59 protein-coding genes are annotated in these 47,650 nt (G+C 42.3%); 38 read left to right on the top strand and 21 right to left on the bottom strand.

Annotated features, from left to right (window positions below):
• The 12 genes from AB6E52_RS06955 to AB6E52_RS06900 form a co-directional block, all read left to right on the top strand.
• Positions 1–1,022 (top strand): hypothetical protein (locus tag AB6E52_RS06955; protein ID WP_372189947.1); only part of this gene is annotated, 1,022 nt, incomplete at its 5' end.
• A 45-nt stretch (positions 1,023–1,067) separates the two neighbouring features.
• Positions 1,068–2,258, top strand: coding sequence for a toprim domain-containing protein (locus AB6E52_RS06950; RefSeq protein WP_102424207.1), 1,191 nt, complete (start codon positions 1,068–1,070; stop codon positions 2,256–2,258).
• A 132-nt stretch (positions 2,259–2,390) separates the two neighbouring features.
• On the top strand, positions 2,391–2,624 hold the full coding sequence (locus AB6E52_RS06945) for a hypothetical protein (RefSeq protein WP_372103831.1): 234 nt from the start codon (positions 2,391–2,393) through the stop codon (positions 2,622–2,624).
• A gap of 283 nt (positions 2,625–2,907) precedes the next feature.
• A complete protein-coding gene (locus AB6E52_RS06940; protein ID WP_372050587.1) occupies positions 2,908–3,378 on the top strand; it encodes a DUF4314 domain-containing protein in 471 nt (156 codons plus the stop codon).
• A complete protein-coding gene (locus AB6E52_RS06935; RefSeq protein ID WP_081231380.1) occupies positions 3,368–3,601 on the top strand; it encodes a 2Fe-2S iron-sulfur cluster-binding protein in 234 nt (77 codons plus the stop codon). Before AB6E52_RS06940 ends, AB6E52_RS06935 begins: the two co-directional genes overlap by 11 nt.
• Positions 3,602–3,679: 78 nt before the next feature.
• Positions 3,680–4,372 carry a hypothetical protein gene (locus AB6E52_RS06930; protein ID WP_136987179.1) on the top strand — a complete coding sequence of 231 codons (693 nt, stop codon included), beginning with the start codon at positions 3,680–3,682 and terminating at the stop codon, positions 4,370–4,372.
• 93 nt (positions 4,373–4,465) lie between these two features.
• Positions 4,466–4,990 (top strand): hypothetical protein, encoded by a 525-nt coding sequence (locus tag AB6E52_RS06925; RefSeq protein WP_081231382.1) that lies wholly within the window; start codon positions 4,466–4,468, stop codon positions 4,988–4,990.
• On the top strand, positions 4,990–5,478 hold the full coding sequence (locus AB6E52_RS06920; RefSeq protein WP_081231383.1) for a hypothetical protein: 489 nt from the start codon (positions 4,990–4,992) through the stop codon (positions 5,476–5,478). Before AB6E52_RS06925 ends, AB6E52_RS06920 begins: the two co-directional genes overlap by 1 nt.
• 55 nt (positions 5,479–5,533) lie before the next feature.
• Entirely contained in the window at positions 5,534–5,980 is a 447-nt protein-coding gene (locus AB6E52_RS06915; RefSeq protein WP_081231384.1) for a hypothetical protein, read from the top strand.
• A gap of 101 nt (positions 5,981–6,081) precedes the next feature.
• Positions 6,082–6,630: a hypothetical protein gene (locus AB6E52_RS06910; RefSeq protein WP_154724110.1), complete on the top strand. Its 549-nt coding sequence runs from the start codon at positions 6,082–6,084 to the stop codon at positions 6,628–6,630.
• 84 nt (positions 6,631–6,714) lie between these two features.
• On the top strand, positions 6,715–7,128 hold the full coding sequence (locus AB6E52_RS06905; protein WP_081231386.1) for a hypothetical protein: 414 nt from the start codon (positions 6,715–6,717) through the stop codon (positions 7,126–7,128).
• A 194-nt stretch (positions 7,129–7,322) separates the two neighbouring features.
• A complete protein-coding gene (locus tag AB6E52_RS06900) occupies positions 7,323–8,006 on the top strand; it encodes a hypothetical protein (protein WP_154723916.1) in 684 nt (227 codons plus the stop codon).
• 220 nt (positions 8,007–8,226) lie between these two features.
• On the opposite strand, the gene AB6E52_RS06895 is transcribed toward AB6E52_RS06900, so the two are convergent.
• The gene (locus AB6E52_RS06895; RefSeq protein WP_086715510.1) at positions 8,227–9,324 is read right to left on the bottom strand and encodes a hypothetical protein; all 1,098 of its coding nucleotides are present in this window, start codon (positions 9,322–9,324) and stop codon (positions 8,227–8,229) included.
• Between the two features lie 213 nt (positions 9,325–9,537).
• On the opposite strand from AB6E52_RS06895, the gene AB6E52_RS06890 reads away from it, so the two are divergent.
• The 9 genes from AB6E52_RS06890 to AB6E52_RS06850 all read left to right on the top strand — a co-directional run bounded on the left by AB6E52_RS06890 (position 9,538) and on the right by AB6E52_RS06850 (position 13,397).
• Complete coding sequence (locus tag AB6E52_RS06890; RefSeq protein WP_081231389.1) at positions 9,538–9,984, top strand: hypothetical protein; 447 nt, start codon at positions 9,538–9,540, stop codon at positions 9,982–9,984.
• A gap of 150 nt (positions 9,985–10,134) precedes the next feature.
• A complete protein-coding gene (locus AB6E52_RS06885; RefSeq protein WP_372050591.1) occupies positions 10,135–10,680 on the top strand; it encodes a hypothetical protein in 546 nt (181 codons plus the stop codon).
• A 146-nt stretch (positions 10,681–10,826) separates the two neighbouring features.
• On the top strand, positions 10,827–10,949 hold the full coding sequence (locus tag AB6E52_RS06880) for a hypothetical protein (protein WP_276605648.1): 123 nt from the start codon (positions 10,827–10,829) through the stop codon (positions 10,947–10,949).
• Positions 10,950–11,140: 191 nt separating this feature from the next.
• Entirely contained in the window at positions 11,141–11,458 is a 318-nt protein-coding gene (locus tag AB6E52_RS06875) for a hypothetical protein (RefSeq protein WP_136987173.1), read from the top strand.
• A 44-nt stretch (positions 11,459–11,502) separates the two neighbouring features.
• Complete coding sequence (locus tag AB6E52_RS06870) at positions 11,503–11,742, top strand: hypothetical protein (protein ID WP_136987172.1); 240 nt, start codon at positions 11,503–11,505, stop codon at positions 11,740–11,742.
• A gap of 147 nt (positions 11,743–11,889) precedes the next feature.
• A complete protein-coding gene (locus tag AB6E52_RS06865; protein ID WP_136987171.1) occupies positions 11,890–12,072 on the top strand; it encodes a hypothetical protein in 183 nt (60 codons plus the stop codon).
• A 2-nt stretch (positions 12,073–12,074) separates the two neighbouring features.
• Entirely contained in the window at positions 12,075–12,257 is a 183-nt protein-coding gene (locus AB6E52_RS06860; protein WP_102423482.1) for a hypothetical protein, read from the top strand.
• Between the two features lie 56 nt (positions 12,258–12,313).
• Positions 12,314–12,751 (top strand): hypothetical protein, encoded by a 438-nt coding sequence (locus tag AB6E52_RS06855; protein ID WP_136987170.1) that lies wholly within the window; start codon positions 12,314–12,316, stop codon positions 12,749–12,751.
• Positions 12,741–13,397: a hypothetical protein gene (locus AB6E52_RS06850; protein ID WP_372134424.1), complete on the top strand. Its 657-nt coding sequence runs from the start codon at positions 12,741–12,743 to the stop codon at positions 13,395–13,397. Before AB6E52_RS06855 ends, AB6E52_RS06850 begins: the two co-directional genes overlap by 11 nt.
• 51 nt (positions 13,398–13,448) lie before the next feature.
• On the opposite strand, the gene AB6E52_RS06845 is transcribed toward AB6E52_RS06850, so the two are convergent.
• Both AB6E52_RS06845 and AB6E52_RS06840 read right to left on the bottom strand, forming a co-directional pair.
• Positions 13,449–15,359, bottom strand: coding sequence for an Ig-like domain-containing protein (locus AB6E52_RS06845; RefSeq protein WP_372098596.1), 1,911 nt, complete (start codon positions 15,357–15,359; stop codon positions 13,449–13,451).
• 66 nt (positions 15,360–15,425) lie between these two features.
• Complete coding sequence (locus AB6E52_RS06840) at positions 15,426–15,677, bottom strand: hypothetical protein (RefSeq protein ID WP_372134425.1); 252 nt, start codon at positions 15,675–15,677, stop codon at positions 15,426–15,428.
• Positions 15,678–16,040: 363 nt separating this feature from the next.
• Here AB6E52_RS06840 and AB6E52_RS06835 point away from each other — a divergent pair, with 363 nt between their 5' ends.
• A complete protein-coding gene (locus AB6E52_RS06835; RefSeq protein WP_372134426.1) occupies positions 16,041–16,259 on the top strand; it encodes a hypothetical protein in 219 nt (72 codons plus the stop codon).
• A 26-nt stretch (positions 16,260–16,285) separates the two neighbouring features.
• On the opposite strand, the gene AB6E52_RS06830 is transcribed toward AB6E52_RS06835, so the two are convergent.
• The gene (locus tag AB6E52_RS06830; protein ID WP_372134427.1) at positions 16,286–17,068 is read right to left on the bottom strand and encodes a hypothetical protein; all 783 of its coding nucleotides are present in this window, start codon (positions 17,066–17,068) and stop codon (positions 16,286–16,288) included.
• Between the two features lie 71 nt (positions 17,069–17,139).
• Between AB6E52_RS06830 and AB6E52_RS06825 the strand changes: the two genes are divergently transcribed.
• Together AB6E52_RS06825 and AB6E52_RS06820 are read left to right on the top strand one after the other, a co-directional pair.
• Complete coding sequence (locus AB6E52_RS06825) at positions 17,140–17,316, top strand: hypothetical protein (protein ID WP_372134428.1); 177 nt, start codon at positions 17,140–17,142, stop codon at positions 17,314–17,316.
• 14 nt (positions 17,317–17,330) lie between these two features.
• Positions 17,331–17,525 carry a hypothetical protein gene (locus AB6E52_RS06820; RefSeq protein ID WP_081231401.1) on the top strand — a complete coding sequence of 65 codons (195 nt, stop codon included), beginning with the start codon at positions 17,331–17,333 and terminating at the stop codon, positions 17,523–17,525.
• A gap of 342 nt (positions 17,526–17,867) precedes the next feature.
• Here the strand turns inward: AB6E52_RS06820 and AB6E52_RS06815 are convergent, their stop codons facing one another.
• Positions 17,868–18,233: a hypothetical protein gene (locus AB6E52_RS06815; RefSeq protein ID WP_372134429.1), complete on the bottom strand. Its 366-nt coding sequence runs from the start codon at positions 18,231–18,233 to the stop codon at positions 17,868–17,870.
• Between the two features lie 187 nt (positions 18,234–18,420).
• On the opposite strand from AB6E52_RS06815, the gene AB6E52_RS06810 reads away from it, so the two are divergent.
• The 9 genes from AB6E52_RS06810 (at position 18,421) to AB6E52_RS06770 (ending at position 24,004) form a co-directional block, all read left to right on the top strand.
• Positions 18,421–18,639, top strand: a complete 219-nt coding sequence (locus AB6E52_RS06810) for a hypothetical protein (protein WP_372134430.1) — start codon at positions 18,421–18,423, stop codon at positions 18,637–18,639.
• 411 nt (positions 18,640–19,050) lie between these two features.
• Positions 19,051–19,722: an excalibur calcium-binding domain-containing protein gene (locus AB6E52_RS06805; protein ID WP_372134431.1), complete on the top strand. Its 672-nt coding sequence runs from the start codon at positions 19,051–19,053 to the stop codon at positions 19,720–19,722.
• Positions 19,723–20,181: 459 nt separating this feature from the next.
• Entirely contained in the window at positions 20,182–20,586 is a 405-nt protein-coding gene (locus AB6E52_RS06800; protein WP_372134432.1) for a LexA family transcriptional regulator, read from the top strand.
• Between the two features lie 2 nt (positions 20,587–20,588).
• A complete protein-coding gene (locus tag AB6E52_RS06795) occupies positions 20,589–21,848 on the top strand; it encodes a Y-family DNA polymerase (RefSeq protein ID WP_372134433.1) in 1,260 nt (419 codons plus the stop codon).
• A gap of 325 nt (positions 21,849–22,173) precedes the next feature.
• Positions 22,174–22,593 carry a hypothetical protein gene (locus AB6E52_RS06790; RefSeq protein WP_102305828.1) on the top strand — a complete coding sequence of 140 codons (420 nt, stop codon included), beginning with the start codon at positions 22,174–22,176 and terminating at the stop codon, positions 22,591–22,593.
• A complete protein-coding gene (locus tag AB6E52_RS06785; RefSeq protein WP_102305829.1) occupies positions 22,571–22,786 on the top strand; it encodes a hypothetical protein in 216 nt (71 codons plus the stop codon). Before AB6E52_RS06790 ends, AB6E52_RS06785 begins: the two co-directional genes overlap by 23 nt.
• Before the next feature lie 107 nt (positions 22,787–22,893).
• On the top strand, positions 22,894–23,061 hold the full coding sequence (locus tag AB6E52_RS06780) for a hypothetical protein (RefSeq protein WP_157936602.1): 168 nt from the start codon (positions 22,894–22,896) through the stop codon (positions 23,059–23,061).
• Between the two features lie 68 nt (positions 23,062–23,129).
• Positions 23,130–23,357 carry a hypothetical protein gene (locus AB6E52_RS06775; protein ID WP_102305830.1) on the top strand — a complete coding sequence of 76 codons (228 nt, stop codon included), beginning with the start codon at positions 23,130–23,132 and terminating at the stop codon, positions 23,355–23,357.
• 98 nt (positions 23,358–23,455) lie between these two features.
• On the top strand, positions 23,456–24,004 hold the full coding sequence (locus tag AB6E52_RS06770) for a hypothetical protein (protein ID WP_372134434.1): 549 nt from the start codon (positions 23,456–23,458) through the stop codon (positions 24,002–24,004).
• A gap of 46 nt (positions 24,005–24,050) precedes the next feature.
• Here AB6E52_RS06770 and AB6E52_RS06765 read toward each other — a convergent pair whose 3' ends face one another.
• Positions 24,051–25,175, bottom strand: coding sequence for a tyrosine-type recombinase/integrase (locus AB6E52_RS06765; protein ID WP_102305832.1), 1,125 nt, complete (start codon positions 25,173–25,175; stop codon positions 24,051–24,053).
• Positions 25,176–25,504: 329 nt separating this feature from the next.
• Here AB6E52_RS06765 and AB6E52_RS06760 point away from each other — a divergent pair, with 329 nt between their 5' ends.
• The 5 genes from AB6E52_RS06760 to AB6E52_RS06740 all read left to right on the top strand — a co-directional run bounded on the left by AB6E52_RS06760 (position 25,505) and on the right by AB6E52_RS06740 (position 28,884).
• The gene (locus tag AB6E52_RS06760; protein ID WP_372050550.1) at positions 25,505–26,638 is read left to right on the top strand and encodes a hypothetical protein; all 1,134 of its coding nucleotides are present in this window, start codon (positions 25,505–25,507) and stop codon (positions 26,636–26,638) included.
• A gap of 76 nt (positions 26,639–26,714) precedes the next feature.
• Positions 26,715–27,011, top strand: a complete 297-nt coding sequence (locus AB6E52_RS06755; protein WP_102305834.1) for a hypothetical protein — start codon at positions 26,715–26,717, stop codon at positions 27,009–27,011.
• A 469-nt stretch (positions 27,012–27,480) separates the two neighbouring features.
• Positions 27,481–28,506 carry an EAL domain-containing protein gene (locus AB6E52_RS06750; RefSeq protein WP_154723898.1) on the top strand — a complete coding sequence of 342 codons (1,026 nt, stop codon included), beginning with the start codon at positions 27,481–27,483 and terminating at the stop codon, positions 28,504–28,506.
• A gap of 6 nt (positions 28,507–28,512) precedes the next feature.
• Entirely contained in the window at positions 28,513–28,656 is a 144-nt protein-coding gene (locus tag AB6E52_RS06745; protein WP_154723897.1) for a hypothetical protein, read from the top strand.
• A gap of 54 nt (positions 28,657–28,710) precedes the next feature.
• Positions 28,711–28,884 (top strand): hypothetical protein, encoded by a 174-nt coding sequence (locus tag AB6E52_RS06740; protein ID WP_154723896.1) that lies wholly within the window; start codon positions 28,711–28,713, stop codon positions 28,882–28,884.
• A 74-nt stretch (positions 28,885–28,958) separates the two neighbouring features.
• Here AB6E52_RS06740 and AB6E52_RS06735 read toward each other — a convergent pair whose 3' ends face one another.
• From AB6E52_RS06735 to AB6E52_RS06665, 15 genes are all read right to left on the bottom strand, one after another.
• Positions 28,959–29,195, bottom strand: coding sequence for a hypothetical protein (locus tag AB6E52_RS06735; protein WP_136987187.1), 237 nt, complete (start codon positions 29,193–29,195; stop codon positions 28,959–28,961).
• Positions 29,196–29,688: 493 nt separating this feature from the next.
• The gene (locus tag AB6E52_RS06730) at positions 29,689–30,606 is read right to left on the bottom strand and encodes a hypothetical protein (protein ID WP_372134435.1); all 918 of its coding nucleotides are present in this window, start codon (positions 30,604–30,606) and stop codon (positions 29,689–29,691) included.
• A gap of 225 nt (positions 30,607–30,831) precedes the next feature.
• Positions 30,832–31,014 carry a hypothetical protein gene (locus AB6E52_RS06725; protein WP_154723895.1) on the bottom strand — a complete coding sequence of 61 codons (183 nt, stop codon included), beginning with the start codon at positions 31,012–31,014 and terminating at the stop codon, positions 30,832–30,834.
• Positions 31,015–31,031: 17 nt separating this feature from the next.
• Positions 31,032–31,310, bottom strand: a complete 279-nt coding sequence (locus AB6E52_RS06720) for a hypothetical protein (protein WP_154723894.1) — start codon at positions 31,308–31,310, stop codon at positions 31,032–31,034.
• A 151-nt stretch (positions 31,311–31,461) separates the two neighbouring features.
• Positions 31,462–31,677 carry a hypothetical protein gene (locus tag AB6E52_RS06715; RefSeq protein ID WP_081231368.1) on the bottom strand — a complete coding sequence of 72 codons (216 nt, stop codon included), beginning with the start codon at positions 31,675–31,677 and terminating at the stop codon, positions 31,462–31,464.
• Positions 31,678–31,766: 89 nt separating this feature from the next.
• Entirely contained in the window at positions 31,767–33,110 is a 1,344-nt protein-coding gene (locus AB6E52_RS06710) for a hypothetical protein (RefSeq protein ID WP_372134436.1), read from the bottom strand.
• Positions 33,111–33,113: 3 nt separating this feature from the next.
• On the bottom strand, positions 33,114–34,535 hold the full coding sequence (locus tag AB6E52_RS06705) for a hypothetical protein (protein WP_372134437.1): 1,422 nt from the start codon (positions 34,533–34,535) through the stop codon (positions 33,114–33,116).
• Positions 34,536–34,626: 91 nt separating this feature from the next.
• Positions 34,627–40,491: a conjugal transfer protein TraG N-terminal domain-containing protein gene (locus AB6E52_RS06700; RefSeq protein ID WP_372134438.1), complete on the bottom strand. Its 5,865-nt coding sequence runs from the start codon at positions 40,489–40,491 to the stop codon at positions 34,627–34,629.
• Between the two features lie 3 nt (positions 40,492–40,494).
• A complete protein-coding gene (locus AB6E52_RS06695) occupies positions 40,495–41,901 on the bottom strand; it encodes a conjugal transfer protein TraH (protein WP_162299037.1) in 1,407 nt (468 codons plus the stop codon).
• Entirely contained in the window at positions 41,888–42,415 is a 528-nt protein-coding gene (locus AB6E52_RS06690; protein WP_372134439.1) for a hypothetical protein, read from the bottom strand. Before AB6E52_RS06690 ends, AB6E52_RS06695 begins: the two co-directional genes overlap by 14 nt.
• A gap of 152 nt (positions 42,416–42,567) precedes the next feature.
• Positions 42,568–43,515: a conjugal transfer protein TraF gene (traF, locus tag AB6E52_RS06685; RefSeq protein WP_154723889.1), complete on the bottom strand. Its 948-nt coding sequence runs from the start codon at positions 43,513–43,515 to the stop codon at positions 42,568–42,570.
• 3 nt (positions 43,516–43,518) lie between these two features.
• Positions 43,519–44,064: a hypothetical protein gene (locus AB6E52_RS06680; RefSeq protein WP_081231361.1), complete on the bottom strand. Its 546-nt coding sequence runs from the start codon at positions 44,062–44,064 to the stop codon at positions 43,519–43,521.
• Positions 44,065–44,098: 34 nt separating this feature from the next.
• Positions 44,099–44,728, bottom strand: a complete 630-nt coding sequence (locus AB6E52_RS06675) for a hypothetical protein (protein WP_154723888.1) — start codon at positions 44,726–44,728, stop codon at positions 44,099–44,101.
• Positions 44,729–45,000: 272 nt separating this feature from the next.
• Complete coding sequence (locus AB6E52_RS06670; protein ID WP_136987110.1) at positions 45,001–45,495, bottom strand: hypothetical protein; 495 nt, start codon at positions 45,493–45,495, stop codon at positions 45,001–45,003.
• A gap of 3 nt (positions 45,496–45,498) precedes the next feature.
• A complete protein-coding gene (locus tag AB6E52_RS06665) occupies positions 45,499–46,545 on the bottom strand; it encodes a ParM/StbA family protein (RefSeq protein WP_136987111.1) in 1,047 nt (348 codons plus the stop codon).
• Positions 46,546–47,650: the final 1,105 nt, after the last annotated feature.

Genomic DNA, 47,650 nt, shown 5'->3' with positions numbered 1-47,650 from the left:
CAGATGCAGACGATGATTCAGATGGTCAGGGCTCCGGTTCAGATTCAGATGATGACTCAGATGGTCAGGACTCCGGTTCAGCTGGTCAGGGCGCTTCTCAAGGCTCTTCAACCCGTAACCCACTCAGTGATGAAGATTTTCAGCGCTTGGGTGAAGCATTGGCCGATCTTCATGAGCTTATCGATCAAGCGATCAATAAACATGCTTCAGTGAATCCGGCATCCTATGAGGACATTTGTAACTATAACGTCACGCCAGAGCTAAATGGGCGAATGTTATCAATGCCAATCCAAAGCAGTATCAACTCTGGTGCTCGTGCGATTAAACGTATTATCGAATCGCAGATGTGGGCTAAAGAGGCTGTACCCATCATGTACGATGAATCTGGTAGTGATTTTGACTGTGATTTACTTGCGGGTGTAACTGCTGGTAACAGTCGAATCTTCTATACAGAGGATATCGTTGAGACTCATAAATCTTCATTCGTTATTGCGATTGATATTTCTGGCTCAATGGCTGTGCCTGTTACAAATGAGTTTGGAGATCGAACTGGCTACTGTCGATTAGACATTGCCCAGAAAGCCGCCTTATCGGTTGCAGCTGCACTTGAAGAGTTGGATGTACCAGTATCAGTCTTGTATTTCAATACGATGGCTTATGTTGGAAAGTCATTCAATGAACCTTTGATGCAATGCTATCCGCGAATCGGTATTGACTCTAGTGATGGTACTGAAACCAATAAGGCTGTCTTAGCTGCTCGTCAAGAGTTTACAAAGCTCGATTTGGCAAGCAGAAAGCAATTACTTGTTGTTACCGATGGGTGTCCAGCTGATACACATGCTGTCGAAAGTCAGGTAGAGCAATGTAAAGCCGAAGGGATTGATGTTGCGTCAATCAATATTTGCGAATCAAGGTACGGAGGCATTCCAAATTATCAAGTGATACGTGATGCTGATGACCTTCCCGCTGTGTTGGATGACATGATTCAACAGAACTTGTTGTCATCGATTGAAATTAGTTAAACGTAACAGTGACGCTCTTCGGAGCGTCCCTTTTAGGAGGTCAAAATGAGCAATTACAGAAGATCAAAAATCCAAGATGTACATGCGTTAGTGATGCGTCATGGTGGCTGGTCCTCAGTGTTCAAATGTTACGGTGAACTAACTGAGGCGATGCGAAAGTCTTCAAATGGTGTTTCTAAAGCTGTACCAGATCCATTCACTGGCAAAGGCAAAACTGTCTTTCGCTTGTACAAAGATTGGAACGAGTCTGGTGGCGGTTATTACAATGGTAAGGGTCGTATTGGTGATGGTATTGATATGGTCGCTTGGCTTGAAAATTGTAATAAATCGAAGGCGATGGACATTATCTTAGATATTTTGGGGGAGTCTACAGACAACATTTCTCAACGAGAAGTGAAAGCCGTAGCCGCTCAAAAAGAAGAGAAAGCTGTTCTTAGTCCTGCAGATATAAGCAAACGCCTATGGATTTTGCAAAAGGTTGAACATGAGGCATTTGCTGTCACTGAATCTGAAATAGGTATGAACTATCTAATATCTCGCGGATTAGGTGACATTCAAATACCTTGCAACGTTGGGTTTCACTCACAACTTAAAATGTGGGACTCACAAAGCAACGAAGTGTATTTACCAGGCATTGTTTTATACATTCAAAATTTGAAAGGTGAGGCGATTGCTTTTCATCGAATTTTTTTGAATGACGATGGCTCAGATAAATCACCGTTGCTTGATAACCCTAAGATGCAAATGTCACCAATAGAGGATCCTCGCGGTGCATCAATACAGTTTGGTATGCCTTTAATCTGCAAAGATGAAATGGGTAATACACGAATTGTGTTAGGTGTTGGAGAAGGTCCTGAAACCTGTTTGGCTTGCCAGCATGCTGAGAGTATTCCTGTTTGGTCAGGTATCTCTTCTACCTTGATGGAGCTGATCGATATTCCTTTCGAAGTAACCGATTTGGTTATTTTTAAAGACAAAGATCGCCTTACACAAGGAAAAGACATGCCGGAAGGCGACAGAGCTGCCATCTCTTTGAAGGAACGTGTAGAGAAAAATATGAATCACTGCAAAGTGACCATTGCATCTCCACCGAGTCCCATCAAGGAATTGGCAAAATCACAAGATTGGCTTGATGAATGGTGTGATTCTGGATATCAGAATTTCATCGGATACTTAGCCAAAAACAAGCTGACACCGGTTGGTTTTCTCGATAGAGAATTTAACGATGTTGCTTAAATACGCATTAGCCTTCCTTCGGGGAGGCTTTTTGCTTTTAGGTCGCTCAAGGATTGGTCTAAACGCAAAAAGCTCAAGACAATGCACGGTTGCTGTATAACGATATAAATAAAATCACTGAAGGAGAACCTTATGGTCACTGGGTCTTGGTACACGGTTGATGGTAAAAACATTGAAGGGCTGTCCGAGCTAAAGTTCTCTGATATGGCCAATGCACTGACTGAAGTTGAGGCTGCCTATGAATGCATCGTCCTTGAAGAGTCAGAGCGGTTAGGGTGGAGCTTATTGCAAGTGAAAGCCGTTGTGCCAATTAAGGATGGCACAGTAAAACGAAAATCAACCTTAAGGTTACTACTCAGCCATTAGGTCACTAGAACACAAGTACTTCGTAAACACGGAAAATACCGCCAGTAATTGCCAAAAGTACGATGAAATTCATGTTAACTGTAATTGATTTACCCGAGAAATTTATCACTTTATTAAAGTGATTATTCCTCATCCAGTTAGGATGCTGTTGCAATATCCTCTTGTCTTATGACATGTCCCCATTGACTTTAATACCCAAGTCACAAAAACCTACCCATAGGGAACAGTTCGTACCCTATTACCATAGGTTGCGTTTGTTCCTTTATTCCTTGGAGGAATTACCATGCGCAACTCTATCATTGATGCAGCTTTAGCAAACTATACGTCTTCTATGACCCGCTATATCTGTAACGATAACCCGTTGGACCTACAAATCTCGCAATGCGCTGTTCGTTGGATTAACGCCTCTCTTGAGCTTACTGGCCGTGAACATTTCCGAACTACATCAAATGGATTATTAGATGTGCCATTTCTTTTAGATTCTAAATACCACGATAACTTCGCTACAGATTGCTGGTTTCTGGCTGAGACTTTATTTGTCCCGACTACTGAAACAATCAAGCAATCGCTTAAACCTGGTGACGTCATCAAGATGATTCACATGAACGATATTGACCCAATTGATGCAGGAGAACTTGGTCAAATCAAGCGTATCGACGACATGGGAACATTGCATATGCAATGGGACAACGGTCGTTCTCTTGGTATTTGCATGCCTGCTGGAGATTTATTCGAGGTTTATTATGCGAGTTAACAACACACCCATTCCAACTGATTCTTGTACGGCGCTTGTCGCACTAGAAAGAGCTGGATACAAAGTAAATTCTGAATGCCGAAATGGTTACTGTGGCGCTTGTCGTCTCAAAGCTACTGGCACTCCTACTTACTTAAATGACCCTATTGGATATAAGCAAGACGGTGAAATACTTGTTTGTTGCGTTGATTCGCAATCAGACATTGACATCGAACTACCTTAATTACCCATAACCCCAACAAACTCAACGTCAATCAAAGACATTGAACTTGTATCCCCAATTCCTATGGAGGAAACCCTTATGTCATATGAAATCATCTATGAGAAATTTGCTACGTTCTGTCCTGCAGATGTAGTAAGTCAACAAAAGAAAGATTTCCTACTCAAACATTTCAATATCAATTGTTCAACTATGAGCGATTACGATATCGATGCCGAACTTTTCAGACGGTTCAAGATCATCTCAACGGATAACTTGTACATGCTTCAACTCTTAATTGGTCCGTCCAATTGTGTTGATACAGAGTCAGGAAAGCGCACCCGAGATTGGATGTATTGCGGTGTCGACACTGAGTATTCACTATTCCAAAAATACGGATGTGAATGGTGCCGAAGTGTTGAAAGTGGCGATTTAAAGCCTAATGGTCGATGGGCAACCCCTGAAGGCTGGCTTAAATCATTACGATTGGCATTCAAGCAAGCAGTGAGTTATGAGGCTATGCCTTATTGTCATTCCATGTCTTTTTGGATCGTCAAACCTACAACCTGGGAAGATCAGTACAAACTCAAGCAGTTTGAATCGATTGTATCCAGCTTTGGTGCTGACATCATGGAAAGAAGTTGGTTTGGTACTCGCAAGTTATATTGCTCATTTAGCCCTGAGTCGATGTTTGAAATGTACCTGTTTCAAGAACTATCGATTCGTTTTTTTGGCAAACGTGCATTCAGCACGACTAGCCCGAGTCTAGGTCTAGTCAAGCAAAGAGCTATATAGCTCAACCCCTTACATCTTACCCATTAGCAGGGACTTTCTTCCCTGTGGGAAGTTGTCCCTTCAAAACCTTAATAGTTCTTGGAGGAACTGAATATGATCACTTCAGATATGCTTTTAACTGCAGCAAAACCCTTCGGATTACCAATCGTTGCGATTGATGATATTGAAGCTGATGCGCGTAGCTTGAATCGTACTCGCCGTGATAACCCAACCACCCAATTTCTCTGGGTTGTAAAGCCTTGTGGCAGTGTCTTGTTTCCAATTGGAAAAGGCGTGAATCCACACTTCGTGACATTTTGTTTTGAAGCAAGTCATCAAGCGTTCTTGATAAAAAATGACGATATCTTTCCGATTGAAACCGAAGAAGCCGAACAGCTTTCGTGCAAACTTCCTTTCGATGTGACGGGTATTCGATATCAAGAAACACTGGTACGCAAAGTCACTCAATTACTGAGCCATGCTTGCGTGCATTCTTCTGCTCTTGCGGAATGTAGCTTAGATGAAAACTCTAGCTGGAAGTCATGGCAACGTTGGTTCGAAGATCTAAATCATCCAGTCATGGCTGCGTTTATGTCTCTTTGTATTCAGCGTTCGATTGAACTGACGGAGGCAAACTGATGAATCGCAAAACTTTAGATATTCAACGTCCATGTCGTCGAATACACGATGGTCACAGCTTTATGATTGCTCAACGTGTTCTGCGTTTGCCTGATGAAGACTCTGGCCTGTCTCATTCAATTGTTCGATTCGAAAACAGTCGTGTTGGTTTTGGAAGCTTAAAGCTAAAAAGACGAACGGCAATTCGAATCACCAACAAAGAGAATGGTCAATGGATAATCCGATATTGCATGGGGAATGGCGGCAAGATTAAAGGGCTGAACAAGGAATATATTGCTATCGATTACGATGGTGTAAATGAACTTGGTGTGACCTTTAATAAAGACGTTCGTTTGTCTGTGAATACAGCTGACTGGTGGGACATTACAAGATGGTTTTGGACGTTCCCAGATCTCAATGTAAAGCTTTCCTTTCGTTTAGGTTTGATTGGATTTCTTTTAGGGATAATCAGTTTAGCTGACTTAATTGCGAAGCTATTTATAGCTTAACCCCCTGTGGGTCCGATACCCATTAGGGCGGTCCCCTCATTTCAAGAGGTATACCATGAATGAACTAACACCTACATCGCAAGATGTTGAAGCCCCTCGATCCGTTTTGGAGTTTCTAGACAACTTAACAGCATCGAAATACTTCTATCTTGAGGCCGCTGGCGCGTACCTTAGTGAAGTTATTGATTCTGAATTGCTCGATGATAAAGCCAAGTTGCTCGAATTCATTGAAGACAATAAGTGTGAAGCCGTTGAAGACATCAGCGCAGAGTTGGTTGAAAAGATGATTTCTGACCGTGCAGATACATTGCACAGTTCAGCGTTATACATCTTGAAATCATTTCTCGGCACTGTGCCTAAAACTGAGGTTGAAGCTCTTCAAGATGGCGCTGTTGCTGATATTTGGTATGACGCTTCGGACCACGGAGACACTAGCGCCGCAGCAGTCATCAAAAATACGCAAGATGCCATGAGCATTATTGCTGACTTCTTAACGAAGTAACCAATCTTAAAGGAATCTTCCTTTTACTCCCTTTGGGGCATACGTCCCGTAGGGGAGTTGTGTGCCTCATAGGTTAACCACCTTATGCAGAGGAACACATTATGGGCTTTTTTTCTTTCAAAACCGCTGACACAAAACAGTCAATCTTTAATACGTGTACTGAGAAGTGTCGTCCAGTGTACATGCTCCAACCAAACAACGAAGACCCAATATATGAGCCGGCTTATGAAGGTTATGGTGTTTTCGGAGGTGTTGATGCTTATACATGGTTAGCGAAACATAATTTGCCAACGACAGTCACGAACTCATACGATGACGATGAGCTCCGAACTCTGGGGATAAAATTGGCCTTTGGCTTAGACTCTTTTGAATACGATAACCATCTATTCATTAAAGAGAATGAGTTGGATGTGCTAAGACAGGTGAACCCTGCACTGCTTGAACGCGAGTTTACCCAATTCCAAGCTTTTTCCGATTTCATTATCGTGAACGGCGAGGAAATTAGACCAAACGATCTCCCATCGCATTTGAGAACTGACCTGCAATTAGCACCAGTTAAATACCCATTAAAATTCAGTTTCAGAAAAGGTAAGCAATACAGTGATTACCCTGCTTCTGAGAGCTGTCCATATCAAGGTTACTTCATTTAACCCCAAACCTTGATACAACCCACCACTACCCGTGAGGGATCTTCCCTCATAGGGATAGATCCCTCAAAATTGGAGGAATCTATCGTGGAATCAACCTATTTAGATGATACCGACCATATCTTAATTAAAGCGTTATCCAAAGAAGATATGCCGATAAATGAAATTGCCAAAAAGTTTGAAGTACCAATTGCCAATATCGCGATGTCACTAGACACCTGCCATTTTGCAATCACTGACAACATTTTGCGTAAAAACTCTCAGCTAGGAAAAATGAAATTGACTGCCATTGGTATTGAAAAACGATGTACCTTATGCAATCACTTTTTTCCGCTCACTAAAGAATTTTGGCACGTCAAGCGCACCACTAAACATGGCCAGCGTGAGATGGGAACCTGCAAAAGTTGTGAAGCTGAAAAAAAGCGTCGTCAAGAACTCGATGGCCGCTTAAAAGACTTAGGAGGTAAAATGTGTTTCTCGACACGTTACCTGAATAAGTAGCTGCATACCTTGTAGTTAAGATGAAAAGTCACCCGATCGGTGGCTTTTCATCCACCATTTCCATCCGCTTTGACACATCCAGCCATATCGCTTCACCCTAAATTTCAATTTCTTTGAAATACTTCCTAAATCCGCATTCGTATGTTGCATAACCGTTTTAACCGACTATCAAGAACTTAAATGGGTTAGCGCACATGAATAAACAGGACACGATCAACCAAGCACTGAATATCATCACCAGTTGGAACCTTGACGACAGCCATTCCAAATCCTTCTCTGATTTTGTCTTCTATTGGGCCTTTGCGCATACTAATCAGCACAAAGTGACTACAAGGTTAGATTCTAAAGAATCAGTACAAGATGGGGTGGTAGAGCTTGCACAGTTGTTAAGCAATGCAATGCTTAATGGGTACAGTGATCCAATCGGGGACATTCTGATTGAGTTAGGTGTGAATACAAAGACGAAACGAATGAACAATCATCAAGATGACGATTTTTTAGAGCAAATGATGGGGCTCAATGATAACGAGGTCTATGAACCATTTTGCGGTACTGGTGCGTTAACTATGGAGCTCATGCAGGCATATTGTGAAAAGCATACAGAACGTAGCAATCCTCTCGATCATTACACTTATTATCTCGAAGAGGTTAAGCCTCTCAACTGTGCAGCCGCAGTGATTCAAATCTTTCATAAGCTCGAATACCTATCTACCAAATTTGGTTCTGCCATCATTCCAGGCAACCTCAAAATCATCAATATCGATCCGATAACACGACAAGAGGGGACCCAACACTACATCGCCAGTAAGATGTCGGATGCTGAACAAATTGAACACAACCTGAACTCGCTGCCTAACACTCAACCGACGATACACTAGGGGGCATTTATGATAGTAAGTTTGAGTGCAGTTAAAGCATTCACCTTTCATGCTTGATTTTCCCGTTCAAGTGGCGTGAGCGAGTTTGCCATTTTGGTTTAGCAGTGTTCTGAGAAGGCTTTGCCCCTTAATGAGATACAGTCCAAAGTTGAAACAGTAATGTTGAGGTCACTTTGATATTCAAAAGTATTGAGCAGCTAAAGAAAAGGGCAAAGCCAACTTATTCACACCTTTCAGTGAGCATAAGTTTTGTTTTAAGAAACGCAAGTTTGATGTCATCAGTTTTGGTGAACTTGAACTTACCATCAGTAGAAGCGTCGAACCTTTCAAAATAGTATTCGAGTAGCGGATCATACCTACCACTGTGAACCCAAGTGTAGAACTTTCCGAGTTCGTATCGTAATTCTTTATTAAGGTCAGATCTTAATCTCAGTACACTAATGGTTGCTAGGTCAACGATGTTCATTTCTTGTAGATTCGTCTTAATCTCTTCAATCAGAGGTAGGAGGGATTCTTTATACTTATCAGCTAATGGTACAAGGTCAGCGTCAGTTACTTCCGCTTCAAAAATCATAATGAGGTCATCAATCTCTCCATTATAGTATTCGTTATCTAATCTTTTTTCTGACTCAGTGCGAAGAACATAGAGTTGTTCTAAAGGATCAGGTTTAGTCTCAATTTTTTCTTTTGAAAGTTTGTGTTGGTACTCAACAAACAGCGTTTCAATCCTATCAGCGATAACATCTAGGTACTCATATCGTATCTTGAGAAATTCGAACAGCTCATTGATATTCAGGTTTAACGTTAAGTCCTCTTTACCCACATCTCGACTGTACAAATGAACACTCAGGTCGCCAGTGTTGAAACTGCTTGTAAATGGCCAACTTGCGAATCGCTTTGAATTCTCTTGATTAAGATTTACTGGGTGAGCACCGAAACACGCCCTGATAGTTTTAAAGTAATTATTGTCATCTTCATTAGGGAAGAGGCGAGCTTTGAAGCATTTCTTTTCACCATGAAACGGATCTTTATTGTCATTCATAAACACTCGATGGAGTTGTTTGATTGACTCGAAAATGAGGTCTATTGAAGAGATAAGAGAGTAGACCTGCATACATCTACTATCTATATTCTTGTCAAACTCAGGTGCATTTTCTAAGTGCCTAACAGAAACAGTGATCCAATCCATAGCAGAGCAAACGAGGTTAAAAAGGTTCTTACCGCCTTTATCTTTGTAGATTTGATACACAAAGCTAGAGTTTGAGTTCACTAACTCCCTAAAATCCGTGATTTTATCATCACTAACAACGCTTCTCATTCACCAGTTCCTTTTCTAACTAACTGAAAATATTATAAAGAATGGCAATTATGATAGTGATAGTTCTTGAGCTCTTCAAATATATTATCTTTCGACACACATCATAGATTGATATTGGTTGAGTTTTATATTTGATGACCGCAACATAGACGAAATTCAATCGCGAAAAATTCCCAATATAAGGAATTAGCTAATGATTGATAAGGAGATTAAGTGCAAGTATCAGAACTAAAAACAGTGGCTACCCTGGTCCGGAAAGTGATTAAGAAGGTCGTTTCAGAGTCAACCTATGTTGATGTTGAGCTTCAAAGGTTTCCTTCAGGTTCGTGTGAGGTATCTAGTGTAATTTTGGGACTCTATTTGAGAGAAAAATATGCTGTTAACGTTGTACAGTCAGTCGGCAAACGTCCATCTCCGGAATGCGAGTACAGTGAAAATAACCATGTTTGGTTAACGGTGAATGAAACTATTGTTGTCGACATCACTGCTGATCAGTTTGACGATTGTTTGGAGAAAGTATTTGTTGGTCGCGATAGCGCTTTTCATGACACATTCGAAGTTTATGATACAAGACCGGTAGATTTTAGTTACTTACTGAGACGCGGTTCAGAGGGATATGGACATATATATAAGGAAGTAGTTACTCGAATGGCAAACTAGTTTACCTAGTCGCCAGCTTATTCGATTGGTTGAGTTTAGTTAACAAGGTGACTTTTAAGTGCTTTATATTTTTCGATGGAGGGGGTACTCATAGATAAATTTGATGTTGAGCTACTTGGTTGGGACGGTAGTCTGGAAAGTTGTTTAGACATGTTTTCAGGGCTTTATGGATATCACATTGACCCTAGTACCCACAAAAAACCTAATGAATGTATTAAGTATGAAGAATTCCTTAAAAGTTCAAATGTTTTGAATCAATGGCAAGAGAGTATGGCCAGTAACGGTGATACCCCGATATTTAAACTATTTCAGAGAAACTATAGAGGTTTCAATGTCGATGATTTCATTAATTTAGATATGGAAATACAGGAGAAAGGTCTTTCATTAGCCAAAGGTCAGATTTTGTTTCGCGGTGTCTGTTCTGAAAATGAAAATGATGACTGGACCAAACCTGTGTCTACAACTTTGTCTCCTTACATCGCGATTTACCACGCATTGAAAAATGGTTATACGAAGCCCATAAAAATATGTGTAATCGAGGTTCCAGTTGATACAAATGTAAAGGCTATTATAGGTCCATTTGGTGACAATGTTGAATTTGGGCAAGAGTATGAAGTTTTAGTCAATTTTAAGCACCGCCCGAAAGTTCATGAAGAGATAACTAGAGGCAATGTGACGTTCCAGTCATTACGTTGATTGAGTCTATGCATTGATCTTTATGGTCAGTATTGGATTCTGGTAGTACCTAGACACACGCTTTGGGACGTAGAAAAGTTTCAAACTTATTGTCCAGCGATAATAGTCATCAATCTTCATGAGAACTATATCGATTTGAATAGGTAATGACTGAAACCCACGGTCACGATGTACGTGTGCGCTATCTGCAATGGTTAGAAAGCACGCGTACTCAAAACAAGCAAAATAAGCTGACTAATTGGAAACAGTCACTGATTACTTTGCCATAGTACAAGGGCAAACTGAGTAACACACTGTCCAATGGGCAGCGAGGAAATTCCTCTAACTCAACTGGTTATTACGCCATCTGAAATGTAATCAGTCTTTTGACTGCCCCTAATAACTCTCTCTGAGTTACCAACGTTCACATACAAATCTTGTTTACACACCAAATAGTCCCATGAATAACTGGAGTCCAGATATGAATGTACTTAACTTCCTTGGTTTTGATTGCTGCATTGCTAAACGTCATTACGCTAACGGTGTAATTGCGCTTGAGCTGATTGCTGCTGAAACCGATGACAACATTAACAACGACACCTTTCCCGGTGAACGAATTTGTGTTGCAACAACCTGTGTTAGTAATGCCAACCTACTGACAAATGAAACCTGCATCAAAAACTACAGTGAAAACACTGGAATTGAAGATGTTCTTGTCGAGGCTGGAATTATTAAATTAACTGGAAAATCATGCAGAACTGGCTACGTCAGTGTGCCAATTGTCCAAGTTTTGATTTAGTGATTTTCTCTCATTGTTGACCATTGAATAAATGGAGATACCACATGACTACTTTCGAACAACTGTCAGCTTTAGTAGACATCGAGATCAGTCTTATTAAATCTGTCAGACGCATTAAATTGCTCAATAGACCACCATCAAATTTACTCACTGATACCTATCAATCATTCAATGATTTGAAAGCTAAAAGTGCCCAAATAGATAGTTACGCAGGCGACTGCATCATTGCTCGTATAGACCATCTTTTTCAAGATGACGTTATACAACCCCTTCTCAAGAAGTAACCCATCTCTCGGAGTTTGTAACCCAACAAACACCAACGGATAGATCCCATCTAAACCCCAATAAACCTAACCCAACACGGGACATATTAGCTAACCCGTGTGGTGGCCTAGTACGTCTCGAATTCCAGTTCTTGGAGGAGCTAACTCATGCCACGAAATATCCCAATAAGTAAGTTTGCTGACTTTATCTTGTTCTACAAGATAAACGGCAAGGTGAAGAAGAAAATGTTTGAAGATACAGAAGCAGGAAATGTGTATCGCTACGCTAGGTCATTCCCGCAAGGAATCGCTTGGAAAATTAGACAACTACCCTCACAGCAACAGGTGTGATTATGAATATTGAAATGACAGAGAAAGCCATGGCAGAACCGGTCGCAATGCATCTAGAAGGTGCTGATGTAGCCGTCGTTGTGGAATATTTTTTAGGTCGCCTAGTTAACGAGATCCCCGAAGAGAATCTTGAGGTGGTCCTTAAATCATGCAGTTCAGAAATCGATATTCATTCTAAAAAATGACATCTGCACTTACTAAACCCCATGTGCTTACGCACGAAATATACCGAGGAATTACTATGTCTTTCACAACAAAACCAGCAAATTTGAATTGTAACCTAATGAGCAAATTTGCACTCACTTGCATCATTGGCTTGTCATCTTCCACTGTAATTGCAGATTGTCAATTTGGTGCAGAGACGATCCCTGTTGGTGAACAACTTACGATTCGTGATGAATTCTTAGTCGAGGAAAGTTACCAGCATTACCTCAACCAAGGTTACACGACTCAACAGAGCAAAGAGTTCGCAATGTCCAGTGATTGGACCGTTGTTGCACTTGAATGCACTCGTCAATTCGTACCTAACCCTAATTTCACTCCTGAAACAGCTGAACATGCCGGTTCCCAATTTATTTACGTTGGCGACGTGCTGGTGGCTGGTCAGTTTCAACGTACTTTTTTACCTGTCGTGATGGGTTTGGAAGTAAAGCAAGAGGAACGTTCTCATGTTCAATAAAGTGATAGATGCTGAGTGGGTTATGATTAATAACTCTCTTACCCCATGTAAGTTTAGTACTGCCTTTCATGAGTACTTGTGCTTACGACGTCACGATAATCATTTTGATTACGATACGAGCAAACACGGGTTACTTACACCGACCAGAAACTACTCAATTGAGTTCTTAATGGCTGCGTCTCATTCATTTGTCGAATTTGGGGATACGTTAATCGTTCCACTGCGTGCTTCGAATGAAAACATACAAGAAACGATGTCAATTAAGTTTGTCCCATTCCTGACTGATGAATTGGCCAAGCCCCTATGGTCTAAGTATGCGAAACATCAATCCATAAGGACTATCGGAAGATTTGCTGAATCAATGCAGTCTAACAAAAGCTATGTTTGGTCATGGATGAAACTTCAAGCTTCGGAATCTGTAGCGAATGAAACAGCCCCAACTCAAACAAACAACTTAGAAGATGATCTAAAGGCGCTCTTATTTGAGTTCCGAGAAGATGAACAAAACAAAAAACTTCGTCGAAATACCAGTTTGGCTATCGACAAAGGTTATTTTGAAGGGTGCGAATGTACTTTGGCTTACGTGCAGTCCAACCTCATCAGGTTGTTACGTAGTCATGGTATTCGAGTACCAGAACAATTTTAACTAAAACAAAAATTGCTCCCATTGGGAGCAATTTTTTTCATCTTTCATCTGTTACTGGTTCAAACTCAACCATGTCACCGCAGATGTCCCCCAGCGTGTACTCTTTTGTGTTTTATATTCTTTTACTCCACTTCCAATTCGATAGAGCAAGATCGCTTGGTCTTCAATATTTGATAGCTTATTACTCAAATCGCCATCACCAAACTGTGTGATAACTTGATTGATGAAGTCGTTCAGTGCATCTGATTTCTGATTGATGTTGATGGCCACTATGTCACCTTCACTGAGTGTCGCAAGGTGTTCGTCCAAATCGGAATCGCGCCAAGTGGAAGGGTCAGCAAAACCATAACTATGATACTCAGCATTTGCACTCTTTCTGAGAAAGACTTGCAAGTTGCCAGTTGGTGCTTTCAACCGGTCCATCTCCAATGTTCGATCACATCGATTTGAATCGGCGTCTGAGCAAGTTCTCTGAACGACGTATCGCCAATCATGAGGTGAGTCGATCCAAGGGAATTCAATGCTAAAGTTCGCTATTTCTGCATCCGGAGTAAAATAGAAAATGGGTAAAGCTGTCCCTGTTTTATCAAGGTTGACCGTGATAGATACCGTATCACCTGGTGCGGCAATCTTATCACCAACCATCATGTCATGGGTGTTACTGGCATCAGCGGTGATTAAAGCCTCATGTGGGCCTTCCACTAAATTTCCTTCACCACTTTCAAGTGCTGGAATGGTGACTAGTGTGTGAGGCGTATTGTCCAAATTCAGCAGCTGCACATCAGAGGTGATAATTTCGAAGTTTTGGTTCAAGTAGTCATTGTTTGTCGAGGGTATGACCTGAATATCAAATGTGCCTGCATTGTACGTCGAGAGGCCATCGCTCGTTTCAAAGGTGATGTCGTGATGCATCCCAAGATCATCATCCGTCGGATTCATTTCGATGACACCCAAGTCATTTAATCGCATAAAGTTAGGCTTATTGATTATATTGACCACGGGCTTTCCGTCAGTCTTTGTTGACTTGATTTGGGTGAAGACATTTTTTTCTTGTCCAGATATAAGGTGTGGTGGCAACGTGAAAGATGTTCCACTCGAACGTACATTCACATCGACAATCCCGTCTGTAAACAAGTTCGACTCGTCAGTCACTCTATATTTGAATGTCTGAATGCCATCATTATCTGGTGATGGGGTATAGGTAAAGGTGCATGGGGGCGTCATCGTCACTAAACCATAATACGGTTGCTGGCTTACCATGCAGGTGTGAGAGTCGGTTGGGTTTTTGTCTGTCCAAGTCCCGGCCACCGTAAAAGGAGTCCCTTGTGATATATCGCCAGTCTTGTGTTCAGCGATAGGTGGATACAGTTGCTGAATGGAGTTATAACGCACATTCCCTTGTGACCAGTTGAAGAAGCCGAAATATCCCGGTGCAACGGTTAGATCATTGACGTCAAAGATTGTAGCGCCATCTAACTTGGTCACGATCCGATTCGGAAATAGCTGCATTTCAAATTGGTAGGGCTGGCCATGCATCCATTCTACATTTCGCTTCTTACCCAAGATGGTGTTTTGGCCTTGTTCAACATCATGAACCGTCCAGCCATATGATTTCATCTCATCTAAGGTGCCATCGAAATAAATTAAACTGAATCCATTGTCTGCGCCGGTTGGCAGTTTTTTCCATGAGAAGAGGTAAAAACCACCAGCAGTAGGATCGCCATAAATGAACCCGATGTAGTCATCGTCTCCAGCTCCCGCATCTACTTGAATGACCCCTTTGAAGGTTCGATATTCGTATTTGGTTGCACTCATAAACGCAGTGGGGTGTCCGTTGATGCTTTGGTAGACACTTTGGCCATCTGAACTCACCGTCCAGTCTCCTGACGCAGCTTCGCCGTACTGCTTCCATGTATGCAAATTCACTTTATCTGACTCAGCATTAGCGACACCGATGGACATTAACCAGTTTATGGCCACGCAAGAAAGAAGGTACTTTGTATTGAATTTCATGGCTTGTTCCTCCAATTAATGAATCGGTGAGCCCGAGCTTTCGCTGATATTGTCCTTGAGCTCGGTACGCAAGCGATCCAATGAAGCCTCACAAATATCAATTAAATCGACGTCAGCATTAAACCTAGCAACCGACAAGATGCTACTGATGAGCAGTTGGCGTAAATGCAAGGGCGTCTCATCTGTTACACCTAACACTTTTAACGCGGCCACTAACCGGACAGTGCTACTTATTTCTGGGGAGGGCGAAGTCGTATTGGTCGTCATGATTTACTCCAGTTTTCTTTTGCTGCGCACGATGTCGGAGATCGGCTATGTAAACCGAGAATAACTCAGCATCGAGCAAAGAAATTCAAATAAGCAGGCCGATCTATGCGATTAAATTGACATAACTAAGGGGGTGGAGGTCCCCAAACGGCTCCATGGAGCCAGTATTAGCCGGTAGGGTTTGTCAAATAACTTTCGATATTCGTGTCGCTAATTTGTAAAAGGAGACATTGGGCCGTGTATAACTGAATTGAACACAAACAGTCAGTAGACATAAGGTATTTAGAAATGATGAACAAGAATATGAAGAATTTTTACTTTCGAATTACATGCATTGGCTTGATATTAATGCTGTGTTGTGGAATGTCTCTGTTTTTTCAAGCAGCAACGAGTGGTTACCCGCTTTTTGAGTTTGTAAAAGAAGTCGTCTTGGGAAACAGTCTTCCAACTGATGTCAAAAACCTCGCGATGTTTCAGCTACTTCCAACTTTAGCGGGTCTACTGTTGACTATTGGCGGAACGAAAAAGATGGTTGAAGAGAAGAAGTCTACCGAATCATCTGACGTAGAAGAGCAAGCGTAATCGGTTAAGTGACCTCATTAGGGGTATTATGAGGTCTTACTGATCCAAAACTCACCGTCGCATGGGCCAACGAATGGAATGGCTTCACCGCTGTTTAGGTACGAGTCTTCGCGTGACTCTCTGGGAGAGACAACTGAGTGATAAGTAATTGGATTCAAACTAATAAAGAACCCAAGCTTCATCGGCTTGGATTTTCGATCCGAATATACTCGGCTGCGGTATTGGTGACCGGTTTGTCTCCGGTACACAATATCTTCGCGACCAAAATGGTTAACTAGTTCTTTTGTGCTTACTTTCAGTGACAGTGTTACTGGAGCCAACGACACTATAGCTGTGCTAAAGCCGAGTCTAATCAGTTCCTCTCGCATTTCGTTGTATTTCTGAATGTCATCAGCTGGCGTAGCGGTATATTTACCTCGAACTAAACTCACTTCTTCAGTACTGGTGATTAGATTAGAAGAGTGTGCAACGTTTTTGTAAACACCGATACGCGTCGCGTCCGATAAAAATATCGGTTCACGAGAGCATCTTTTTTCAGAAAGCGTTAGAGATTGGTGTAAGTCATAAATTTCTTCCGCTTGTTTTTGAAGTTTATCGAATAGGTCCAGATCGCCATTGACGTGACCTATCCATCGAATATGTTGAGGTTTGGTCAGACGAAGATGGCCCGATTCAGTAAATTCTTCACTGTATTTTGGGTAGCAATGCGAACCAAATGACTCCACTTCACTTGAAGAAGAGATCACATCGTCGAAGAACTGTTCTTCTAATTTGAAGAATCGCACCCAATCAGCGTTGCGGTTTGTCATTCTGGAAGACTCTTAAATAACGTATTATGTTATTGTATACAATTATTGGTTAAAAACAAAATGAGCCTTGTATGACGAATAAATTGCCAGTGAAAGTGCTTGAGAACATAGGTGTTGATTGCTTTTCTCGATGCCCTTATTGCAATACAAAGGTCATTGAAAATGCGGTTGTTGTGAAGCATCTCGAAACCAAGCAATTGTCAGTAGCGCATCAAGAATGCGTCGAGGAAAAGGCGCTAGACACTTAAAGGAGCTCAACTTTATGCAAGAACTATGGTTATTGGTGATCTTCTATATCACATTTGGGTTTTGGGTTGGATGCGGCACCGCTCCCGCAATTCTCGTATGGATTAAGAACCCACACGAAAGCACTTCGTGGAAGCTCTGGGCCGTCACCTTCAGTTTAGCAGAAGGGCCAATTGGGTTGCTTTCCATCAAAAATTGGAACATGGAGTAAAGGTTATGCGTATGTCTATTGGAAGAGGTTATAAGAGGCTGACAGTCGCCTTTACTCTCTTGGTCGTCATGATGTATGTCGAACCTGTTTCTTCATTGTTAAGCGTCGATACCAAATCTCTAGCCGATATTTCACTCATTCTATGCACGATATGTGTGCTCTCTATGTGGATACAGAGAAAGTTAGTTAACGACCGTATCTAACATCATCCGGCGACACCTTTTTCGCGATGTCTAACAGTATAGCGATTACCGCTCTTTGAACATCTTGCTTCTGCTCTTCAAGAGAAATAGCGCGAATTAAACAAAAGATAGTAATGATATGGCTCTCAATGTGGGAGCCTTATTCATACATCAGTTTGTCGTATTCTTTGAGGATAGTCGTTCCGTATTTGGTTAACGATAGCCAGCGTGGACGCCTTCCGGAAATCGGTTCTATACCCATTTCTATTAAGTCATGTCTGGTCATATTCGTGATTTGAAAAATTGGTAACGTTGCTTTCTTGTTGGCATGTTTAACTGTATCACTAAGGAATTGGTATGACTGCCCACTGCTGCTTTCGATTCCGTAAAGTGCGGCTATCACAGTCATTAAGTTACCGTTTCTCGTAGCATCAATGAGTATTAGAGTTGAAAATGAAACATTATATTTATTAGTCAATATGCGAGATACGTATTGCAACCCGCCGTCCTTCAATTGCTTCGACATGAATGTCATCTCCAATATACTGCCCATAAAACAGTGAGTTGAAATTTTTAGGGTTTCCATTCAATCATGAACAATCCAGCATAACAATGGCCGCAGCCAAATATAGTGATGGCTCAAGCGAGCTAGTCCTTAACAAACCCGATCGGTGTTGTATATCCATGTGAAATCCAATTTCAGGAGTTGAGATATGCAGACAAAAGAAAGTGAAATCACGTTTAACACTGGTCGAGGGTATTCATCGAGTGGCCAGCAAATACATGCAAAAATTATCGAAGATACTGGCGAAACACTCCGTGTCCGTTTTTCAGATCAGACTCGTGGTATAGACGGAGAAATAGAGGTATCTGAGCTCACAGCGACCAATATCATGCGCGAATATGATGCTGGTCAATATAAAGGGGTGTGACGGTTATGAATTCAGGCATCTTAAGTACTACAGGCGAGACACAGGATAAAATGAGCACTCAAGAGGTGGCGGCGTTTATGTTGGAGTCCGGTGGACATTACACTGCGGCAGGGTTGTCAAAAGAATTGGGCATCTCACTGGCTAATGCGTCTGGAAACTTATATAACATAAAGACCTGCAAGAAATATGAAACCGAACTCGTAGGCACGCCTGTTACCGTGAAAGTCGTCGATATACGCGGTCATAAGAAAGGCCAACGACTGTGGTCACAGATATTGTCTAGCTGTTGGTCATAGCTTTAGTGACAATGTAACGTTAGTTATCATCTTGGAGAAAGTTATGATAAGGATTGTTCGTAATCTAATTTATGTAACTGCTTTGCTCGTTTCGTTTTCATCTTTAGGAAATGAAATGTGGCGTGGGTTGGTTGTTGCGGAAGAGCATCGTTGCTCACCCTATGACAAGGATGCTCAGTATCCTTATCCGGCCTCTGTAGAGCACGCGATAGTGGAAAGTATGGAAGGCCATATTTACGGTCCATATACTGGAATCTACTACCAGTCGACGTCTGAGACAGACATTGAGCATATTGTTGCTGCGAGTGAGGGGCATGATAGTGGACTCTGTTCTGCGAGCACAGAAACGAGAAAAGCATTTGCAACCGATCTATTGAACTTAACTCTTGCATCCCCAGCCGTGAACCGTTGTAGCGCTACAGGGAAATGCGGTTTGGATGCAGGCGAGTGGTTACCACCAAGAAACCAATGTTGGTTTGCGCAACGTGTCATTCAAATAAAAACTAAGTACGGTCTTAGTGTAAACCCTGTCGAAGTAAACACGTTGGAGAGTGTTATCCAGAATTGTCAGTCGTTTGAGATGGTGTTTTACCCACCTGCAGGAAGTACGCCTAGCGAATACATCAGCCAAACGACGGGAGATGCGTTGTCAATGTATGACGATAACAACAATGGACGAATCACTTGCGCAGAAGCTCGAAATCATGGGATTGCACCAGTAACGGCGCATCACCCAGCATACGCCTTCATGTCTGACCGAGACGGGGATGGTATTGTGTGCGAGTGAATGGTTTACTGCTGTCGAGACTTGAGTTTTGACAGCGTTCTCTTTGATAGCTTCCTTCCGAGAAACATAAACAAGCCCAAACAGATCAGACCAACCCCGACACCATAGTCATTGAAAATATGAACTAGAGCCAACCAAGCGAAACATAATATAACGACTAAAACTGCAAACCTAACTAATGGCATGGTAACACCTTTAAAATTTATCAATTATTGCAATAACTTAACATTATTTGTCCAAAACCCAAATATTGAGATCATAGATATATTGGTCTAAACAAGAATTTATACGATAGCATATTATGTTATCGTATAAAGGGCTCTTCATCTCAAAGCAGCGCCGTCTCAACCTACATCACACCCCAAGTTCAGTAGATTCGGAATCTTTGAAAGACATTCACTTGCCTTTTATCTAAATTCAAGGCTAGAATCACACTGTATAAATGAACAGTATCGATTTATGAATATTTTAACTTATCCGGTGAGTGCAGGTGTGGTTGGTTTCGAGTCCCCAGCTGCTGAATATAAACAGCTGGAGTTGAGTCTCGATGAGTTGCTGGTGGAACACCCATCATCGACTTTTTTAGCTCTGGCGCAGGGAGACAGCATGCAAGGGGTAGGAATATTTTCAGGTGATGTACTGATTGTTGACCGAGCTCTTACTGCAAAGGAACACGACACTATCATCGGAAATTTAAACGGTGAACTGGTTTGTAAAATTTTAGATATCAAAGGTCGTCGCTTACTCAGTGCAAATGATTCTATGAAACCGGTCAAAATTGATGACCACGATTGCTTCTCAATAGAAGGAGTGGTGTCGAGTTCCATTAGATTACATCGCGTATCAACAATGTTTTCGGGTTAACTATGTATTCTTTGATAGACGGAAATTCTTTCTACAATTCTTGCCATCAGGTATTCAGACCCGATTTACGCGGTAAGCCAGTGATCACCGTTAGTAACAACGACGGTTGTGCCGTAGCGGTAAATAATCAAGCGAAAGCCTTGAACATTCCTAAATTCGAACCTTACTTTAAAATCAAGGCATTATGTGAGCAGCATGGCGTTACAGTCTTCTCATCGAATTACGAATTGTACTCTAGTTTGAGCTTCCGCATGATGCAAGTGATTGCTCGTTTTGGACCTCAACAACTGATCTATTCTATCGATGAAAGCTTCCTAAATCTGGAGAAGTGCGTAAACATCCCTTGTTTACGAGAGCATGGCGCAGCAATTAGAAAGGCAATATGGAAAGAGTGTCGGATCCCGGTCTGTGTGGGAACCGGCCCGACGCTCACCCTTTCAAAATTGGCGAATCATGCAGCGAAAAAACTACCTGGTTATCAGGGGGTATGTGTTTTGGATTCAGTGAAAGAAACCCAACAAATTCTCAAGGCTATCGACGTGGGCTCTGTATGGGGAATTGGCCGGAAACGTACAAAGTCACTTCAGTTCATGGGTATTACTACTGCAGCGCAATTAGCGAATTTGTCACCATCGAAGGCGAGAAAAGAATTCGATGTCGGTGTAGAGCGCACAATACGAGAACTGAATGGTGAAAAGTGCATTCCATTCGATGTAGCAAGAGCCGACAAACAACAGGTATTTTCCACGCGCAGTTTGGGTAAGCGCATAACGGAATTCGATGAACTTAGACAAGCAATCAGCCTGCATGTGGGCATTGCTTCACGCAAGATCCGCGATCAACAGTCACTTTGTAAAGTGTTGGTTTGCTTTGCAGGAAATTCACCATTTGACGAAAAGCCGGTTAGTTACAAAGCGACTCATAGATTTGAGTATGCGACAGCTGACGTTGATACCTTAACCAGCGCGGCTTGTGCTCTTGCACACTCACTCTACAAAGAAGGCGTTCAATATTACAAAGTAGGTGTTGGGCTAATTGATCTCGTTGATGGTAAGCATGAGCAAGCCGATCTATTTAACCCTCAACCCAATAATGCGAAGTTAATGGCTTCGTTTGATCAGATTAACGCGAAATACGGCACTGACACTATTTTTATGGCTGCGCAAGGAACACCAACCAACACATCTTGGGGCATGCGTCGCGAAATGCTGTCCCCGCAATACACAACTAAGTGGAAAGACCTGCCAAAAATCGCCTGTTAACGACATATACCCTCCAAGCAATTTGCAATCTATTCGCTATTTCAAGCTCTCTATTTGTACTTATTTAAAATTAGTTATTTGATACTGAACTCAATATTCGAATAACAGAGTAGAGAGCAAGAATGGCAGACATGCTGAAAGACCCGTTTATAAGCCAACGACTCCCCTCGACTTCAAAACCTGCATTTGATGACTGGATTAAACGCCTCCCCGTTGGCAATCAGCTGCCACGGGGGAAGTACTTCAAATGTAAGCTTGTAGTACCTAAGCACCAGTCAGAAGAAACAGAACTACAGTTCAAGCCTTCGCGTTGAAAGGAACAGATATGACTTCAATAAAGATCGTTTCTACAGCACAACGACTTTACCAATGTCGTGAGCAGCAAATATTTCTGTCAGGTGAGCAGGGGTTCATTGAAACATATGAAAAATGGTCACCTGTAATACGGTTAACAATGGCCAGATTCAATTGTAATGAGTTGCATGCTCTAGTCAAAATCTTAGAAATCACTGAGAAGCGACACGATTCAGGCATGTTTACTCATTTGTTGTCGGCAGTAGCATGTGAGATGTGCGAACCAACACTTACCGTTAACTCGAATTATACGACCGAATTCAAAGCGGGAGTTATTGCGAGCAGAAAAGGGGAGAAGTTTGACCCTGAATGCCATATCGAGTGGCAAGAAGGCTACATCCGAGAACAGTTAAGGAGGGTGGCTAATAATGCTCAAACTCGATCTCACTGACTATATGGGGCCTGTTGATAAAGCGTTACTCAGGTTAAGCATCCTAAGTATCGGGTCGCATGTCATGTTAGTGACTAGCTTCAATGGCGAACTCTTCGGTTTCGTTGAAACACTGATTACCTGTTGCTTCGTTTTGGTAGTGGCAACCATTGCCTACAAACAGAAAAGAAAGCTGCGAGCAGAGCAACTTTGAGTTCTTCCTTCTTCCATAGCGTCGTCTAAATATTGAAACCCGATACGAAGTTAAATTGGGAGACTTAGGATGTATAACAAACTCACAGTTAATCTCAGGGAGAGAATATGAAGACAGTGACAGAATTACACACGATGAATGTGGCTCTATATTGCCCTCACTGCGGAGAAGAACAAGATGGTTTTTGTGTCAACCCAGCGGGTGGTGAATTTGAATGCGACGATTGCCATAAGCCATACAAAGTCCACTCTGAAGCCGATATCGAACATAGATAATCAGCGGTGATGACCGCAGTCCAATACTCCATATCAATAACATTTAAATCTTGTAAGGAAACGAGTATATGAAAAGAAATGTACACAGAGAGATTGAAATTAATTGGTTGAAAACAGTTTGTATCGTGTCACTGATAGCTTGGACTGTATTCCTCAGTTTCAACGACTCTTTACTGATTGTCGAGCAGGCTTGGCTCATCGTTATACCTTATTTAACTTCAGCCTTTGTTTGGTTAACGTCACCAGCCAAACTGATTGCCATCGAGTATTCATACACTTATGAGCATCAGTCTTAGAAATCAGTTAGGAACCTGTTACTCACCACTATAGAACACCTCGGTGTAATTTATCCCCACCGATGGATATCGATTGTGAGATCAATGGAGAAAACAAGATGCTTAAAAAAAGAACGATAAATGATGCGATGTCTATAGTATGTATTTTCTTATTTCTGGAGATACATTACCTGCATTTGATAATTGAGCAACCAGAGCTGTATAACAACCTAAAAAGCTTAGTAGCTATGGTTCTGGTTATTCCGCTCATTAGTATTGCTTGTCGTATCGATCTCCTAGTCAACAAAAAGGTACTAGCCAATCCAGCTGTGATTCATCTAACAACACGACAATGCGAGTTAATATGGCAAGGAAATAAGTTAAGTAAAATTTCACCGATACCAGTAAAGCAACTGCTCTTAGATAATCCTGATAGTTTCGCGGAGCTGGTGGGTTCGATGTTACGGGAAGCAAAGCAACCTGGGCTTACATTGATGCCTTTGTTAATCGTTCACTCAATGCTTGAACTGACGAAGTTAGAGGAAGAGGAACTTGAACGTTTGCTTATGGGCATTGGTGCTGCAAAAGTCGTGGTAGTTGATGAGCCTGAACAAATAGAAACAGCCAGAAAAGCTACAATATTGCCCGACCTATTTGGTGATGCGTAACGTAATGAAACCCCGCAGCTGTCAACATCGGGTTTCAACAGGCTGATTATGTTCTTCCTCTTGACGCTCGTTTCTGTGCCATTGCACCGTCTTTTGCCAATATCCCACGACCGTATCTCATCACCATAGCCGGTGTTGACCAACGTCCAGCTTGCTGCACTTGCAAGATGGTGTACCCATCAGTCAATAAATCCTGACAAGCGCCAACTCTTGCACTGTGGCCAGTAAAAGTAGCGATACCAACCTTACCCAAATTAAGGGCTTCCCATGCTTTATTGAAAATCTGCTCAACAGTCCATGACGTCATTTTCTTATGGTTTTTCCCGCTTTCAGGGTGAGTGGGGTCGATTAATTTTGGCCTGTAAGGAGTGTTGTGTCGGCTGATCCCAACGAACAAAAAGGCTTGTTCATCGGTGTCATCAAGCCCTGCCAATTCAACATATTCATGAATAATATCAACAGCTTCTGGACTAAATACCACTGTATCAGGTTCACCACTATGATTAGATTTAGTGATAGGGATAGTGAGCAATGCCGTTCCGTCACCTGGGTACTCTAAGTGGCCAAAACGGATATTTGCGATTTCCGATGCCCGAAGTAGAGTTTCATAAGCAACAGTCAACAATGCCAGATCACGTCGATACCGTAGGACAGGGGAATGTCGCCATAATTCGGTTATTCTATCTAAGTGTTTTTCTCGAAAGGCTGAAGCTTGTACTATTCGTTCACCTGCTTCAACTTTCCTGCGAAAGATACCGGCCATCTTGTCACGAACGATTTCATCAAGAAAAGGATCAGGACAACCTGAGATCCGATGAATTTTAGAAATGGCCCAAGCATATGAGCGGTTTGAGTTACGATGTAAGTCGTGGACTTTATCTTCAAAGAACAGTTCGATTGTTTCTGCGGCTGCTGGCAATGGGTGATGCTCATGCTCGTGACACCATTTCTCAAATCGTGACCAGTTACTGTAGAGCTGAGAAAGTGAGTTCTTAGCATAACGCTCTTCACGTTTATTGAACTCTCTTAAAAGATGGTTAATAGCCTCTTGAATTTTTTGGTACTGTTCGCTCGATGTACCGTGCTTTCGTGCGAGCATGATCGCTTGGTGAACATGTTCTGGTCTTAAACGGGAAAAGTCCGTATGAAGTGAGATTTCAGTGCCGACCATTTCATTTCCAACTTATGCTTTCGTAGTTCATTACAGTTTAACCAATTCTCTCTATTTTTTCTAGATCACATATAATTGTAATTATCTGAGATCTAGAAAATGTGCAATTTATGGCTTTAAATCTACGCGTGATTATCCTGACATTCAATTTATCTGAGTTAATTACAGTGTCACTTTTATTGGAGGGTAGGGGGGCTAAAATTCTAACAACAACGCATCCAGTAAATGAACGGTACATTTTTACCGTGCTTCGCTTCACACGACAATTATCGAACATCGAACAGGTGTTCGTTCGTTCTGGACGTTCGACCAATGTTCGATTAAAATGAATGACATCGAAATCTGAACTTGAGTACCATCTAATGAGCGACATCAGCACACAGAAAGACCTTACCGCAGATCAACTACAACGACGCCAACGTGTTTTTGAAATTTGTGATTCGCTCTTCGTTAAAGGCGAGAAAACCAGTGTTCGCAATGTCTTATCAATGATGCCGGACGTTAAATCTACCTCCACGATTAACGTGGATGTCCGTGAATGGAACACTCAAGCTAAGAACAAACGAATGGACCTCTTCAGAGAACGAGGCTTTAGCGATGAATTTGTTGAATTGTTTTCAACTGAAATCACTCGATTAAGCGCCGCTAAAGATGCAGAGCACAATGCCGAAGTTCTCATGTATAAAGATGAAGCAGATCTGGCCAATGAACTCCTTTTGAAGACGGAGGGTGAGCTGGAGTTAGCCGGTGTTAAGCTTGAAGAATCAAACACTACAATTTCATTGAAAGACAAAGAGATAACCAAGCTTACAACCGAACTTGCGCAAAGCGAAAAGAACTGTGAAGGTATTGAACAACGGCTGACGGATGAGATTGGTGGCTTGCAGGACAAGTTGAATAATCAAAAAATCGATCTTGATAAGGCTCAAAGCCAAGTGGCCAAGACTGAGGTCAAACTCGAAAACCAAGAGACACTAATAGGCAACTTAGAAACTCAGCTCAATGAATGTCGAAACAAGATATCCGAACTAAGTGACACTGTAACTCAGAAATCCGGAGAAATCATCAGGTTCGAAACTCAGGCTCAGGGCGATATTCAACTGATCAAAGAATTACGTGAGAGTCGAAACAAATTCAGCACTGACCTAGCAGAAGTTGAAGCGGAATACATTACAACAAAATCTGAAAACGCACGCCTAGCCAGCGAGTTAGAGCAAGCAACGATAAGGTTTGGTACTGCATCAGAACGACTAACCTCTCTATCAGATCAGTTTACTGAGCTACGTATGTCTAACAGTCAAAACATTAGTACCATCGAAAGACAAGGTGCCTTCAGTAGCCGCCTAGAGGATGATGTTAAGCGTCTTACTCAGCAAAACGAAAGTCAAAAAGAAGAACTAGCGAATAACCAGACCATCATCAAAGAACTTGAGGCCAAAAACCTTCAATTGGGTAACAATTAGGTCCTATTCATTCGACACTCATTTTTCTATTAGATGGTGTACAACCATATGTGTACTCATCTAACTGGAGAGAATTATGAGAGCGACAACAAGCTTGTGTGATGTGTTCCAGGACACTAAATTTTCGGCAATCAAAGACAAGCTCCAAGACATTGCAGAAATCAATCAGAAGTTTCATGAGCAATTTCCCCACTATGGCCATCAACTGCGTGTTGCGAACGTCAACGGGGGCAGCATAGCTATTGAAGCCCCAAACAGTATGGTACTGACGCGTTTAAAGTTCGATAAGCAACAAATTCTTGCTTGGGCTGAGAAGATTGATTCAACAATCACTAACTTGAAACTGTCCGTTAACCCTACTCTTTATAAGTAGTGAGGATCAGAGATTCATGACGAAGGATCAGTTAAGCGGCGAAAATCGATTGTCTATTTGACAACAATGCAGCTCGTCCCACCTAAGATGAGTTTGTGGCAATATAATGCGCCATGACAACGTATTGACGAATCCACATGAAAATGTGGCAGAGTGAAAGTCGCCTAACAGCGACTTTTTCATTTCTACAGTAAGTTGCTCTACTCTATTGAGTCGTTCAAAAGATTCTATACATCCGATGCTTGAACCCTGCAGACTTTAAACCATTCACTCAAATCAACTTTGTGTATTTATCCACCAGCAACTAACAAATTTTGTGGATATCTAACTACCCTATAGAGCTCAGAGGCTTAAAACCGATATTTGTACAATCTATGTATGAATTTAAGGGCCTTATTTGCACACTTATCATTAATATTAGAGTTCAATTGATTGGGACATGAAATGAACCTAATCGAGATAAGTAGCTATGACTAACTCAATACAAAATGAATATGCGAAGGAAAGGAACGTACTTGCGATATCTCTGTGTATGCCTTTACTAGCTGCCGCTTGTCTAGCTGGGCTCTTGATTGGAAAAGGTAAAGTAGAGCTTTCCATCTTTCAAGAAGTAAGCGTCATTATGGCGTGCAGTGGGTTTATCATTGGGATCATCTTTGGCAATCGACTCGTTCTAACTCAAATGCAAAAAGTAATCACGATTCGCGAGAGAAATAACCAAGTACTGCGTATTAACACTGCTTTAGATAATGGTGACATCAAACCGTATTTTCAAAGTAGAGTTTCACAAACAAGTGGAAAGATAACGGGCTGTGAAGCACTGGCACGTTGGGAATGCCAAGGTTGTGTTATCCCACCTGCAGAATTCATCCCCTTCTCGATCAAAGAAGGCTTGATTTCAGAAATAGACACCGAAATCGCTGTACAAGCCATCGAACAATTAAAGGTTTGGCTGATAACAAATAAAATCACTGACGATTTCACTTTATCGTTTAATGTTGCCGCCGACACTCTACAGTGTACTGATTCAATCAAAAAAATTGCCAATGCTTTGAGTACAGTGGTCAATGAAAGGATATCAATAGAAATAGAGATTACAGAACAAACAAAAATTGAAACCAATGACATGATGCTCAGAAATATCGAGCTCCTGAAACAGTCGGGAGCCGATTTAGCTCTGGATGACTTTACTGCAGGTCACAATAGTATGACTATGTTGACGACCATCAAGTTCGACACAATCAAGTTCGACAGAAGCCTCATTACCTTTAAAGTCAATGATACAAGATCGCAGGAGATAAGCATTAAAGTGCTAGAAAACTTTGTCATCCTGTCTAAGCAGCTGGGGTTGAACACCACTCTAGAAGGGATAGAGACACCAGAAGCACTACAACTATACCAATCTTCAGGTATAGAGAGTTTTCAGGGCTTTTTATTTTCAAAGCCCTTGTCTTCCAATGACTTCGAACAACATTATACTAATTTCAACCATTGACACACGATGCCTAATGGAAGTTCCAAAGGTGGATTGGTCAATGTCAGTGGTCGTTTTGTATTGGCTCATGGTGACGCAAGATTAACGCTATCCGCTAATGAAGTAGAACAAATGACTAACTTGATTACCAACGCGTCTTGGTACGGCTAACGTAGAGGGAAAATGATGATAAAACGTATCGAATTTAATGTTTTAGGATGTGGTATGAACACGAGAACGTCAGCTAACGAACTTCTTGTGGATGTCGCACATGAGCGATTGAATAACTGGTTAGTTGAACAAGCAGTTTCTATTGTCAGTATTGAATCTATTTATGAGACTAAAATTGACACTGGCGACAGTAGATTTATTTGCCTACGACTTTGGTATGCTGACTAAACTGTAACCCACCACTAAGGCAAGAAAAGGAAAAAGTAACTGATGACCGAACTGGTGGGTGCTTTCAAAAACGTTTAGTTAACTGGCTCACTATCTTGAAGATCAGCCTTCACCGCCCCATCGACCAAGAGTACAGACACCGAATAAATAGACTGTTCAATGTTGCCATCTTCATTCATCCGTTCATAACCACCGATAGTCTTGTCCCCGTGCTGTTCTACCAATTGGCTCAGGGATTGTTGGTTCAAACTGCCCTCGCCTTCTTGCACTGATTCAGACGCGACAACTGACACAGAGACAGTGAAAGACATTGAGGCTACCAAAAAAAAAGCAAATTTCGAATTCATACATTTAATCTCTAATGGTCAAACATACTTGCTATATACAACAATTTACGAAAAGTTTAGTTCTTGCTATAGCAATTAGACACATGGCCAGTATGAAATATCTGAATTAAAGCGTTATCGCTCTTGGCTGTCCATATTGTATACCCAAATGAACTGGGCCTAGCTTCTAAAGACCAATCGCTTTGGATCTCATATACGAACCTTGGTGTTTTTATGAAGGTGAGTAGCGAATGGCGATAGTAAGTTTCAACCGTGTCCTCTTTGATTTCTACAAATTCAGTCCAAGACAGGCAGACGGCAAGTAGGCAAAGAGATATCACTTCTTGCACCGGTGGGTGGTAACTATGGGATGAGCTGACCAGTGAGGTGTAAAACATAAACCCAATAAGGACAATGACCCAGCCTCTTATGAAATTTAAAACAGGCACCGTCGCTTGATATTTTGCATTAAAAATAGTCATTGAATTAACTCCGCAATACGTTGATAAGAACCTGGAACCTTACGACTAAACCAATCGTAACGATGTACTTTTTGATCTCGGCTAAATACGTAATCTTGGCTTTTGGTTTTGGTCCACACTGAAACCACCGATTTCGATTTGAATTCATCACTCAGAAACTGAATCGCTCTCGGGGTCATAAAATTTGGATTGATAAAATATGCAGATAGGCCCTTAGACCAACACATATCTATAAACAGTGGATCATCTGAGACAAACACTCGCTTGGTTTTGTTAGTGCCTTTTGTGTAAGACCGGATGAATGGTGATCTCGCGGAGCTGTATCCATTGAGTTTAATGAACACTAAGCGACCTTTGTTAACGAACAATAAGATGGGTTCGCCTTGAAACTCAGTGATGGCATCAATAACGGCATTGGGAACCCAACCGTTAACAGCGTTCACATATTCGATAAATTGTTCAGCGTCTGGAATACAGGATAGATGGTCAGGCACATTGCGTTCATCCACTGAAAGCCCCCACTCTTCCACTTCTTTTGGCAAGACTCTCATTCTCGCGATGTCCATAACGATATCCGTGAATTTGATATCTTCAGGTGTGAGTTCACGGTAAATGTCAGCAGGTATATTCAAACCGGCTAGGCGACATAATTCTATAATGGCGCGATGTGGTGTTACTGAGTGGTCGTTTGAATAGGCGTCGATAATCGAAGTAGGTCCACAAGACTCACAGTTGAAACTGCCAGTGCCTAAAAAGTGGGTCCCCTTGTTTCCACAGGAAGGGCATAACAACTCGACCATTTCACCAGCACCTAATCTGGGGACCAGGTGACCAAAGGCTTGATCGATTGTTTCTTGGGTCATCTTTGGGAATAGATGCTCTTTCAAATATCCATTAACTAGATCGGAATCCATACGCATCTCCGTTTCATTCATTTACACCGAAGGTAGTAAAGAAAGAATGGAGCAATAACGCGATAAAATGGTTAAATAATGAAAGATATTTGGATGTTTATTAGGTGTGAAGGAGTAAAGAGGTGTCGAGGTAATGAAGATTGAGACTGGATAATTAAGTTTCCATTTTAACCTTTAGAGTAAAACTGTTGAATGTAGATCGCTTCAAACAGCATAATATTTTCCCTACTTGTTCGGTTTGTTTATGCGGTTATAAATCAATGCACCATTAAATAACGCGACACCTATCGCTACAACCGTCATCAACATCAGAGGCAATTGAGTTGTTCGAGTAGCTTCGTAATCTGTTAGTAGAACCCAGACCAAGAACGCGAACGCAATAACTACCGAAATTACTATTTTTGTCATTAACGCATTTTCCCCCATTAGCTGATTACTGGTAAAAGGCTAGTTTTTTTAAACCTTTCCATTTCCGATACTGGCACATGAAAATCTATCTCCGGAGGGTTATTTTTAGCACCGTTCATTTTGAACTGTACTAAGTGGTATAACGCTCGGTCATCAGCAGGTAAAACATGAAACTCACCTGTAGATGGTAGTTCGATGCTACAGCAAGCCACACCATCAAAAATTAAGATCATCGGAGTTTCAGGGCTGTTCGGGACAAGGGCTATTTTGAACCCTGTAAAGTCATGTGTGTCCATTTAATACCCCTAAGCTACAAAATCCTGTTTAAATTTTCTGGTCTACCAGATCTATCCCAAGGAACGTATAACCATCGTGAATGTTCGATTTGGTCTAATATCAATAGCCCTCAAAGAAGCACATTGAAGGGAATGCAACGCGCAGCAGTCATTAATCATCGTCACCTTCAAAGGCTTTGTCTCGATCCATCTCATTTGAAAGCCAATGAACATATGGAAGACCTCCAAACAGTTTGTCTTCTTCTCTTTCAGGGGATGAATGACGATGAGATACGCCACGTCTCCTTACTCCAGAATTTTTGCGTCGGTTGTTCTGCATTCTATTGCAAAAATCATCGTGGCTTTGTTGCTCAGTTCTTCGTGACATATTGTAATCTCCTGTTGTTGCATATTTTAGTTATACAACAAAAAAGCTACTAATGAATATGTTCCGTACCCAAATTGGGGGGAATGTATTTAGAAGTGTTGTATTGCTCGGTCTAGACAGTCGCCGGTATCCGCATTACAACCGATGATCACATTCTCACGGTATCGCGTTGAATCGTTGCCAAAGGCTGGCAACATTGCGCCCTGTGACACCCTACGAGGCTTTTTCTGGTGGGTAGCATCAAGTAAGCCATTGATATCCATATACGCTTGCCATTGCTTAGGCGACATCTGAGCGTATTGTTCCGGTTCTATGCCAATAGTGAGACGACTGGCCGCTGACCTACTACCCGACATCGCAAAGTGTTCTATTTCTTTATCCGCCAATTCAACTGAATATTGGTATTCGAATTTGTCCCAAATACAGTAAGAGTAACTATCCACTTTTGTTTCTTTTGGTACAGGTTCACCCTTGAAGCTACCAACTCGTACAAATCTACTTTGTGAATAAAGCGGAAGCGTAAGTTTCGTGTCACTTTCATATAAAGCCTGTAGAACCGGTGAATGAAATTCAAAGGAGTTCGGTTCAATACAAAGCTGTCGCACTTTTAGCTGGTGGCCATCATCAAAGTGATTTCCTAGACTGATGCGAGAAGAAACATTTCCTTGATGCACCACTCGGTGGTACATGTCCATTGCATAACCGTTACTATCTATAATTGCAGCTAAACGAGAATCAAAGTCATGATTGCCATATGAGCTACCTCGTGAACGTAATGTAACCTTCACTCTGTTACTAGAAATGCGCTCGATACCTTCAACTTGAGTAAAGATAATGAAATCCGAATAATGCCGTGCAATTTCAGTCACAATTCGCATTGACTTAATATCACGTTCCACCAACTTGCTCTCATGAAGCTGCAGCTTTAGCGAATTAATCAAATCAGACTGTTCACCACGTTTACTCAAACTCTCGATCTGAGAAGACAACATCGTAATGCGCTTTCGAAGAGGATGACCAGGCTCCCTATGATATTGCTCCAGACTTCTTCTTAAAACTTCATCATTCTTTATCATTTCAAGCTGAGACTGGAACTCTCTTCTGTCTATATCCACATTGACTGTCAGTGATACACATTTAAAATCAGCACCAGTGCAGTTATTCACTGATTGACTAACTACATCCACATCGGCTACTAGAGGTAGTAGAACCTTCAATGTCTCTAGATAAGTTCCGTTATAACTTTGACTCGTCTTTACATAACCACGTAGATCCGCTTTAGAGACAGCTAAAAACGCAGCTTCATCTTTCAATTGCTGAAACAGAGCCTGCGTTACTTGCTCGCTCGGAACTACGCGCTCTACAGTTGCGTCGAATGGCTTTGCAGTCACTAGGCTAGACATTAGAAACAACAAAATAAACATACGTCCCATACATCACTCCTCCACTGTTAACGAACTCAAAGCAGTACCATACCCTGCGGTCTGTAAGCCCACGTATGGAACAACAAGAGGGTACGTTGGTTGATAGCGCTCAATTCTGAATGGGTATCTCATTCCGGCTGCGACTTTAGAGAAGGCAACATGGGGTTCGCCATTAAGCATCAACATGAATTGTTTAGGGGTTATAACCTGTGAAGAACACACCGCATCAATGCATCCTTGTCGGATCGTATTAATCTCATCTGTATAACGTGACTCTATCCATGCTTTATCAAAGTTGGAATCAACGAGAAGCCAATCATCAATATTCGTTTCATCCCCATGGAAATCCGTGGCTACCTCCCGGATACGAACAGTACTAAACACCGTCACATGGGACCCCAATAAAGTTGCCTGTTTTGTATCTTTTGGAAACACCAATTCTCCATTAAGCAATTCACAATAGGTTGGTATCCCTGAACGCTTGAATACTGAATCAGATTCGGAACCTTTTTCGTAATAGTACCCACGACCTATATGGACTATCTTTCCTGACACGTTGATTGCTACTTCTGGCTCTCGGTGAAACAACTGAGCTGTTGTCAGCGATTGATGTGATAAGTAATCATCTGCCGATGCGAATAACATGCAATGGTACTTAGCCCTAAATTCGACCTGCTCTATGGACAGCTCTGGGACACTCATCTTCATAGTCACATACCGAGTATCAGAGATTAAAGATGGAACGGCTTTTACCAGATCATTCATCTTCTCAGAACCAGGTAGGACAAACGAATAGGCAATGTACTGAGACGTTGATGGCTCACCTATTGAGTCAAACACAGGCACCTTATTCAGCTTAACTTCTTGTGGAACGAACCCCGTATCCTTAAATATCGTAGATACCTTGATACGTTTAACAAGCTCCTTTTGTTCCTTTGCTCTGAGCCTTAACCACTGAGAATAGATTCCGTCTTCTGCGCGGAACTCAATTGGTAACCGAGAGTGGCGTGACTCTATCAATGTAAATTGGTTTAGCTGCGCACTTAGTACATCTTTGGGCTTTGACTCAAGTTGCGACATGACACTAGCACTGTTATGAAGGCTTTGAGTGATAGCCTTAGCAATTTGTTTATCGACTATCAATTTAATGGTTGTTTCTAAGCAAATGCCAACATCGCATTCAACTTTATCCTGAGCTAAGACAATAAGTTTCTGAATGGATGGCTGGTAGGAATACACAAGTCCATATTTGTCTCCCTTGGAAATGGTTTGCTCAACTCGTTCCAATGCATCAACTTTAGCGGCTTCCACACCTAAAGCTTCTAAGCCAACCGTAGTTTGCGCATCCATGATTAATAAACTTCTCCCTGAAACCTCATATGCTTCAGAAACGAACGACATGATCATCAATGCGATTGTGGAATATATCTTCATTCGGAAACCTAAAAAAAACCCTATTGGAGTTTGTATACACCAATAGGGTTTAGTTATTAGAAATATCGATTAAACGTCATCAATATGGGCATTATGTTAGTTTTGTGTCTTGATCATAATTCACGTCACCATCGATTTCTCCTACTGAACCTCCCAAGCCAACTACAGTATCAAGCTTGTCGCCATTGATAATTTCATCGGCGTCCATTTCAAGATTTGTCTTGTCGCCAGTAGTTAAAGCTGTCGCAATATCCAACTTATTAGAGTTGTCTCCTAAGTTTGCGTCAGACGTACTTGGGTCCATATGTCCATCGTTTGGAGCGTCAAATCCTGTTGATGCTAGTTGAGTACCACTTTCTCGCATCATAGAGTCATGTTCTGCACCATCGTTAGGTGCTACCGATGTGTCAAACTGGTTAGGAGTATCCATCGCTACTTGCGTACCCGATAGCTCAGTACTTTGCTGCTCTTCGGCTCCAGATACTGGCGCTTCAAAGCTCGTTGACGCCAAGTGTTGTTCACCCTCGCCCATAGTTGAGTTCATTTCTCCACCACCATTTGGTGCTACCGATGTATCAAACTGGTTAGGAGTATCCATCGCCACTTGCGCTTCAAACTGTTCAGCGCTTGGCTGCTCGACCGCTCCTGATACTGGCGCTTCAAAGTTCGTTGACGCTAAATGTGCATCGCTTTCTTTAGAGATGAACTCATTGTCTGCACCTGTAAGCGCCGATCCCATGTCATTATCTGAGCTCGCAGTAAGGTCACTATTCGACTGACTAGAGCCAGTAGAAGCCAACATTTCATTACGGGCGCTCGGCAATTCCTTTGTCCCGTTAGCTATCTGAATAGCTTCATCTGAGTTAATTTCTCCACTTTGAACCGCATTGAACACTTCAATGCCTTCATCAGCAGTAAGTTGGCCACTAGCAATAGCCTCCATCACAATCTCTTTATCTCCATCAGCCATACCACTGAACTGTGAAGACTCCAATAATGCTAGGTCCATTGAACCGCTTCCGGTAACAGAAGGCGAACTTGAATCAGTGTCGTTGAGTGATGCTAGTTTGGTTTGATTCCCCATTTTGTAATCATTTTGAGAGTCCTCACTAGTTCCCGTGCCTTGATTACCGTTATTGGAGTCAGTGGATGCATTCACCAATTGGGTCTGATTTGTTCCCGTCTCCTTCTCTGAAGTATTAGGGCGTTGTGTATTTGCAACAGCATCAGTTGCCTTTTGAGTAGGAGCACTCGCCAGTTGTGTTGCTGACTCTACATTGCCCGACTTTGCTACTGAACTTTCAGTACGTGAGTTAGCTGGTACTGTCTCAGCCACTTTATGCGGTGATGCGCTTGCCACTTGAGTTGCTGGCGCTACTGTACCCGTTTGAGCCACCGACTGTGGTGCTGAACTTTCAGGGCGTGAGTTCGTAGGTGCTGTCTCATCCACTTTCTGCGGTGATGCACTTGCCACTTGAGTTGCTGGCGCTACTGTACCCGTTTCAGCCACCGACTGTGGTGCTGAACTTTCAGGGCGTGAGTTCGTAGATACAGTGTCAGAGGTCTTCGACGTCTCTACCGTTTCGGCTGATTTATTATCAGGAGCTACCTCTTGATTGCTTTGAACTTGGGTATGCTGATTATTACTGTCCTCTGGCTGTAATGGGCTACTAGGTAATGCGCTAACAACCATTGAAGCTAGTTTGGAGAAACCTGTTTGATCATTGCCTTGGGTTTGTTGTGTCGTTGTTTCCTTTGAATTATTTGCCTCTGTTGGTTGCGCATCAGGTTGGGTATTTTCTGTTGAAGCAAGCATCTCCTCTTTCTCTTGCAACGACGTAATTGCCTGATTAGCGGTCATTTCACCTGAACTTACAGCATTAAACAGTTGAGCTCCTTCTTTTACAGAAATCGTATTACTGTCAATGGAGTCAAAGATTTGTGATTTCTGTTCGTCACTCATACCACTGTTCTCTGATGCCTCCATAAGTGCCAAGCTTTGCGCTGCAGTTTCAGCGAATTTTGTCATTGAACTTGGTACTGGTGACGGCTCATTTGACGGTACAGAACCCGGCATTGCTGTGTTCGCTACGGTGTCATTAACACCCGTTAATGGAGTTGTTCCGTTAGATTGGCCCTCTTTAATTGCAGCTTCATTTTGCTCTTTACCTGTCGCTTCAAGTTGTGACAACTTCACTTCATTCGGTGTATCTTTAGATGCGTGGTAAGCTTTCTGGTGTTCGGCCCCATCCTCTGTTCCAATCTGCAGATAATGTTTAGATAACAATTTGCCATTTACGACATCGTAATTCTTATTGACCTCAGATTGATTTGATAGATTCGAAACTTGCTCATCAGTAAGGGATGTACCAAGTGTTGAGGCAACATGAGCAACGTTGTTGTAATCAATGTCTCTGAACCCGTCCTCAGAGCCACCCATAAACAGTTTATAGTCCTCTAACGCTTCCATGGTGTATTTGCCCGATGCAAGTCCACCGACTTCTTTGGCAAATGACTCATCCTCAGACATTTCCGTTCTTAGTTGTTCTATATTCCCAACCGCATTATTGTGATGCTTGATTTCAGTGTCACTGAGTAGCCCATCTTTATTGAGCGTGTTCTCATCACTGGTTAACGCGATCACAGCGGCACCATATACACCTTCGGAATTAGTGGTGAGTCCAAAATCACGAGCACTTGGGTTAGTTGCAATTTGTGGTCTTGTTAGTAAATCAGCACCTTTATTCAATGGTGATTCTAAGTGCTTCATGTTTTCTGCGGCAGGCTCTGATAGCTGTTGCGCTGTCGCAGAGTGAAACTGAGAAACTAGCCCCGCTGCAACGTCATTTACCAATCCACCAGCATCTTTCGCAGCACTCTTAACTTCTTGAGAAATTGGAGTTGGATTAACTGTATCAGTGGCAGTTTCAATGGCCTTAATTTCATCTGTTTTCTCAGGCGCAACTTTTGATGCATTGGCGCGAGCCTTATCAACATTTTCCCCGTGCTCATCTTTGATATTTTTGGTGGTCAATAATGTACCAACCTCACCCAGTCGTTCATCTCGTGTTTTCTCAAAGCCTTGCTGGTGTCTTTGAATTTCTTCCGGAATGCCTGCTACGGCTGAGTTGCTGGTGGTATCTTTCACAGACCCTAAATTGTTACTCATCGTGGCAAAGTTTTTCGACATATCATTAAGTGCTTTGTCACCAATCAAGAAGTCGGCTTCATTGAATTTCTGCGAGATATCCATCAAGCCCGATTTCATTGAATTCATGTCTTTAGCGGTCGCCACTTCTTGATATTGATTAACCATTTCACTTGAGAAAAGTACTGCTGCAGCACGACCCACATCTCCGTGATAGTATTTAGATGCATCACGTTGTATTTGGAGGTTTCGGGCCTGAGCATTGGCATCAACGACTCTACGCTCCTCTGGGCTCATGTTGGCCATCTCACTTTCGGTGTTATAACCATTAGCCACCCACTCTTTAAATTCCTTATTGTTTGCCGCATTTGTAAAATTGGTTGAATAATTTTGATTCAAACCTTTTGCAACACCCAATGCGTGTTGCGTCGTTTCTTGGAATTGTTTCGCAGCTGTATAACTTTTCAGGTCTTGAATAGCATTTTGTCCCGTTTCGCCCCAACCTGTCGTTCTTGAAAGACCATGAACCTTTTGAATCGCTTCTTGACTAGTATATTGAGCACTGGTGCCGCCTTGTTCACTGGTCACGTAACCTAAGCTTGCCTGCAATGCCTCTGCCTCACGTTCCGTAAGGTTAAACCCGCCTTCTGCGTTAACCTGAACTCGGCCATCAAGACCAACCGAGAAATCACTTTTGCTTCTTGAACCCACTCGGTTTGTTTTTCCGGAACTCTTGTCATTACTCTTAGTGTCAGTAACTTGGACTCTTTCTGTTTTTGAATTGCCCTTATCTTCTATATGGCTAGTTCTCGTCACGGGGCCACGTCCGTGTCGTCCTGCAGCCTGAGAGCCCCCCTGCGTATTCGACATTGTTTTATTATTTTTTCCATTACTGTATTGGGTAGAGTCAGAAGCTTGAGTCGACGTCTTTGCACTCTCAGAGTTTTGCTGTGTTGAATCCTCTCCACTTCCCCAACCGAAACTTCCGCTACCCGAGCCACCACCACCCATTACTAACTTACCCATCAATTGAGTAATTTCTTGAGTATCTAGATTGGTGTTTTTCTGTAAACCTTCACGCACCTGCGATGCAAATTGAGCATTTTCAGAATATTGATGACTATCACTACCGTTCGCACTTTTTCCTTTTTGAATCTGCGTCATAAGCTGAGAAAGCTTGCCCCATGACTGTTGATGTGAAGCTTGGGATGATTGAACTCGCGACTCTGCCATACTTGATGTAAGGGATAAGTTACTGGTCATATTCGACATACCACTGAGTGTTGGCATGTTTTGATCTTGAATTTGATTTGTTGAATGAACCACACCGTTATCACCCATAGTCCAACTGTGATTACCCATTCTGAGTGAACCATTTTTGGCACCAACTGCAATATCTGGTGCGACAGCACTAGGATTAACATGAGCGGTTCCCCCGATCTTGCCAGCCATACTCACGGTTGCGTATTCGCCACCTTTCAAAAGCATATAAGCCAACATAGGAACCATTGTCGTCATGTAAGATGCGGTCGCTATATAACTTCGCGCTTCGGAATAGAAATTGGACAATCCCCCTATGGTGTATGCTGTTTGCTCAGTGATCGACGTTTCCAACGCATTTTGAATAGACCAATCGAGATAGAAGTTAATCAGAATCATCACAAATGGATACAATCCAACTAACACTAAGAATCGCATGTATGACGCGGCGATCTTAAAGCCCCCTTCACCAAAGATGATAAAGAAGGACATAAGTGGTGCAGCAAACCACACGAACGCTTCAAAAAATGAGATGGTGGCAGGGGCCATTTCAAGCCACAAGTTTCTGTCACCTGCCATAGTGAAAAGACGCTGTTGTTTCGCTTGATATTCCATAGCGTCAACAAGTTGGCCTCGTGCAGAATGACTAGCATCTAACCCCATAGCGTTCTTTTTGACGTGATAATCAAGGAAGTTATTCATTTGAAATGTGTAGCTGTCCATTGATGCAGAGCCCAACTGCTGAAGTGCAGAGCTTACTTGTGTCGCTGATATGCCTTTCGCTTCATTTAACTCATCGAGTCCGTCTGCTAATTTCGATTGGTCATTATCAATGTATGCGCTCAGTGCAGTGTAAGAGTCTTTACACGACATGAATGACGGTTGCCCTTCAAGATACATGTCGATGTACCAAATCGTTGAGCTGACCTCCATCGCGGCCCAAGCATCGACATTCGTCAATACATTGCCAACCTTCGCCTCTTGATAGGCTCCACCAACTTCCATGTCTTTGAACAAACAGCCATTCATGTAACTGTCTATGCTGCGTATGAAATCACTATCTGCATGCCCAATAGTACGAATATTCGGACTATTTACAGACCCTTCGATAGCCACCAGCGTTCTAAGTGCGTCTAAGTGTGTGCCTGAGTTCTGGGGCATCACAAAGATGTCACTCAAAATATCGATAAACGCGATAGGTACTTGAGTCGTTACAGCTCCACCGATAGCCAAACCAATAGGAATGTCAGTAAAATACGCTGAATCACCCGTACCAGCATGTTCGACTACAATGTCGACTCTCGGGTAGAAACACAGCATCCAGATAAGATAGCCCTTGCACACTGTTCCTAAGAATTCACCACCAATCTGACCCTTTTCAAAGAATTGTTTGAAGGCTGCAACGAAGAAGGAAAGAACTAATCCAAGACCGAACAAGTAGTTAGGCTGTCCAAAATCACCTGCTGATGGATCGAACGCCATCGACAAGCCAAGGAAAACTTGTCTAGCCCAATCAAAATTACCAATGGTATATATCAGAAATTCCATGACTTAGTTCTCCATACTCTTCTCGACTAACATATGCAAACGGTTCTTAGAGTCTTGTTGTTCATAGTGGCGGTCCACAATGTCCATCTGTATGTTCAACATTTCTCTTGCTTCTTTTATGTAGGCTTGGGCATTAGCATCGCTGTCGGCTTTAGCCGCGATTGCAACCGCATCCAAATACGCACGAGCAGATGTGAAAAATTGCATCGCAAAGTTGTACGCGTATTCATTAGCAATTGCCTCGTAGTAACCTTGGACCTCTGAACTTTTTCTGTATTTGGTCGCGAGTAAAGCTATGTAGCCATATACATCCATACCGCCACCCTGTATCACTGCTTTTTGAGTAGGACCAAAATCATTCGCACCGCGAGCACCTGTTCGATAGACCTCTAATACGCCTGCGGTCCCGTCTGTCGTTCCGTCCAACGCTTCTAAGAACTGTTTGTTCAACGGCCTCCAATCAATCGTTTCCTGAGTAACATCGAGACATTTAGAGCTGGCCACAGTATCTGGGTTACCGTCATTACACTTGAGCCTTGTCACTTGTTCTTGAGTATCAAAGCCACCAAAGGCGATATCTAGCAGAGTCAATGTCGCAGGAACCGGAGTTGTCGCAATTGAAGAGGTTTCGACACCTTGGCGGTCAGGGTCAGTGTTATCAGCAACATCTCGGATCTCGGTCCCAACTAGTGACATGACGGTTTCCGAAAATCTAGGGAAGAAGTCAGCGGCACCAACATTCATTTTTGATGTTCTCATGCCGTTAATTAGCAGGTTACCTGTCAGTAATTCCTCACCATTCTGAACTTTTTGGGAGAGCTCAAGCAATGAAGTGCCTGGGGCTATGTTTTGAAACCAATCAGCTGAATCTGTCGCAACACCAGTTGAGTTTGCGGCTTGACCGATTGCTAAAGCATCTCGGATTGATTGTTCATATGGGCCGACCGCGTTGGCCATTAATGCCTGACCCGCTTCACATGAGTTCTTGAAAAATTTGTTCCATTCATCCATCGCTTTTTTCAAGGCTTTGATGTTTGCAGCACACGTCGGACACAGAGCATCTAAAGCTAGGTTGAAGGCATACGACGCACTACCCGCTGCAATTTGTCTCATTGAGTTTTGGAGCATCCCTGTTAAATCTTTGATCATTGAAAATGAACCCAGATTAAGGTCGATTCCGTTACATCCGGCTTTCATCGACGGAACTTGAAAGTTCACGATATTTGGATCATGACTCTTAACACGGTATGAAAAAGAACCGAGTGCGATGGCGTTTTTATTACTGGTTTCGTAGTCGACAATACCATGACCTGTCGAGTACCCATTGAAGACGTCTTGCATTGGGTTGGCCAACACATTCATAGAGCATGTCAGCGAGGCGGCAACGATAAAAGACCTAATACGTTTCATAATTGATTGCCTCCTGCGCTTGTGCATTGACATTCTTTGTCAAACTTTTCTGTTGGTCTGATTCAGGCGAAGGGATAAACGGCAACACATTAAGTACCAACTCCTTCGCAATTTCGTAGCTGTCTTCAACCACTACTCGCTCATAAAACTGATATTCACTTGGTTCTAGAGTTTGAGGGTCAATAAGGTGAAGCTTGGCGAGTTCGTAGCTTGCTGACTCTGCAGAGCTATAAGCGGTCAAAGCTTCAGGGACCTCAAGAACGAGAGCTTCATAACGCAAAACTGGGAGCAAGCTTGAATAGAAATTAAGTAGGCTGACTTTCAACGCGTTGATGTCGCCTTTATTCGACGTAATAGCGCCAAATAGCCGCTCGTAATCGGGCATTTCTACTATTTGTCGAGTCGTCGATTGATGGGAGTTGGTAGTGTTTGATGACGTAATCACGGGCTTTTGTGATTCGTTAGCCATCACTAATGTACTGAATGTCAGTAGAACCATTGGTATAAGCTTCATGACCATATCCTGATAGAGAACTAGGATTAGTGTTACTTAACGCCAGTGCAAAAAATTCAAATAAGGAGCCTTTTTTCGGTAATTAACGTGCAACTGATATAAAAAAGCCTGCTCATTAACTAATGAACAGGCTCCAATTAACCGCGATAAAGTTAGTAACCTTGCTGTGCCTTGAGGTTCGATTCTAAGATTTCAACTAGATAGTTTGCGTCTGTTAAGGCTCTTTCTTCATCAATATCTTCAAATCGTGTAATTTGCTGTAGTGACTCAACTGCCGACGCGTCGTTAAATTGTTCTTCTGAAATCACATTGGCCGTCTTTGCCTGAATAAGAACCAATCTGACTATTTCACTTTCAGTCACAATGCCTTGTGAAATGGGCGCTACGAACTCACCGGAATTACCGACTAAAAACAAAGCAGGCACTCTTTGAACGCCTAGCTCTTTATACTTCTGCTTGGTATCCGGTTGATACTCAGGAAACATACCATTTTCCATTGGCGCTAAATCGATGCTGATCGCATTTACATTAAAGCCATATTTGCTCATGAGGCGTTGGACAATTGGTGCTTGGCGTTTACAGTAATCACAAGTGCTCTCAAAAAAGAACCATAACCCCGCTTGTTTTGCTACTTCTTGAACCACTTCCTGTTCTGCACGATTCTTAGCTTCATTCTTAGCATTAAGAGCAAAACTCGATGTTGGCCTTGCTTGTGTTTCATCAAGAAGAGGGTTGTTGATGACATCTTGCATCCACGCTTCCCTAAAAGCAGTCGCCTTGTCCATAATCACACGTTGCATGTATCGGGCTCGTTGGATGTTCTCCGGACTAGGGTCATTAATTGCTTCACCAACAAACTCCATAAAGTGCGCTCGAATCCATTTCGTCGACATAGGTTCAGGACCAGATTTTGCTGTACTTGGAGGGGCAATAGGGACTGGTGGAGGCACGGGCTTTTTGGGTTCTTCTGGTTCAGGCTCCCCATAAAAGTGCCAACCTTGAGCGGCACTTTTATCATTGACGAAATTTGCATCTGCCGTCGCGGTAGCTGCAAATGCAAGGGCGCATAACATCGATAAGCCTAGATAGTTCGATTTCATAATCTATACCTCAGCGGCTTTGGCTTTACGACGATTTCTCGCTCTTTCTGCACGACAATGAGCACAACCAGTACCAGGTCTTTCAGTGTGGCCAATATATTTTGTCCCACACTCACATTTGAAAATGTGGATCGTACCGTCACCGATACGATGAAGGAGTTGAACAAATCGATTGAAATTCACGTAAGCACGTATGTCTTCACTCGATTCATCAAATACTCTTGCATAAGCATCAAGCATCTTGTCGATATTGTCTTGAAGCGGCAATTTCACTGATGGGTCATTGGAGAGGATTGAATAATAAGCCCAAAGCTTATTCGAGATGGGAAACGCTTCCGGTACTTGATGAAGAAAGCTCGCATCTTTACCCATTCTTGATTTTTTAAAGTCTGTCTGCATTCGGCCAAGCTCATGTTGAGCAGACTTAGGCACTGAACCTAAAAGGTCTTTAATTGTGGCTGCGTTTGCACCAAAGCGTACAAGATCGAGTGCTCGCGTCTCCAATTTCAGCGCCATTTGAGACGCTGTGGATAATTGTATCTCGGACATATGACTATCCTTTCAAATTGTGAACAGACTGAATTTAGATCATATCGGTCAAGGTACGCATACGAATGCGTTCTACGCCGACATTGTGACTTTGAAATTCATGAGTCTCTAAGGCATTCAACATCTCAGCTTCAGTACCTTCGTGAAATACGAAAGGATTGATACCGGCAGATGTGAACCTGACAATTTGAAACAACTCAAAACTAGCAAACTTAGTGATTTCTTGTTGAGTTGCCATTAGCTCAATCATCGCAGAATGCGGATCTGTTTGAGCGAGGTTGTGCATTGCGAGAATTAGTGATTGGCACTGAAAACTCATCTCATCGGTAGAAGGTGTAGATTCAGAAGTGACATTGAGATAAGCGTTCAATCGTGTTCGATAATTTTCAAACTGGCCTGTTTCAATTGCGGTATTGAGAACCGATAAACCTGTTTGTTTAGTGCAGCCAGAACGTAATGGGGCAAGGGTAAAGATATGGTGCTGCATCTCTACAAACTTCTCTAGAGTATCGGGCTCGATACTTATAAATCGATCTACGTCGATGTTAGTCAGAAAGTTAATTTGAGCGGAGCATTCTCTGTTAGTTAAAACAGATTGGTGTGCAGCTGACAATATGCGAGCGGAAATTGCACGCACGGCTGCCATGTGGCCTAGACGTTTCATAAGTAAATCTTCCATGCTTTTACGCGGTTTGAACGATCCCAACATTGACCTTTCAAACACCTTACTAAGCTCACCACGAGCGTTGTTAGGTTGCGTTTACAGTATTGACGTTGTGTTCATTTATACGAAATTACGAATTCCATAATACGCAATTTGTTTTATTGAACTCTTGGATTATTGCATAAATGTATAAAATCACAACAATGATTACAAAAAAACATACACATTCTCAATATTAATCCTTGACTTATTGCAAATGTACTATGTCAAAATCAACTGATTAATCCGCTTGAAGTCAAGTTATCAACCAGTTCCGTAGATACCAAATCTGCTGGGTCTGTCTGTGGTGATTTAGCTTCAGGTATCTGTGGAGAATTTTGGGAAGAACCGTGTTCGTTGTTGGTGTTCACGTTACCCAAAAATCGATTAATAATTGCTTCACCGGATTGGTGATATAACAGCCCCAATTGGAAAAGAATTGGGAGTAACCAACTTCGGTTTTCACAATGATTCAATTCGCTTAACAAAACTGGGAAATCACGTTTAGATATTCTAAATCGCTCATTAACCTTCTCGCCGTTGAACGGCATCGTAAGCTCAACTTGTGATGATATCTTTTCCCAGTTCGACTCGTGCAATCGCTTAATCACTGCGCCTTTGTTTAGTATTCGTCGCAACATGATGCGCTTAAACTTGGGACTATCGGGGATCTCGATAGCTCCCCTTTCCACCCAAGTCGACAGGTTAACATCGATACTATTACTCATAAGCTACGCAACCTTGTTTGAATTAACACCCGCGATTTGTCTAGCTAACTCAGCAAAACCAAGGCATACAGCAACTTCATGTTTCTCGACTAACTTCACAGTATGTCTCGGAAATGCACGTTCTAGCGCTCTCGCGAAATCGGGAGCTGGACCACCAGACACAATAAACTCTTGTATGTCTGATGCTTCACCAAGCATGTTTGTAAGTAAATCGACTGCTTCATTGCACAAACTGTCAATCAGCGGCAAGCAATCAAAGACACCATCAGCGACAGGGAAGTCATACGTTTCAGCAAATATTTCGAGCTTTTTCGTGTTGAATGCCTTGTCTACCAATTCGGTCCCGATGGACGTACCCAAAACCTCAGACAGGTAGGTGCTCAGGCTTCTGAGAATTTTCCCCTGACCTAGTTCGAATGCCTTTGTACGTTCTTCGTCGATTGTAAGCCCCGTTGAAGTCAAGAAGTCGGTTGTTCCATAACCTGGGTCAACAGTAACTCTCGCTCGGTTCCCAAGCGCCTCCATAATCCCGCAGTTCATTTTCTTTGCTTCAGACTTTGCATGATAAGTAAGTGCGCCAAGTGGCTGCGGCAATACATGTGCCTGTTTTACTCGGATCACTCGCCCATCCACATGATGTTCACCAATCATAAAATTGAGTAGTTCATCTTTACGATCAAGTTGGTTTAATGGAAGACCAGCCACCAGCAAGTCAATGCAATCCGTTTTTAATAGACTTAAGCCACCGATAAACAGCGCCTTGTAAGCCGGACTTGAGATGTAACGTTTATTAAGAAGTCTTTCGTTGGCGTCAGCTGCTTTTGACAAAACTCCCGGCCCCACTTCATAACTACTTCCGTCAATGTTCACTAAAACCGTATTTCGCTGAGTTGTGCCAAACGATTCCAGTCGCTTCAGCTCTGTAGGATTCACCTTTACAGCTCTTGATGGGAAGCAATGGTAATAACAGTGATCGCCTGTTATTTCAGATGCAACGCAGGTGGTTCCAAAGCCTACATCTATCGCTGCAACTTCCAGTTGTTTGTTCATAATCAATCACTCCGATCATTTGTCTTGATGTCAAACCTAGTGATACACAAAAATTGATGATGGTTTAGCAATTAGTGAGGGTATTTTTCATGTTTATTGTTAGCTGTTGAAAAATATCGTGCATGAATCGAATAAAATTGTATTGCGTATGAGGAAAATCGAGATGCTTGGGAAATATTGATAAACACCGTAATAAATCGGTTAAGAAATGACATTTGCAGAAACAATTGAAAAAAATTGCATAACATCGTTTCTATTTTGGTGGGATTGGGAATTGTATGGGAAGATTTGCGCGTTCTTGAAAGCAATTAGCCAGAAATCGAAAATCGTTACTCAAAAGAACGTCCATCAACCGACATACACATTTTGAGCGGTATTGTTAATCCTTATTTTCAATGACGCGCCTTAACGAAAGTAATCTAGTTCTGATCATCACTGCTAATCAACCACCATGAAACGACAGTTCGTTTCAGAATTTGGCATCACTGTCCCTACATATATCAATGGTGGTATCAAAATTCGACTAAAATTGAACCACCAAAACATTAGCACCTGCTAATAAATGAGATGTCTGACACCCCCCTCAATATATGTAGGGAATTTGAAAATGAGGATTTTATGAGTGTGGTGGACATATCTCCTACATATACATGGGGTGGTATCAAAAAGACGAAAAAGTGACTGGTGACAACGAAAATTCACACGAAAATTCAGCCTTTCGTCATATATTAGTGGTGGTGTACCACCCTCCGTATAGTAGTATTATAAAGGGGGAGCTAAAAAAAAGGCTCCCGCCAAGGGAGAGGTCGCTGGCGCATGGCAATTTAGAAAAGACCCTGCCCGAGAGTTAATCATTGACCGTGACACCCTAAGAATTGAATTCGACCCTGCCCGAGAGTGAATCATTGACAGTGACACCCTAAGAATCAGAATTGACCCTGCCCGAGCATCTTTCATTGACCGTGACACCCTAAGAATCAGAATTGACCCTGCCCGAGCATCTTTCATCGACAGTGACACCCTAAGAATCAGAATCGACCCTGCCCGAGCATCAATCATCGACCGTGACACCCTAAGAATCAGAATCGACCCTGCCCGAGCATCT

It is taken from the genome of Vibrio sp. 10N.247.311.13 (assembly GCF_041467595.1).
Taxonomy (GTDB): Bacteria; Pseudomonadota; Gammaproteobacteria; order Enterobacterales; family Vibrionaceae; genus Vibrio; species Vibrio crassostreae_C.
Note: the sequence above shows the minus strand (reverse complement) of the source record. Positions and strands in the feature narration are given on the sequence as shown.

Excerpts from the sequence above, each read along its gene's own strand:
- AB6E52_RS06930 (WP_136987179.1), top strand. The coding sequence starts at position 3,680 with ATGTCATATGAAATCATCTATGAGAAATTTGCTACGTTCTGTCCTGCA.
- AB6E52_RS06790 (WP_102305828.1), top strand. The coding sequence starts at position 22,174 with ATGACTTCAATAAAGATCGTTTCTACAGCACAACGACTTTACCAATGT.
- AB6E52_RS06700 (WP_372134438.1), bottom strand. The coding sequence starts at position 40,491 with ATGGAATTTCTGATATATACCATTGGTAATTTTGATTGGGCTAGACAA.
- AB6E52_RS06770 (WP_372134434.1), top strand. The coding sequence starts at position 23,456 with ATGCTTAAAAAAAGAACGATAAATGATGCGATGTCTATAGTATGTATT.
- AB6E52_RS06775 (WP_102305830.1), top strand. The coding sequence starts at position 23,130 with ATGAAAAGAAATGTACACAGAGAGATTGAAATTAATTGGTTGAAAACA.
- AB6E52_RS06895 (WP_086715510.1), bottom strand. The coding sequence starts at position 9,324 with ATGAGAAGCGTTGTTAGTGATGATAAAATCACGGATTTTAGGGAGTTA.
- AB6E52_RS06690 (WP_372134439.1), bottom strand. The coding sequence starts at position 42,415 with ATGAAGCTTATACCAATGGTTCTACTGACATTCAGTACATTAGTGATG.
- AB6E52_RS06670 (WP_136987110.1), bottom strand. The coding sequence starts at position 45,495 with ATGAGTAATAGTATCGATGTTAACCTGTCGACTTGGGTGGAAAGGGGA.
- AB6E52_RS06725 (WP_154723895.1), bottom strand. The coding sequence starts at position 31,014 with ATGACAAAAATAGTAATTTCGGTAGTTATTGCGTTCGCGTTCTTGGTC.
- AB6E52_RS06935 (WP_081231380.1), top strand. The coding sequence starts at position 3,368 with ATGCGAGTTAACAACACACCCATTCCAACTGATTCTTGTACGGCGCTT.
- AB6E52_RS06925 (WP_081231382.1), top strand. The coding sequence starts at position 4,466 with ATGATCACTTCAGATATGCTTTTAACTGCAGCAAAACCCTTCGGATTA.
- AB6E52_RS06855 (WP_136987170.1), top strand. The coding sequence starts at position 12,314 with ATGTCTTTCACAACAAAACCAGCAAATTTGAATTGTAACCTAATGAGC.
- AB6E52_RS06825 (WP_372134428.1), top strand. The coding sequence starts at position 17,140 with ATGACGAATAAATTGCCAGTGAAAGTGCTTGAGAACATAGGTGTTGAT.
- AB6E52_RS06810 (WP_372134430.1), top strand. The coding sequence starts at position 18,421 with ATGCAGACAAAAGAAAGTGAAATCACGTTTAACACTGGTCGAGGGTAT.
- AB6E52_RS06765 (WP_102305832.1), bottom strand. The coding sequence starts at position 25,175 with ATGGTCGGCACTGAAATCTCACTTCATACGGACTTTTCCCGTTTAAGA.
- AB6E52_RS06900 (WP_154723916.1), top strand. The coding sequence starts at position 7,323 with ATGAATAAACAGGACACGATCAACCAAGCACTGAATATCATCACCAGT.
- AB6E52_RS06915 (WP_081231384.1), top strand. The coding sequence starts at position 5,534 with ATGAATGAACTAACACCTACATCGCAAGATGTTGAAGCCCCTCGATCC.
- AB6E52_RS06755 (WP_102305834.1), top strand. The coding sequence starts at position 26,715 with ATGAGAGCGACAACAAGCTTGTGTGATGTGTTCCAGGACACTAAATTT.
- AB6E52_RS06710 (WP_372134436.1), bottom strand. The coding sequence starts at position 33,110 with ATGGGACGTATGTTTATTTTGTTGTTTCTAATGTCTAGCCTAGTGACT.
- AB6E52_RS06680 (WP_081231361.1), bottom strand. The coding sequence starts at position 44,064 with ATGTCCGAGATACAATTATCCACAGCGTCTCAAATGGCGCTGAAATTG.
- AB6E52_RS06830 (WP_372134427.1), bottom strand. The coding sequence starts at position 17,068 with ATGACAAACCGCAACGCTGATTGGGTGCGATTCTTCAAATTAGAAGAA.
- AB6E52_RS06695 (WP_162299037.1), bottom strand. The coding sequence starts at position 41,901 with ATGAAACGTATTAGGTCTTTTATCGTTGCCGCCTCGCTGACATGCTCT.
- AB6E52_RS06705 (WP_372134437.1), bottom strand. The coding sequence starts at position 34,535 with ATGAAGATATATTCCACAATCGCATTGATGATCATGTCGTTCGTTTCT.
- AB6E52_RS06940 (WP_372050587.1), top strand. The coding sequence starts at position 2,908 with ATGCGCAACTCTATCATTGATGCAGCTTTAGCAAACTATACGTCTTCT.
- AB6E52_RS06760 (WP_372050550.1), top strand. The coding sequence starts at position 25,505 with ATGACATCGAAATCTGAACTTGAGTACCATCTAATGAGCGACATCAGC.
- AB6E52_RS06820 (WP_081231401.1), top strand. The coding sequence starts at position 17,331 with ATGCAAGAACTATGGTTATTGGTGATCTTCTATATCACATTTGGGTTT.
- AB6E52_RS06735 (WP_136987187.1), bottom strand. The coding sequence starts at position 29,195 with ATGTCTTTCACTGTCTCTGTGTCAGTTGTCGCGTCTGAATCAGTGCAA.
- AB6E52_RS06880 (WP_276605648.1), top strand. The coding sequence starts at position 10,827 with ATGACTGAAACCCACGGTCACGATGTACGTGTGCGCTATCTGCAATGG.
- AB6E52_RS06835 (WP_372134426.1), top strand. The coding sequence starts at position 16,041 with ATGTCTCTGTTTTTTCAAGCAGCAACGAGTGGTTACCCGCTTTTTGAG.
- AB6E52_RS06910 (WP_154724110.1), top strand. The coding sequence starts at position 6,082 with ATGGGCTTTTTTTCTTTCAAAACCGCTGACACAAAACAGTCAATCTTT.
- AB6E52_RS06730 (WP_372134435.1), bottom strand. The coding sequence starts at position 30,606 with ATGGATTCCGATCTAGTTAATGGATATTTGAAAGAGCATCTATTCCCA.
- AB6E52_RS06865 (WP_136987171.1), top strand. The coding sequence starts at position 11,890 with ATGCCACGAAATATCCCAATAAGTAAGTTTGCTGACTTTATCTTGTTC.
- AB6E52_RS06715 (WP_081231368.1), bottom strand. The coding sequence starts at position 31,677 with ATGTCACGAAGAACTGAGCAACAAAGCCACGATGATTTTTGCAATAGA.
- AB6E52_RS06920 (WP_081231383.1), top strand. The coding sequence starts at position 4,990 with ATGAATCGCAAAACTTTAGATATTCAACGTCCATGTCGTCGAATACAC.
- AB6E52_RS06875 (WP_136987173.1), top strand. The coding sequence starts at position 11,141 with ATGAATGTACTTAACTTCCTTGGTTTTGATTGCTGCATTGCTAAACGT.
- AB6E52_RS06795 (WP_372134433.1), top strand. The coding sequence starts at position 20,589 with ATGTATTCTTTGATAGACGGAAATTCTTTCTACAATTCTTGCCATCAG.
- AB6E52_RS06815 (WP_372134429.1), bottom strand. The coding sequence starts at position 18,233 with ATGTCGAAGCAATTGAAGGACGGCGGGTTGCAATACGTATCTCGCATA.
- AB6E52_RS06845 (WP_372098596.1), bottom strand. The coding sequence starts at position 15,359 with ATGTCCATCGGTGTCGCTAATGCTGAGTCAGATAAAGTGAATTTGCAT.
- AB6E52_RS06740 (WP_154723896.1), top strand. The coding sequence starts at position 28,711 with ATGAACACGAGAACGTCAGCTAACGAACTTCTTGTGGATGTCGCACAT.
- AB6E52_RS06870 (WP_136987172.1), top strand. The coding sequence starts at position 11,503 with ATGACTACTTTCGAACAACTGTCAGCTTTAGTAGACATCGAGATCAGT.
- traF (WP_154723889.1), bottom strand. The coding sequence starts at position 43,515 with ATGAAATCGAACTATCTAGGCTTATCGATGTTATGCGCCCTTGCATTT.
- AB6E52_RS06780 (WP_157936602.1), top strand. The coding sequence starts at position 22,894 with ATGAAGACAGTGACAGAATTACACACGATGAATGTGGCTCTATATTGC.
- AB6E52_RS06665 (WP_136987111.1), bottom strand. The coding sequence starts at position 46,545 with ATGAACAAACAACTGGAAGTTGCAGCGATAGATGTAGGCTTTGGAACC.
- AB6E52_RS06885 (WP_372050591.1), top strand. The coding sequence starts at position 10,135 with ATGTTTTCAGGGCTTTATGGATATCACATTGACCCTAGTACCCACAAA.
- AB6E52_RS06785 (WP_102305829.1), top strand. The coding sequence starts at position 22,571 with ATGCTCAAACTCGATCTCACTGACTATATGGGGCCTGTTGATAAAGCG.
- AB6E52_RS06850 (WP_372134424.1), top strand. The coding sequence starts at position 12,741 with ATGTTCAATAAAGTGATAGATGCTGAGTGGGTTATGATTAATAACTCT.
- AB6E52_RS06860 (WP_102423482.1), top strand. The coding sequence starts at position 12,075 with ATGAATATTGAAATGACAGAGAAAGCCATGGCAGAACCGGTCGCAATG.
- AB6E52_RS06745 (WP_154723897.1), top strand. The coding sequence starts at position 28,513 with ATGCCTAATGGAAGTTCCAAAGGTGGATTGGTCAATGTCAGTGGTCGT.
- AB6E52_RS06675 (WP_154723888.1), bottom strand. The coding sequence starts at position 44,728 with ATGAAACGTCTAGGCCACATGGCAGCCGTGCGTGCAATTTCCGCTCGC.
- AB6E52_RS06945 (WP_372103831.1), top strand. The coding sequence starts at position 2,391 with ATGGTCACTGGGTCTTGGTACACGGTTGATGGTAAAAACATTGAAGGG.
- AB6E52_RS06840 (WP_372134425.1), bottom strand. The coding sequence starts at position 15,677 with ATGACGACCAATACGACTTCGCCCTCCCCAGAAATAAGTAGCACTGTC.
- AB6E52_RS06750 (WP_154723898.1), top strand. The coding sequence starts at position 27,481 with ATGACTAACTCAATACAAAATGAATATGCGAAGGAAAGGAACGTACTT.
- AB6E52_RS06950 (WP_102424207.1), top strand. The coding sequence starts at position 1,068 with ATGAGCAATTACAGAAGATCAAAAATCCAAGATGTACATGCGTTAGTG.
- AB6E52_RS06805 (WP_372134431.1), top strand. The coding sequence starts at position 19,051 with ATGTGGCGTGGGTTGGTTGTTGCGGAAGAGCATCGTTGCTCACCCTAT.
- AB6E52_RS06800 (WP_372134432.1), top strand. The coding sequence starts at position 20,182 with ATGAATATTTTAACTTATCCGGTGAGTGCAGGTGTGGTTGGTTTCGAG.
- AB6E52_RS06720 (WP_154723894.1), bottom strand. The coding sequence starts at position 31,310 with ATGGACACACATGACTTTACAGGGTTCAAAATAGCCCTTGTCCCGAAC.